Annotated in this window: 54 protein-coding genes and 3 pseudogenes (2 of these 57 running past the window's edge); 25 read left to right on the plus strand and 32 right to left on the minus strand. The window is 63.5% G+C overall.

All coding sequences use genetic code 11. The annotated features are described in order from the left end of the window. From tcuB to D4754_RS17435, 5 genes and pseudogenes are all read right to left on the minus strand, one after another. Positions 1-474, minus strand: partial view of a tricarballylate utilization 4Fe-4S protein TcuB gene (gene tcuB, locus D4754_RS17415; protein ID WP_121066229.1) — the 5' portion only. It extends 636 nt beyond the left edge of the window; 474 of the gene's 1,110 nt are visible here — the first part of the coding sequence; its start codon is at positions 472-474; its stop codon lies beyond the left edge, outside the window. Further along, the gene (tcuA, locus tag D4754_RS17420) at positions 464-1,867 is read right to left on the minus strand and encodes an FAD-dependent tricarballylate dehydrogenase TcuA (protein WP_121066232.1); all 1,404 of its coding nucleotides are present in this window, start codon (positions 1,865-1,867) and stop codon (positions 464-466) included. Before tcuA ends, tcuB begins: the two co-directional genes overlap by 11 nt. Continuing rightward, positions 1,864-2,559 (minus strand): GntR family transcriptional regulator, encoded by a 696-nt coding sequence (locus tag D4754_RS17425; protein ID WP_121066235.1) that lies wholly within the window; start codon positions 2,557-2,559, stop codon positions 1,864-1,866. The genes tcuA and D4754_RS17425 overlap by 4 nt, the downstream gene beginning before the upstream one ends. After that, positions 2,486-3,289, minus strand: coding sequence for a hypothetical protein (locus D4754_RS17430; protein ID WP_121066238.1), 804 nt, complete (start codon positions 3,287-3,289; stop codon positions 2,486-2,488). The genes D4754_RS17425 and D4754_RS17430 overlap by 74 nt, the downstream gene beginning before the upstream one ends. A gap of 148 nt (positions 3,290-3,437) precedes the next feature. Then, positions 3,438-3,889: pseudogene (locus tag D4754_RS17435) on the minus strand (IS5 family transposase); the annotation flags it as partial. Positions 3,890-3,945: 56 nt separating this feature from the next. Here D4754_RS17435 and D4754_RS17440 point away from each other — a divergent pair. Further along, a pseudogene (locus D4754_RS17440) lies at positions 3,946-4,110 on the plus strand (dioxygenase family protein); the annotation flags it as partial. A gap of 170 nt (positions 4,111-4,280) precedes the next feature. Here the strand turns inward: D4754_RS17440 and D4754_RS17445 are convergent. The 3 genes from D4754_RS17445 to D4754_RS17455 form a co-directional block, all read right to left on the minus strand. Continuing rightward, positions 4,281-5,585, minus strand: a complete 1,305-nt coding sequence (locus D4754_RS17445; RefSeq protein ID WP_121066241.1) for a TRAP transporter large permease — start codon at positions 5,583-5,585, stop codon at positions 4,281-4,283. A 9-nt stretch (positions 5,586-5,594) separates the two neighbouring features. Next, positions 5,595-6,131, minus strand: coding sequence for a TRAP transporter small permease (locus D4754_RS17450; RefSeq protein ID WP_121066244.1), 537 nt, complete (start codon positions 6,129-6,131; stop codon positions 5,595-5,597). A gap of 69 nt (positions 6,132-6,200) precedes the next feature. Then, a complete protein-coding gene (locus D4754_RS17455; protein ID WP_121066247.1) occupies positions 6,201-7,229 on the minus strand; it encodes a TRAP transporter substrate-binding protein in 1,029 nt (342 codons plus the stop codon). A 147-nt stretch (positions 7,230-7,376) separates the two neighbouring features. Here D4754_RS17455 and D4754_RS17460 point away from each other — a divergent pair, with 147 nt between their 5' ends. Together D4754_RS17460 and D4754_RS17465 are read left to right on the plus strand one after the other, a co-directional pair. Continuing rightward, the gene (locus D4754_RS17460; protein WP_163025959.1) at positions 7,377-8,123 is read left to right on the plus strand and encodes a UTRA domain-containing protein; all 747 of its coding nucleotides are present in this window, start codon (positions 7,377-7,379) and stop codon (positions 8,121-8,123) included. A gap of 20 nt (positions 8,124-8,143) precedes the next feature. After that, the gene (locus tag D4754_RS17465) at positions 8,144-8,929 is read left to right on the plus strand and encodes a phosphate/phosphite/phosphonate ABC transporter substrate-binding protein (RefSeq protein ID WP_205589658.1); all 786 of its coding nucleotides are present in this window, start codon (positions 8,144-8,146) and stop codon (positions 8,927-8,929) included. Between the two features lie 7 nt (positions 8,930-8,936). Here the strand turns inward: D4754_RS17465 and D4754_RS17470 are convergent, their stop codons facing one another. Together D4754_RS17470 and D4754_RS17475 are read right to left on the minus strand one after the other, a co-directional pair. Further along, the gene (locus D4754_RS17470; protein WP_121066256.1) at positions 8,937-10,604 is read right to left on the minus strand and encodes a tetratricopeptide repeat protein; all 1,668 of its coding nucleotides are present in this window, start codon (positions 10,602-10,604) and stop codon (positions 8,937-8,939) included. A 13-nt stretch (positions 10,605-10,617) separates the two neighbouring features. Beyond that, entirely contained in the window at positions 10,618-11,622 is a 1,005-nt protein-coding gene (locus D4754_RS17475; RefSeq protein ID WP_121066423.1) for an ornithine cyclodeaminase family protein, read from the minus strand. A gap of 230 nt (positions 11,623-11,852) precedes the next feature. On the opposite strand from D4754_RS17475, the gene D4754_RS17480 reads away from it, so the two are divergent. Both D4754_RS17480 and D4754_RS17485 read left to right on the plus strand, forming a co-directional pair. Then, positions 11,853-13,376, plus strand: a complete 1,524-nt coding sequence (locus D4754_RS17480) for an HAL/PAL/TAL family ammonia-lyase (protein ID WP_205589659.1) — start codon at positions 11,853-11,855, stop codon at positions 13,374-13,376. A gap of 405 nt (positions 13,377-13,781) precedes the next feature. Continuing rightward, positions 13,782-15,401: a calcium-binding protein gene (locus D4754_RS17485; RefSeq protein WP_121066264.1), complete on the plus strand. Its 1,620-nt coding sequence runs from the start codon at positions 13,782-13,784 to the stop codon at positions 15,399-15,401. Positions 15,402-15,795: 394 nt separating this feature from the next. Here the strand turns inward: D4754_RS17485 and D4754_RS17490 are convergent, their stop codons facing one another. Beyond that, on the minus strand, positions 15,796-16,353 hold the full coding sequence (locus D4754_RS17490) for a TetR/AcrR family transcriptional regulator (protein ID WP_121066267.1): 558 nt from the start codon (positions 16,351-16,353) through the stop codon (positions 15,796-15,798). A gap of 116 nt (positions 16,354-16,469) precedes the next feature. Beyond that, on the minus strand, positions 16,470-17,033 hold the full coding sequence (locus D4754_RS17495) for a carboxymuconolactone decarboxylase family protein (RefSeq protein ID WP_121066271.1): 564 nt from the start codon (positions 17,031-17,033) through the stop codon (positions 16,470-16,472). A gap of 159 nt (positions 17,034-17,192) precedes the next feature. Between D4754_RS17495 and D4754_RS17500 the strand changes: the two genes are divergently transcribed. Continuing rightward, positions 17,193-17,720 (plus strand): PaaI family thioesterase, encoded by a 528-nt coding sequence (locus tag D4754_RS17500; protein ID WP_240453929.1) that lies wholly within the window; start codon positions 17,193-17,195, stop codon positions 17,718-17,720. Between the two features lie 284 nt (positions 17,721-18,004). Here the strand turns inward: D4754_RS17500 and D4754_RS17505 are convergent, their stop codons facing one another. Then, positions 18,005-19,381 carry a flavin-containing monooxygenase gene (locus D4754_RS17505; RefSeq protein WP_121066274.1) on the minus strand — a complete coding sequence of 459 codons (1,377 nt, stop codon included), beginning with the start codon at positions 19,379-19,381 and terminating at the stop codon, positions 18,005-18,007. Between the two features lie 99 nt (positions 19,382-19,480). On the opposite strand from D4754_RS17505, the gene D4754_RS17510 reads away from it, so the two are divergent. Beyond that, entirely contained in the window at positions 19,481-20,107 is a 627-nt protein-coding gene (locus D4754_RS17510) for a TetR/AcrR family transcriptional regulator (protein WP_121066277.1), read from the plus strand. Between the two features lie 591 nt (positions 20,108-20,698). On the opposite strand, the gene D4754_RS17515 is transcribed toward D4754_RS17510, so the two are convergent. The 5 genes from D4754_RS17515 to D4754_RS17535 form a co-directional block, all read right to left on the minus strand. Continuing rightward, a complete protein-coding gene (locus D4754_RS17515; RefSeq protein WP_121066280.1) occupies positions 20,699-21,808 on the minus strand; it encodes a DmpA family aminopeptidase in 1,110 nt (369 codons plus the stop codon). Beyond that, complete coding sequence (locus D4754_RS17520; RefSeq protein WP_121066283.1) at positions 21,805-22,620, minus strand: ABC transporter permease; 816 nt, start codon at positions 22,618-22,620, stop codon at positions 21,805-21,807. Before D4754_RS17520 ends, D4754_RS17515 begins: the two co-directional genes overlap by 4 nt. Next, complete coding sequence (locus D4754_RS17525) at positions 22,620-23,501, minus strand: ABC transporter permease (RefSeq protein ID WP_121066286.1); 882 nt, start codon at positions 23,499-23,501, stop codon at positions 22,620-22,622. Before D4754_RS17525 ends, D4754_RS17520 begins: the two co-directional genes overlap by 1 nt. Next, positions 23,498-24,559: an ABC transporter ATP-binding protein gene (locus tag D4754_RS17530; protein WP_121066289.1), complete on the minus strand. Its 1,062-nt coding sequence runs from the start codon at positions 24,557-24,559 to the stop codon at positions 23,498-23,500. Before D4754_RS17530 ends, D4754_RS17525 begins: the two co-directional genes overlap by 4 nt. A 67-nt stretch (positions 24,560-24,626) precedes the next feature. Continuing rightward, entirely contained in the window at positions 24,627-25,664 is a 1,038-nt protein-coding gene (locus D4754_RS17535) for an ABC transporter substrate-binding protein (protein ID WP_121066292.1), read from the minus strand. Positions 25,665-25,778: 114 nt separating this feature from the next. On the opposite strand from D4754_RS17535, the gene D4754_RS17540 reads away from it, so the two are divergent. Next, complete coding sequence (locus D4754_RS17540) at positions 25,779-26,645, plus strand: MurR/RpiR family transcriptional regulator (RefSeq protein ID WP_121066295.1); 867 nt, start codon at positions 25,779-25,781, stop codon at positions 26,643-26,645. A 121-nt stretch (positions 26,646-26,766) separates the two neighbouring features. Here D4754_RS17540 and D4754_RS24715 read toward each other — a convergent pair whose 3' ends face one another. Beyond that, a complete protein-coding gene (locus D4754_RS24715; RefSeq protein WP_240453930.1) occupies positions 26,767-27,129 on the minus strand; it encodes a hypothetical protein in 363 nt (120 codons plus the stop codon). 134 nt (positions 27,130-27,263) lie between these two features. Between D4754_RS24715 and D4754_RS24665 the strand changes: the two genes are divergently transcribed. The 3 genes and pseudogenes from D4754_RS24665 to D4754_RS17560 all read left to right on the plus strand — a co-directional run bounded on the left by D4754_RS24665 (position 27,264) and on the right by D4754_RS17560 (position 29,011). Beyond that, on the plus strand, positions 27,264-27,533 hold the full coding sequence (locus D4754_RS24665; protein ID WP_420837221.1) for a helix-turn-helix domain-containing protein: 270 nt from the start codon (positions 27,264-27,266) through the stop codon (positions 27,531-27,533). A gap of 134 nt (positions 27,534-27,667) precedes the next feature. Next, positions 27,668-28,059: pseudogene (locus D4754_RS24430) on the plus strand (transposase family protein); the annotation flags it as partial. A 388-nt stretch (positions 28,060-28,447) separates the two neighbouring features. After that, positions 28,448-29,011, plus strand: coding sequence for a type 1 glutamine amidotransferase domain-containing protein (locus tag D4754_RS17560; protein WP_121066304.1), 564 nt, complete (start codon positions 28,448-28,450; stop codon positions 29,009-29,011). Positions 29,012-29,183: 172 nt separating this feature from the next. Here D4754_RS17560 and D4754_RS17565 read toward each other — a convergent pair whose 3' ends face one another. From D4754_RS17565 to D4754_RS17580, 4 genes are read right to left on the minus strand one after another with little or no spacing between them, the layout of a single operon-like run. Then, complete coding sequence (locus D4754_RS17565) at positions 29,184-30,398, minus strand: CaiB/BaiF CoA transferase family protein (RefSeq protein WP_205589660.1); 1,215 nt, start codon at positions 30,396-30,398, stop codon at positions 29,184-29,186. A gap of 56 nt (positions 30,399-30,454) precedes the next feature. Next, entirely contained in the window at positions 30,455-31,423 is a 969-nt protein-coding gene (locus tag D4754_RS17570) for a Bug family tripartite tricarboxylate transporter substrate binding protein (protein ID WP_121066307.1), read from the minus strand. Next, a complete protein-coding gene (locus tag D4754_RS17575) occupies positions 31,420-32,973 on the minus strand; it encodes a tripartite tricarboxylate transporter permease (RefSeq protein ID WP_121066310.1) in 1,554 nt (517 codons plus the stop codon). Before D4754_RS17575 ends, D4754_RS17570 begins: the two co-directional genes overlap by 4 nt. Next, complete coding sequence (locus D4754_RS17580) at positions 32,970-33,407, minus strand: tripartite tricarboxylate transporter TctB family protein (RefSeq protein ID WP_121066313.1); 438 nt, start codon at positions 33,405-33,407, stop codon at positions 32,970-32,972. The genes D4754_RS17575 and D4754_RS17580 overlap by 4 nt, the downstream gene beginning before the upstream one ends. Before the next feature lie 158 nt (positions 33,408-33,565). Between D4754_RS17580 and D4754_RS17585 the strand changes: the two genes are divergently transcribed. The 7 genes from D4754_RS17585 to D4754_RS17615 all read left to right on the plus strand — a co-directional run bounded on the left by D4754_RS17585 (position 33,566) and on the right by D4754_RS17615 (position 40,131). After that, positions 33,566-34,516: a LysR family transcriptional regulator gene (locus tag D4754_RS17585; RefSeq protein WP_121066316.1), complete on the plus strand. Its 951-nt coding sequence runs from the start codon at positions 33,566-33,568 to the stop codon at positions 34,514-34,516. A 56-nt stretch (positions 34,517-34,572) separates the two neighbouring features. Further along, complete coding sequence (locus D4754_RS17590) at positions 34,573-34,830, plus strand: hypothetical protein (RefSeq protein ID WP_163025961.1); 258 nt, start codon at positions 34,573-34,575, stop codon at positions 34,828-34,830. Between the two features lie 81 nt (positions 34,831-34,911). After that, the gene (locus D4754_RS17595) at positions 34,912-36,405 is read left to right on the plus strand and encodes an ABC transporter substrate-binding protein (RefSeq protein ID WP_121066322.1); all 1,494 of its coding nucleotides are present in this window, start codon (positions 34,912-34,914) and stop codon (positions 36,403-36,405) included. 69 nt (positions 36,406-36,474) lie between these two features. After that, positions 36,475-37,422: an ABC transporter permease gene (locus D4754_RS17600; protein ID WP_121066325.1), complete on the plus strand. Its 948-nt coding sequence runs from the start codon at positions 36,475-36,477 to the stop codon at positions 37,420-37,422. Beyond that, positions 37,419-38,237: an ABC transporter permease gene (locus D4754_RS17605; protein WP_121066328.1), complete on the plus strand. Its 819-nt coding sequence runs from the start codon at positions 37,419-37,421 to the stop codon at positions 38,235-38,237. The genes D4754_RS17600 and D4754_RS17605 overlap by 4 nt, the downstream gene beginning before the upstream one ends. 98 nt (positions 38,238-38,335) lie before the next feature. Beyond that, positions 38,336-39,313, plus strand: coding sequence for an ABC transporter ATP-binding protein (locus D4754_RS17610; protein WP_121066331.1), 978 nt, complete (start codon positions 38,336-38,338; stop codon positions 39,311-39,313). Continuing rightward, on the plus strand, positions 39,310-40,131 hold the full coding sequence (locus D4754_RS17615) for an ATP-binding cassette domain-containing protein (protein WP_121066334.1): 822 nt from the start codon (positions 39,310-39,312) through the stop codon (positions 40,129-40,131). The genes D4754_RS17610 and D4754_RS17615 overlap by 4 nt, the downstream gene beginning before the upstream one ends. Positions 40,132-40,660: 529 nt before the next feature. Here D4754_RS17615 and D4754_RS17620 read toward each other — a convergent pair. Together D4754_RS17620 and D4754_RS17625 are read right to left on the minus strand one after the other, a co-directional pair. Next, positions 40,661-41,950 carry an NtaA/DmoA family FMN-dependent monooxygenase gene (locus D4754_RS17620; protein ID WP_121066337.1) on the minus strand — a complete coding sequence of 430 codons (1,290 nt, stop codon included), beginning with the start codon at positions 41,948-41,950 and terminating at the stop codon, positions 40,661-40,663. Positions 41,951-42,012: 62 nt separating this feature from the next. After that, on the minus strand, positions 42,013-44,103 hold the full coding sequence (locus D4754_RS17625) for a TonB-dependent receptor (RefSeq protein WP_121066340.1): 2,091 nt from the start codon (positions 44,101-44,103) through the stop codon (positions 42,013-42,015). Positions 44,104-44,288: 185 nt separating this feature from the next. Between D4754_RS17625 and D4754_RS17630 the strand changes: the two genes are divergently transcribed. Beyond that, positions 44,289-45,086, plus strand: a complete 798-nt coding sequence (locus D4754_RS17630; RefSeq protein WP_121066343.1) for an IclR family transcriptional regulator — start codon at positions 44,289-44,291, stop codon at positions 45,084-45,086. On the opposite strand, the gene D4754_RS17635 is transcribed toward D4754_RS17630, so the two are convergent. Then, a complete protein-coding gene (locus D4754_RS17635; protein ID WP_121066431.1) occupies positions 45,083-45,865 on the minus strand; it encodes an ABC transporter ATP-binding protein in 783 nt (260 codons plus the stop codon). The genes D4754_RS17630 and D4754_RS17635 overlap by 4 nt on opposite strands. Positions 45,866-46,018: 153 nt before the next feature. Here D4754_RS17635 and D4754_RS17640 point away from each other — a divergent pair, with 153 nt between their 5' ends. From D4754_RS17640 to D4754_RS17655, 4 genes are all read left to right on the plus strand, one after another. Continuing rightward, the gene (locus D4754_RS17640) at positions 46,019-46,885 is read left to right on the plus strand and encodes a siderophore-interacting protein (RefSeq protein ID WP_205589661.1); all 867 of its coding nucleotides are present in this window, start codon (positions 46,019-46,021) and stop codon (positions 46,883-46,885) included. Positions 46,886-46,910: 25 nt separating this feature from the next. Then, entirely contained in the window at positions 46,911-47,828 is a 918-nt protein-coding gene (fepB, locus tag D4754_RS17645) for a Fe2+-enterobactin ABC transporter substrate-binding protein (protein ID WP_240453931.1), read from the plus strand. Between the two features lie 32 nt (positions 47,829-47,860). After that, positions 47,861-48,844, plus strand: coding sequence for a FecCD family ABC transporter permease (locus D4754_RS17650; protein ID WP_205589662.1), 984 nt, complete (start codon positions 47,861-47,863; stop codon positions 48,842-48,844). Between the two features lie 80 nt (positions 48,845-48,924). Beyond that, positions 48,925-49,875 carry a FecCD family ABC transporter permease gene (locus D4754_RS17655; protein ID WP_121066352.1) on the plus strand — a complete coding sequence of 317 codons (951 nt, stop codon included), beginning with the start codon at positions 48,925-48,927 and terminating at the stop codon, positions 49,873-49,875. Between the two features lie 29 nt (positions 49,876-49,904). Here the strand turns inward: D4754_RS17655 and D4754_RS17660 are convergent, their stop codons facing one another. From D4754_RS17660 to D4754_RS24080, 5 genes are all read right to left on the minus strand, one after another. After that, entirely contained in the window at positions 49,905-50,141 is a 237-nt protein-coding gene (locus D4754_RS17660) for an AMP-binding protein (protein WP_121066355.1), read from the minus strand. Positions 50,142-50,260: 119 nt separating this feature from the next. Next, positions 50,261-51,091: an enoyl-CoA hydratase gene (locus D4754_RS17665; protein WP_121066358.1), complete on the minus strand. Its 831-nt coding sequence runs from the start codon at positions 51,089-51,091 to the stop codon at positions 50,261-50,263. After that, on the minus strand, positions 51,088-52,260 hold the full coding sequence (locus D4754_RS17670) for a CaiB/BaiF CoA transferase family protein (RefSeq protein WP_121066361.1): 1,173 nt from the start codon (positions 52,258-52,260) through the stop codon (positions 51,088-51,090). Before D4754_RS17670 ends, D4754_RS17665 begins: the two co-directional genes overlap by 4 nt. A 55-nt stretch (positions 52,261-52,315) precedes the next feature. Beyond that, positions 52,316-52,474 (minus strand): TOBE domain-containing protein, encoded by a 159-nt coding sequence (locus D4754_RS24075; RefSeq protein WP_240453932.1) that lies wholly within the window; start codon positions 52,472-52,474, stop codon positions 52,316-52,318. Between the two features lie 32 nt (positions 52,475-52,506). Further along, complete coding sequence (locus D4754_RS24080) at positions 52,507-52,797, minus strand: hypothetical protein (protein ID WP_163025963.1); 291 nt, start codon at positions 52,795-52,797, stop codon at positions 52,507-52,509. Between the two features lie 17 nt (positions 52,798-52,814). Here D4754_RS24080 and D4754_RS17680 point away from each other — a divergent pair. Then, positions 52,815-53,962, plus strand: a protein-coding gene (locus tag D4754_RS17680; protein WP_240453933.1) for an IS3 family transposase whose coding sequence is annotated in 2 segments (ribosomal slippage) — positions 52,815-53,076 and positions 53,076-53,962 — 1,149 coding nt in all. Because the reading frame shifts where the segments join, the coding sequence is not laid out codon by codon here. A gap of 365 nt (positions 53,963-54,327) precedes the next feature. Beyond that, positions 54,328-54,504 carry a glutathione binding-like protein gene (locus D4754_RS24670; protein ID WP_121066369.1) on the plus strand — a complete coding sequence of 59 codons (177 nt, stop codon included), beginning with the start codon at positions 54,328-54,330 and terminating at the stop codon, positions 54,502-54,504. A gap of 87 nt (positions 54,505-54,591) precedes the next feature. On the opposite strand, the gene D4754_RS17690 is transcribed toward D4754_RS24670, so the two are convergent. Next, a protein-coding gene (locus D4754_RS17690; RefSeq protein WP_121066372.1) for an autotransporter serine protease crosses the window boundary here: on the minus strand, positions 54,592-55,452 show its final stretch. 2,121 nt of this gene lie beyond the right edge of the window; only the last 861 of its 2,982 coding nucleotides appear in the window; its start codon lies off the right edge, out of view; its stop codon occupies positions 54,592-54,594.

Consider the following 55,452-nt stretch of genomic DNA (forward strand, 5'->3'; position numbering starts at 1 on the left):
GGCAGGTAGGAAGATCGCCACCATCGCGCCGTGGCCAAGATACGCGTAGAAGCCCTGCCCCCCGGCCGGAATGGCCGCGATGGCCAGGAACATCAGCGCAAAGCCAGCGACCAGCGCGCCCGCCATCGCGGCGGCGCTGCGCTGGAAGATACGTGCCAGCCCGCCGGGCCAGGCGAGGCGTTCCCAGCTGTCGGCCCGAGCATCGGCCAGCGCGCGCGGCAGGTTCAGCGCGAATTCATGCGGTTCGGTATATTGGCAGGCGTAGTAGCATCCCCGGCAATTGTGACACAGGTTGGCCAGCTGGGTAATGTCGCCATCCGCGAACACCTTGTTGCGGTTGATCGCCGGGAAAACCGAACAGAAGCCTTCGCAATAGCGGCAGGCATTGCAGATCTCGACCTGGCGGCGGGCTTCCTCCATCGGGTCCTGCGAGATCGCGCCGGGGTCGGTCTGAAGGGAAACGTCAAGCGACATGGGCGGCGGCCTCCTGTCCTGCGATGCGTCCGAAGACGGTGCCGATGGTCATGCCGAAGCCGGCAAGATAGCCTTGGCCAAGGATCGATCCCGCCATCATCTCTCCGGCACTCCAGATATTGTCATACAGGCCCTCGGGCCCCGCCGCGCGGGCGGTGTTGTCGACCTTCAGGCCCAGGTAGGTGAAGGTCACGCCAGGGCGCAGGCTGTAGCCATAGAAAGGTGGTTCGCTGATGGGCCGGGCCCAGTTCGTCTTGGCAGGCTCCACCCCGTCGGTCGCCAGCCCGTCCAGCTTCTGCGGGTGGAAATCCCCCGGCCGGCACCCGGCATTGAACGCGGCGATGGTTGCCTTCAGCTTATCGGGCGGCAGGTCCAGCTTCCCGGCCAGTTCCTCGATCGTGTCGGCCGATATCGGCGGGTAGACCGACGGCATGAACAGGTCGATGGACCGGCTGTCGATGATGGAATATCCCACCTGACCGGGCTGTGCCGCCACCAGACGGCCCCAGATCGCGTAGCGCTTGGGCCAGACGTCCTCGCCTTCGTCGTAGAACCTGCAGCCATCGCGGTTCACCACGATGGAGAACGGCACGCAATCCAGCCGGGTCACGATGCCGCCATCGAATTTCGGCGCGCGGCCATCGATGGCCACGGCATGGCACTGGGTCGGGTCGCCCACGCTTTGTGCGCCTTGATCCAGCATGTCCTTCATGACGACTCCGCGATTGTAGGGCGTGCCGCGGATCAGGAAGTTGCGCGCGGATTCCCCCCATGCGCGGGCCAGCCAGTCGATATCAGCCTGGAACCCGCCCGAGGCGAGCACCACAGCACGGGCCTGCATCCGGTACCGTGTTTCGCCGATTTCCACCTCGACATGGGTGGCGCGGTTGTCTTCGATCCCGATATGGCGGACCTGCGCGTCGTAAGACACCGTGACGCCCAGATCCTGCGCTGTCAGGTAATAGGCATTGACCAATGCCTTGCCGCCACCAAGGAAGAACGCATTCGTCCGGTCCAGCGACAGAGTGCCCGCCAGCGATGGCTGAAACCGCACGCCATGGGCCTGCATCCACGGCAAACAGTCCTCCGAGGTACTGATGCACATCCGCGCCAGCGCCTCGTCGGTTTCGCCCTTGGTGACGCGCAGGAGATCGTCGAAGAACTCCTCCTCGTCATAGGTTTCGACAAGCGGCCCCAGGGACCCGTGGTGCATGCAGCGAAAATTGCGGGTGTGGCGGGAATTGCCGCCGCGATAGGCCTTGGGCGCGCCTTCCAGGATCAGCACGCGGGCGCCGGTCTCGGCCGCCTCGATCGCGGCGCAAAGGGCTGCATTGCCGCCGCCCACGACCACCACGTCCCAGACCTGATGCGCCAGCGTGGCGGGATCTGTCATGCCTGTTCTCCGTCATCGTCGCGGCGCAGCATTCGAAGCCGTTCGGACTGCGCGCCTTCCATGTGCCGCCGCATCGCTGCCTCGGCCGTCGCTTCATCGCGGGCGGCAAGGGCCGCGATGATCTCGTCATGCTCCGCCACCGCCTCGCGCGCCCGGTCGGGTGACTCGAGGCTCGTGGGTCCAAGGATCATCATCGTGGTGTCGACCGAGCCCATGGATTTCAGCAGGAACCGGTTCCGCGAAGCGTGCAGCAGGCTTTGGTGAAACTGCCGGTTCAGCCGGGCCAGCGCCTGCGGATCACCTTCCGATACGCCCATCTGCGCGTTGATATCCCGCAGATCGCGGATCTCCACCTCTGATGCCGCGCGCGCTGCCAGTCGCGCCGCGGTCGATTCAAGAACCGCGCGCATCTCGTAAAGCTCCATGATCTCGGAATAATCCAGCTTCCGGACAACCGCCCCGGCCCGCGCCTGGTGATCGACCAGACCTTCGGATTCCAGCCGGCGGATCGCTTCGCGCACCGGCGTGCGGCTGACCGACAAGCGTTCCGCAATCTCGGTTTCCGTCAGGCGCGCGCCCGGCCGCAATCGGCCCGAGCGGATTTCATCGCGCAGGCGATCATAGGCCGTTTCGCCCTGAAGCGGGCGGGTTTCCTCGTAGGCAGCGATGCTCAGCTTCGACTTCGTCTTCATGCATCCGGTTGTATCCAGCTGGATACACTGCGGTCAAGGGCGCCGATTCCTCCGACGCTTCGGCTAACCCCGACGAACCCCGATCCTTTTGCGCCGGGCTGGCCATGATCTGCCGGGCTGCCATCGCTTCGCTGGCTTCGGTGGCCAGGGACGCGGCGGCATCGATGATGGCCTGGTTGTCCTGACCGTCGATCAATACCTGCCGCGACCAGAAGAACCGTCCAATTGGCTCCTCGGTCATGCGGGCCAGAGCGATGTATTCGCCGTTGATGGCGGTCACCCGGATAACGAACCGCGCGTCGGGGGCTACGATCGTGGGCTGCAGCGTCCCGTCCAGCGCCCGGACATCGGCGCGAAAGTGGCTGGTCGCCGTCCAGGTAAGCTGCGCGCTGATCGCGTCGGTCAGGAAGAGTTCCACCTTGTCAGGCGATGTGAGGGACGCCGTGTCGAAATAGAGGATGGGAACATCGCCAACGACAGGTCCTGGTTCCGCGGCGGACACGGGTCCGGTGTCGGACAGCCTGTCCGGCTTTGCGCCGTCCGGCGCCACCGGCTCCGGACCGAAACGTTCGGCCCTGTCGTTCGGCGAAGCCCGTTCCTGCCGCAGCCAGTCCTCGAACTCCTCCGATGCGATATCAGTCCCTTCGAGAAACTCCCGCCCGGCGCGCAGGCGCCGCAGGGCGTCGTCGGGGTCATCTATCAGGTCGATCGATACCCTGTCCGACCGCAACCAAACGTCGGTGCGATTCGCGCGCAGAATGTCCTTCTCGTCGCCAAGCTGGCGCCGGATGGGCGATAACGCCTGCCGGAGGCTGCCAGAAGCCTGATCGGAGCTGCGATCGGACCAGAGCAGTGACTCCAGCCACCGTCGTGCAACCGTCGATGCGGTTGCGCCGTTTGTATCGGCGCGTGTCGTATTTCACTTTCGTCGTGCGCTGCTTTCGACCCGGAATGGAGGGGCGTATCCCTTTGTCTTTCGACGCGTCTCGGAACCAGTCGGCGTCATAGCCGCGATTTCCGAGCAGCCAGCCGACCTTGGGTAGGCTGCTCAGTAGCGCCCGCGCACCAGTGTAGTCGCTGACCTGCCCAGCGGTGACGAACAGACTGAGCGGTCGCCCTCGGCTGTCGCAGATGGCATGCAGTTTGGTATTTATGCCGCCCTTGGTTCGCCAGATCAGGCGACCGCGCCCCCCTTTTTCGCGGCCAGGCTGGTCGCGGTGCGGTGTGCCTTCAGGTAGGTCGCGTCGATCATCACGGTCTTTTCCTCTCCGTGTTTGGCAGCGAGGCCGACCATCATCTGGGCGAAAATGCCTTTCTCGCTCCAAGGCTTCTTCGGAATCCACCGTGCTCGGCCCGTTCTACATTTCCGGAACGCCCGAGCGCAAGATGGCTGCCAATATCTGCCTCGACCAGAAGGGCGAAGACATGCTGGTCCGTGGGCGCATCACGGATACGCAGGGCAATCCGGTGAAGGGCGCGGTCATCGACGTCTGGCAGGCCAATGACGATGGTTTCTACGACGTCCAGCAGAAGGGCATTCAACCCGATTTCAACCTGCGCGGCGTGTTCCGCACGGGCGAAGACGGCACTAACTGGTTCCGCGCCGTGAAGAACCGAATTTCGCAGCATTCACCCCGGTATCATATCGCGGGCCACCATCGCGATGGAGGATCATCCCGGGACCCGAGCCGTGACTGGCGATGGCCCATCGATACCGACAGTCACATGGTGTTCGGTAGCCAGAGCGTGATGATCGGAAACAGGATGATCAGCGCCAGCCGGACGAAATCGGCGCACAGGAAGGGTACGATACCCCGGAAGATCGTCGATAGCGGAATGTCCCTGCGGACTCCGTGCATGACGAACACGTTGATCCCGATCGGCGGGGTAATCATGCCGATCTCGATCACCACGATCATGACGATGCCCCACCAGATCGGATCGTAGCCCAGGCCTTCGGTCACCAGCGGGAACACGAAGGGCAAGGTGATGACCATCGCGGCGATGGAATCGAAGACCGCGCCAAGGACGATGTACATCAGCGCAAGGATCGCGATCACACCCAGCGGCGCCAGGTTGAGCGCCACGACCGCATCGACCAGTTCGGAGGGCATATGCGTCAGGGTGACGAAGTTCGAAAAGATATGGGCCCCGATCAGGATGACATAGAGCAGCCCGACACTGTGGGCCGTTTCGGCCACGATACGGCGGGCGTCCGTGAAGGTCAGCTTGCCCCGCGCCCAGGTGAACAGGAACGTCACCAGCACCCCCGCGGCCGCGGCTTCCGTCACCGTGAAGATACCGCCATAAAGCCCCAAGGTCATGATCGCGATGACGATCAGGATCCCCCAGGTCGACAGCGCGACCCGCCCGGCGGTCGCCCAGCTGGCCCGCGGGCCCGCTGGCCCCAGCGACGGATTGCGCTTGACCACGAGGTAGATCGCCAGCGCGTAGATCAGGATCGTCAGCAACCCGGGCAGTATGCCTGCGATGAACAGCTCGACCACGAATTGCTCGGTCAGGAACGCGTAGATGAGCATGATCGACGACGGCGGGATCAGGGACCCCAGCGTGCCGCCCGCGGCGATGCTGCCGGCGCTAAGGCTTTGGGCATAGTTGCGCCGCTCCATCTCCGGCAGGGCGATGCGCGCCATCGTGGCCGTCGTCGCGATGGACGACCCGCAGGCCGCACCGAAACCGCCGCAGCCCGCGACCGTCGCGATGGCAAGCCCGCCCTTGCGGTGCCCGATCAGCGCATTGGCCAGCCGGTACAGATCCCCCGCCAGCCCCGAAGCCCCGGCGAAGGACCCCATCAGCAGGAACATCGGGATGATGATCAGCTCGGGGCTGGCAATCGCGCCGGCCGTTTCGGTTCCGAACATCGAGATCGCCGCGAAAAGGTTTCCCGTCAGGACATAGAACCCGACGACCCCGGCAAGCGCCATCGCGATGCCGATGGGCACGTGGAAGGCAATGAGAAGAAGCATGCCGGCAAAGCCCAGCAGGCCGATCGTGATCGGATCCATCGTGTCCCCTTACCGCGCCTCTTCAAGTTCTGGATGCTCGTCGGCAAGCGGCTTGCCTGCACGCATGTTCGATACCGTCTCGGCTACGACAAGCAGCTGGATCGGAACGCAGGCGACGATCAGAAGGCTGGTCAGAAACCAAGACGGCCAGGCCGGCAGGTGCAGAAGCCACGTCACCTGCCCGTGGTCGTACATGTTCCAGGCATAGGCGCTGACCTGCCAGGCGATGCCCGTGACCACGCACAGAACCGCAAGCTGGCCGAACAGTTCCACCCCCTGCCCCATCCGCGATGGCAGCGCGCGGCCAAGGAACCGGATCGTGATGTTCTGCCGCGCGGCCAGCGCGACCGGAAGGCACGAGGCCACGATGGGGGGCGTCACGATCTCGATCAGGTCGCTCAGGCCGTAGATTGGGTCGCTGAACACGGCGCGCATGATCACGTCGGCCATCGTCGCCACGGATAGGATCATCAAACCGACAAGCCCCACCCCCGCCGCCAGTTCGCTTCGGTTAAGCCAGTTCTTGATGAACCCGGTGAAATCCATGGCATGCCTTTCGCGATGATCCCCCGCGTCGGGACGCAATCCGTCGCGGGGCACGGTCGCGTGTTGGGATCAGAGCCCGGACCGGACCTTGTCGATGGCCGCGGTCGCTTCTTCGTACAGGTTGACGCCATCCTCGTTCGGCTTGTTCCAGTCCTCGCGCGTCGGCGCGAGAATATCGCGGGCTTCCGCGATCTGGGCCTCGGTCCATTCGTGCACCGTGTGTTCGGGGTCTGCCATGATCTTGGCTTTCGCCTCGGCCTGCTGGTTGTCCAGCCCCTCGCCCAGCACGCGGGTGAACCATTCACCCGAATACATGTCGAAGGCTTCCTTGGCCTTCGGCGGCAGCGCGTCATAGGTGTCGCGACGCATCGGGAAGATCACGGCGACCGAGCCCAGGGACAGATCCCACAGGTGATGATAGGCGGCATCCGCGATGCGGAAATTGTAGACATTGCCCGGCGCCATCATCGCGCCGTCCAGCAACCCGCGCGAAATGCTTTCGGCGATTTGCGGCGCGGGGACGTTGCCCACCGGCGTGGCGCCCAGCAGGTCGGCCATCCGGGTCTGGATCGGCCCGGCGACGCGCAGACGCTTGCCCTCCAGATCGTCGAGCGAGGTGATCGGATCGGTCAAATCCAGTCCGTAGGGGCCGGTCATGATGATGCCCACAAGGACCAGGTCATCGAAATCCGAAACGATGCCCTTTTCATACATCTCGTAGGCGGCAAGCGCCGCTTCGACATTGGTTTCGGCCAGAAACGGCAGTTCGAAGACCGACAGTTCGGGGAAACGGCCCGGGGTGTAGGCCACGACGACCTCGGCAATGTCCACGACGCCGTTTTCCACCATCGCAAGCTGCTGCACCGGGCTTTTGCCAAGTGTACCGCCCGGGTAGTGTTCGATCTTCAGCGTGCCGTCGGACGCGGCCTCGACCGCTTCGATGAACGCCGGGACGCTGATCTTGTTGTTGGCGCTCATCGGGGAGAACGCGCTTGCGAACCGCAGGGTCGTCTGCTCCTGAGCCACCGATGGCACCGCAGCCCCGATTGCCAGAACCGCCGCGCAGGAGAATTCCTTCAAGGTCTTCATCATCGTCATGTATCCCTGTGCATCTGATCGTCTTGCGGCGCCGGCACGCCTTCTGTTCGAGGCTTCCTCCGGGACCGAGCAAGTTCCTTTGACAAGTCTATGCAGGTATATACAATTCCGGCAACGACAAACTTTAGGCAACGTGGGAACGATGTGATGAACACCGAAACGAGAAAGTCACAGACCCCGAAAAGCCTTCAAATCAAGGAGTTTATCGTAAGCGAGATAGAGTCCGGCACCTTGAAACCCGGTGACAAGGTGCCGTCCGAGACGCAGCTGGCGGAACGGTTCTCTGCCTCGCGGATGACCGTGAATCGCGCGGTGAAGGAACTGACGGTCGAACGCCGGGTCAAACGCGTGCAGGGCCTGGGCACCTTCGTGGCGGATCAGAAGCCGCTAGCCCCGCTGATCGAGATCCGCAGCATCAGCCAGGAAATCGCGCTGCGCGGCGGGCAGCATTCCTGTGTGCCCATCAGCGCGTCCGAGGAGATCGTGTCGGACGAGGATGCCGACCGTCTGGGCCTGCCGCCGCGGTCGCGCGTGTTCCGGTTGCGGGCGGTCCACAAGTGCGACGGCACGCCGATCCAGTACGAAGACCGCCTTGTGAACCCCGCCTTCTCGCCGGATTTCCTGGAGCAGGATTTCTGCAGTGCCACCGCCTCGGACTACCTGCTGAAACACGTCACCTTCACCGAGGTCGAACACAAGGTCGACGCGATGCGGCCCACCGAAGACATGGCAAGGCTGCTGGAGATCGGGACCGACGATCCCTGCCTGCGCCTTGTGCGCCGGACATGGTCCGGCGACCGCGTGATCACCTATGTCCAGCTTGTTCATCCCGGTGATCTCTACCGGCTGGGCGGGCGCTTCCAGGGCCCCGGCATCGCCCGCGAGATCGCCTGACGATGATCGCCTGCACTCGCATGTACAACGCGACGCCCGCCGTGGCGGACGCATGGCGCGCTCTGATCGAACGCGTGTCCGCGAACGCCGGGGTCCCGCTGGACGTGATCGACTATCCCGCCCCTGCCCCGCTGGCCGACCTCTGGGACCGGCCGGACATGGGGGCCGTGTTCATGTGCGGCTGGCCCTTCCAGAAACGCCGCCCCGGCCCGCAGATCGTCGCCGCGCCGGTCCCCACGGATCCCGATTGCACGGGCCCGACCTATTGCACCGACATGGTCGTCCGGGCCGACGCGCCGTTCCGGACGATCGAGGACACGTTCGGAGGCCGCATCGCCTGGACCGACCGGGGATCACAGTCGGGCTTCAACGCCCCAAGGCACTTCCTGATGCGCTACCGCGACGGGGACGCGCCGCTTTACAAGGCCAATGTCGGACCGCTGATAACCCCTCGCGCGTCGCTGGGTGCGGTGCTGGACGGCACCGCGGATGTCGCGCCGCTGGACAGTTACTTCCACCTTCTTCTGCAACGCCACGACCCCGAAACCGCATCGCGGCTGCGCGTGATCGCGCGCACCGAATGCACGCCTGCACCCGTGCTTGTCGCCGCGGCCGAAATCGACCCCGGTATCGTGGGCGCGCTGGGAGACGCGTTCGAAGCGGTCACCGCGGACCCGACATTCGCATCGGTGCTCCATGATCTGTGCCTGCGCGGGTTCAGCCGTATCGACGATCCGTCGATCTATGCCATCACCGATGCATGGGATGCCGAGGCGCGGGCCGCAGGCTACGACCTGCCCGGCTGACGGCCTGTCAGGGGCCGCCGCGGCAACAGCAGGCGGCATCGACGGGCACATCCGTGCGCGCCGCGGCAATGGTCAGCTTCTGCCTGACCATCGCAAGCTCGCCCGCCGCCCCGCGCTGGTCCAGGCATTCGACCAACCCGCGCAGCGCCCAGACGTTGTCGGGATGTTGCGTGCAGCGGGCGACCTCGTCATTCAGGCCCAGATCGGCGCGGTAGACCTGCTCTGCCTCGGCAAAATGGCCCTGCTCGGCCAGCAATGCGCCCAGGGCGTGGCGCGGCGGGTGCATCCAGGCCCATGGCTCCGTGTAGGTCAGCGCATCGTCGCGTGCCACGGCCCGGCGCAGCGCGGCAAAGGCGTGATCGTAGTTGCGCTTGCGGTATTCCAACTCCCCCTCCAGCATCGCTTCGCCCACGGCGAGCATGTCGACGATCGGGTTGCTCAGGAAGATTGCATCGGACGGGATCGCTGCCATCGCACCGTTCAGCCGGCGCTGCGCGGCTTCGGCCTGGGGGATGTTGCCCAGGGCGGAATGCGCCACGCCCTGCCCGTAGGCGTGCATCGCCGCGCGGATCGGCATCAGGGCCGGGTCGGGCGGCGGCGGGTCCTGCACAAGGTCGGTCCAGCGGCCGAAACGCACCAGCACATGGGTCCGCATTGCGGAATAACCATCCAGGATCGCGGCCATGAAGGGAAAGCTGCCCGCGATCAGGTCCGGCGTGGCGATGCCGCGGATCCGGTCGGCCGCGTATATCGCGCCGCCGTAGTGCCCCAGCATCATGGCCGCGAACATGTAGAGGTGCAGGTCATGACACCGCGCCGTGGTGTAGAAATTCTCGGCCCCGCGCCGGTCCACATACCGGTCATCCGCCGCCACGGCGCGTTGGCAGAGCGCCACAGACTGCGCGTAGTCACCGCACTGCACGTAGATATGCGCGGGCATGTGGTGCAGGTGCCCCTCGTCACAGGCCAGATCGCGCAGCGCGTCCGCCGACCGAAGGGCGTCTTCCGGCGTCGGCGACATCTCCATCGCGTGGATATGCATGTGCAGGATGCCCGGATGAACCGTGCCGCCCGGCGCGAACATGGCCTGCAACGCGCGGCCCAGGACCTCGACACATTCAAGGATGTCCGAGCCCGGCATCGGCGTTCCGGTGTGGATGTCCCACAGTTTCCGGGGCGTGCGCGTCACCCCCGCCTCGACGAATAGCGCTGCGATGTCCAGATCGTCGGGATGCGCGCGACAGGCCCGGCGCATGGCGTCGGTATAGTCGTCGTGCCAGTGGTTCAGCTGGTCATGCGACGTGGCGTCGGGCCGGGGATAGCGGCACAGGATCGCGTCGATCAGCGCCTTTTCCGCCGGGCTGGCTCCTGCGCTCAGCGCCACGGCCCTTTGCGCAGCATCGTGGCACACTGGCAGGGTCGCTTCGATCTCGGGCGTGGAAAAGCGGATCCACGGCCGGTTGTAGAACGGGCCGTTGGCGTAGGCGATGCCCCACCACGCCATCGCGCAGTCCGGATCGTGCGTCAGCGCTTCGCGGAAGCAGAACACGGCCTCTTCGTGGTTGTAGGCGAAGGTCCAGCATAGGCCGCGGTCGAGCCATGTCTGCGCGGTGGCGGACGATGTGGTGACCGGTCTCGTCCAGCCGTAAAGTCTGAAATACCCGTCCGCCGTCATCGCCCTGCCCGCCCTACTTGAAGCGCAGTCTCTGTCCGATGCCCATCTTCGCCGCCTTCGCCACCATCGCCGCACCAAGGGCGACATCGGTGCTGGCCAGCCCGCGATGCCAGAACAGGATCGTTTCGTCGTCGGATTCTCGCCCGGGCTTCAGCCCGGCCGCGACCTCGCCCATCTCGGCATAAAGCGTGTCTTCGGTCAGCTTGCCCTCGTCCACATGACGGCGCAGCGCGCCATAGGGGCGGCCCGGTCCGCACTGGCCCCAATCATCGACCAGGATCTTGTCCATGATGTCGGTCAGATCGAATTCCAGCGCGCTCATCGTGCCGTAGGGGACGACATAGGCCCCTTTCTTCACCCACTCGGTCTTGAACATCGGCATGGGCTCCGGCAGGCGTGTCGCTTCGACCATGATGTCGGCGCCCTCCAGGCAATCCTGCCAGTTGTCGGTCACGATGACGGGCTTGCCCAAGTCCTGCTCAAGCCGCTGGCCGAAGGCATCGCGGCTTTCGGGGCGGCGGGAGTGAATCCGGATCTCGTCGAAATCGAACAGATGGTCCAGCAGACGGATGTTCCAGTACGACGTGCCGCGGGTGCCGACATGACCCAGGATCTTGCTGTCCTTGCGCGCAAGGTATTTCGCGCCCACCGCCGTCACCGCGCCGGTGCGCATTTCCGTGATCGCCGTCGCATCGATGATCGCCTTCGGGACCCCGTTTTCGGGATCGAACAGGTTCAGGACAGCCAGTTCTGACGGCAGCCCCTGCTTGTAATTGTCGACGAAGTCGCCAACGACCTTCACTCCCGCAACGCCCAGCGGTTTCACGTAGCCCCGAAGCACGTTGAAATGCCCCTTGTCCGAGGATTCGGGCACAAGGTGGACGCGCGGTTCGATCACCGTTTCCCCCCGCCCCTGTGCGGCCAGGCAGGTTTCCACGGCATCGAGAATTTCGTCATTGCTGAGCGCCAGCGCCTCGACATCGGGCGCGTTCAGATAGTCGATCCAGATTTCATCCATGTCGTGTTGCCCTTCGCTGCGGCGCGGCCACATCAAGGGAGGCCGGCTGATTGTGCCTGTTGATCCGGCAATGCTATCGTCTATACTGTTATATACAAGTTTAAATATCCAGGCTCCGGACAGGCAGGCACGGTGCGGCGCTCTCGTCTGACCTGCGCTGGCGACATCGGGCAGCCGGCCTTTTCGGGTTCATGTATCGCCACACCCGGCCCTTTGCGGAAAGTCATCGCGTGTCAGAACGTCCCCCCGTCCTCCTTGGCGACACGAAACCTGCGGTGGCCGATATTGCCGCCATCGCCCGCGGCCGCGTCCCTGTTGAACTGACGGCCGGGATGGAACGACGGCTGGAGGCTGCGCGCGCGGTGGTCGAGCAGCAGCTTGCCGCAAACGTGCCCGTCTATGGCCTGACGACCGGGCTGGGCGCCGGGGTCGACACACGCCTCGGCCTTGCGGATGTTACGGCCTTTCAACAACGCGTCCCGCAAGCCCGTGCCGTCAGTGTGGGCGCGCCGGTCCCGGTTGAAACCGTCCGGGCGATCATGGCGGCCCGGCTCTCCGGCTTTGCCGGTGGCGCCTCGGGCATCTCTCCGGGCGTGGCCGTGACACTGGTCCAGGCGCTAAACGCGGGCGTCCACCCGGTTGTTCACAGCCTCGGGTCCATCGGCGAAGCGGATCTGGCGCAGATGTCGGATGTCACCCGCGGGTTAATGGGCCATGGCGAAGCCGAGTTCGGGGGCGAGATCCTTCCGGCCGCCGATGCCCTGTCGCGCGCCGGTGTGACGCCGTTGGTGTTGGGCCCGCGCGACGGGCACGCGATGGTGTCGGCCAACGCCTTCTCGATCGCGCTGGCCTGCCTTGCACTGGACGATCTGGACCGGCTGATCGACTGGTCTTTCAGCGGCACGGCGCTTGCCTTCGAAGCGTTCCGCGCGGCGACCGGCGTGCTGGATCCAAGGGTGCTGTCCCTGCGACCTGCCTTCGGCCAGGAGGAAGCAGGAGCCCGCCTGATGCAGCTGTTCGCAGGCAGCGCCTTGCTGCACGAGGGCGCAGCCCGGCGTCTGCAGGACCCGCTCAGCTATCGCTGCGCACCGCAGATCTGGGGCGCCCTTCTCCATGGGCGAGAGGAAGCCGCAGAGGCGACCGGAATCGAACTGTGCGGCCCCGGCGACAACCCGGTGGTCCTGATCGAAGAAGGTTTGCTGGTTCACAACGGCAATTTCGACACGACTGCGCTGGCCCTGTCATGGGAACGGCTGGGCATGGCCATGGTGCAATGCGCCTCGGCCGTCACGCACCGCTGCATGCAGATCATGTCGCCCGGCATCTCGGATCTGCCGCGCTTCCTGTCGCCCATGGGCAGCAGCCGCAACGGGTTTGCCACAGTGCAGAAGACGCTCGCCGCGCTGGAAGCCGAGATCCGGCATCTGGCCACCCCGATGGCCTTTCCCCCGATCCCTGTGGCGGACGGTATCGAGGATCACGCCTCGCTGGCACCCGGTGTACTGGCCAAGACGGCGACCATCATCGACCGCTTCCGCCTTCTTGTCGCGATCGAGATGATCGTGTCTGCACAGGCCGTAGAACTGCGCGGCGTGGCCCACACGCTTGGCGCCGGCACGGCCCGTGCCTATGCGTGGGTCCGCAACTGCGTGCCACCGCTGACCGAGGATCGCGCCCAAGGCGCCGACTTCTCCGCAATGGCCGAACTGTTGCGCGAGGAATCGCCGGCAACCACTTTGCTGGTCACCGATTGAGCGGCCTCCCCCAGACCAACCCGGGCATATGCAGGTCTCAGCGTCTTCAGCGCTCCCTTGAACAATTGAAGAACATTGCTACAGCCCCTTGGGACGTAAAAAGTCTACTTTGAAGAGTGAGGGCTTTCTTCGGCTTCATTTGAAGTCAGCGCCATATGAAGTTCTTGCCGCCGTAACCGCCCTCGCCCCAGGCCTTTGGGGATCTCCGGTACGCTTGCACAGAACCTTCAAGGCACTTCCTGTGCGGAAAAGGGTGTATCTTCGCCCGCCCCTTATGGTAATTCTGTTAAGCATTTCGGTTTTGGGCGCTTGTCGCCCACTCGACGACGGCAAGCAGGCGGTGGAACAGCGGTCGCCAACGAAGGCAATCGACTGTCCGGCCGATCTCCCTATCAGAGGTACGCAATGAGTTTCTTCAAAACGCGCTCGATTGATGGCAATCGTGACCAAGCTGTTGAAATCGCGAATAACCTCGCTGCAGCCAATCTGATGTCAGGCAATGAGCCCAGATCCGATGCCTATTACGAAAACCTGACGGTCGGTGAATTCCGAAGCGAGGTCATCGAAGCCCTGGATGCGATAGATTCGGTCGATCTGGACTTGATTCGATCCGCGCTGGCAGACCCCGCCTTTCGCGCAACCGTGCCGGCCGAACTGCTGGCGACCGTCGACGAGGTTCTCAAAAATGGCTTGGCCGACTGTCGGGCTGTGCTGGTGGACAGCCTGGAACCGACATACGGCCTGGATCTCTTCACGCCGATGAGCCAAGTCTTCGCCGCCGAAGACGCCAGGTTTTCCGACCTGGACGACCGGGTTCGCCGCAAGGACATCCGCGACTGGGTCGAGACCGCGTCGGATGGCATCACGTCGCGCGGCGGCAGGATCGAAGGTGATGGTGACGAGCTGACCTTCACATCGCACACCTGGCGGCAGGATCCGGAAACCGGCGTCTATGTCGACGACAACGACACCTCGGGGAAGAGCTTTTATGAACAGGTCGGTGATTTCTTCGCGCACAGCATGCTTGCCGGCATCGCGACCCTGCCCGGCAAGGCCGGAAGGCTGGCGCAGGGCATCAAGACGGTTGAGGACGCCAGACGGACCGAAGAAATCATCGACAAAAACGGTGACCGGATCACAGACCTTCTCGAGCGCGACGCGCCGGACGCGCTCAACGGTCATATAAGCCCTGAAGAGCTCTGGGCGCGCACCGTACGCACAATGAAAGACTATGTCCTGGAACTTTTCGAGTTTGGTCCGTCCAAGCCCGATATCCAGCTGAAAATGGGGTATGGTGCCCGCCATTCGGATGCGAGCTTCGTTGTCGCCATGGATGGCAGCTCACTTGACGGGTCGTCTCACGGCGACCGCTTTCTGCTGGGCAGCGGATCCTCGAAGTTCCGCGCAGGCGCGGGCGAAGACGTGGTCTTCGGCATGGCGGGCTCCGACAAGATCTTCGGGGGCGCGTCCAATGACATTCTTCACGGCGGTGCCGGAAAGGACAAGTTGGTCGGGGGGCGCGGATCGGATGCGCTGGACGGCGGCCGCGGCGCCGACAAGGTCAAGGGCAATGGCGGGCGTGACCTGATCTACGGCGAGAACGGCCGCGATAAGCTGTGGGGCGGCAAAGGAAGCGACGAGCTTTACGGAGAAAAGGGATCGGATCGCCTTTGGGGCAGTCGGGGACAGGATCTGCTTGACGGCGGCGCGGGTGCGGATCGTCTGTTCGGCAACGGCCAAAAGGACTACCTGATCGGGGGCCGCGGAACTGACCGGCTTTCCGGCGGTGGTGGCAACGACGTTTTCATCTTCGAAACGAAGCGGGACGGACGCGACACGATCCGGGATTTCGAGATCGGCGATCAGATCCTTCTGCAGAGTAGCAGGGCGCGCCAGGTTACGGTCGGACGCGAAGACGGTGATGTCATCGTCGCTCACAAGGGTGGGACGATCACCATCGCCGATGCGAAGGCAAGCGATGTCCGCGACGCCATCATCTACGATGGCATGGATATCCTGATCTGACGCCGACATTTCCCGCTTAAGACCGAACCGACGGCGAGAGGAACAGCCTGATCGTCCTTTTCCGTCACCCCGGTGGTCACGGACGGGTTGAGCCGGGCAGACCCTCCTGCCGCCTGTATGGCCAATACGGATAGGGTGCAGCCACGGCGCTGGATTTATCGAATGCCGCGATCTGTTCCGCGCGCCGATGATGACCGGAGCATTGCAGGCCGCTGTAGCAACCTGTTCAGCGCAATCTGCGGGACGGTCCGGCCCGTTTCGGCCGCGTTGGTGTCGAGCGTGTGGACGACTGTTTCGGGATGCTTGTCTTCGGTCGGCGGACCAAGGCTGGCCGTTCCATGCAGGCGGCTGCTGTCGGGGAGAGGTGGCCCGCGATGGACCGCGCCGGCACCCGTCAGACGTTGCGAGCGGCGTTCAGGATTTCGTCCTGAAGGTCTGGGTCGGACACGGCGCGCGCCAGCACCATGCTGCCGATCATCTGCGCCATCGCGCGCAGCGCAGCGCCACGTGCGTCAGCATCGCCTTCACCTTCCAGCCGGCGAGCCAGATCCGCAACTTGTCGCTCCACCGCGGCTGTGAACACATCCTGCAAGGGCGCGCCGTGTCGCGGTGCCTCGGCCGCGAGCGTGGCGAAGGTGCACCCCCGGTCACGGGCGTTCAGATGATCCTGCGACAGATACCAATCGCGCAATGTGGGCAGGGGATCGCCTCCGACTGCGTGCAGTGTCCGCTCCCAGTAGTCGAAGTTCTGTTTCAGCGCCTGCTCCGTCGCCTCGGCAATCAGCGCATCCTTGCTGTCGAATTGCTTGTAGAATCCGCCATGGGTCATCCCGGCCGACTTCATCAGGCCCGCAACCCCGATCCCGTCATAGCCATTGGACCGGAATTCCCGGCTGGCAGCATCTACCACCTTCCGGCGGTTCTTCGCAGCGACATCGCGGCTGACCCTCATCGCGTTCTCTTTCCTCCCGCGGCCCTGTGGGGCCTGAATTAGAATATGGATTGAATCTAAACCCACCCCATTCAAATGCAAGCGGTCCCGGCAGACCGGCAGAGACCGTCGGGCCTTCACCAGACCGACACGCCCTCGCCCCAGGCGAACTTGCGGAACGGCTTATCCAGGGGGACCTGTGCAAGGTGGCTCGTGTAGTTCGACATGACTTTCTGCGCACAGGCAAGGATCACCTCCAGCACGTTGCGTTGTGTGTAGCCTGCGTCAAGGAACGCCTGCACGTCATCGGCGCCCAGCACCCCCCGTTCGCGCACCATCTCCAACGCGAAGGCTCGCAGCGCTTCCAGCCTTGCGGTCGGCAAGGGCGTCCCGTCGCGCAGGGCGTCGGTGATTGCGTCGCTGACCCGCATCTGCCGTGCAATGGCGGTGTGGGCCGGAACGCAGTATATGCAATTGTGCTCCACATTGATCGCCTGCCACAGGACGGTGACTTCCTTCGCCGAAAAACTGGACGTGGCGACCAGTTCGTGAAGGCGCAGATAGGCCTCCAGCAGGCCCGGCGCCTCGGCCATGACGGCCTGAAGGTTCAGAACCGCGCAATAGCTGGCCTTTGCCTTCGCCATCAGAGGTTTGCTGGCCTCAGGCGCGGTGTCTTCGGTGTGAAGCGTGAAATCCGTCATCGGTCTCGTGCTTTCCTTCGGTCAGGCCGGCGTGGCCCGCCGCTGCGTCAATTTATTACTGAACGAATCTATATTGACCATTTGGATGTTGTTCATAATCTTAAAGCGATGCTGAACACAATCGAAAACCAGACCTCGGCCCCGACAAGGAACACCAGAATGAACGAGCAACACTCCTCCCCGGACATCTTCGCGACGGCCGCGATGCCCGATGTGCCGTTCGGCCTTGCCCGGCCGGATCAGGTCGCGACGCTGAGCGGACTCGAGATCCTGTCCCGCATCCCTACGGGAGAGCTTCCGGCCCCCACCATGGCGCGCACGCTGCAGCAATGGCCCGTTTCTGCCAGCGCCGGGCATGTGGAATTTCGTGGCGACCCGTCGGCCGAGTACCTGAACCCGATGGGGCTGGTGCATGGCGGCTGGACGATGGCGCTTCTGGACAGTGCGCTGGGATGCGCCGTGCAGACGCTGCTGGAACCGGGTGAGACCTATGTCAGCCTCGGGACCGAGGTGAAGTTCCTGCGTCCCGTGCTGGCCGATATCGGACAGGTCCGTGCATTGGCAAATGTGGTGTCACGCGGGCGGCGAACGGCCACGGCTGACGCACGGGTCGAAGACCGAAAAGGCCGGATCCTGGCCACCGGGACGACCACCTGCTTTCTGGACCGGATGAGCAGGCCAGACTGACAGGCAGTGGTCGATCGGCGTGATATCACCCCCTGTCATTGCACCTGGGAAGCGGCGCTTAACTGCGACCTTCGCCCCAAAATCGCCGCATCTCGAACGATTTAAAAATGTCGAATAGGTTGCCTTTTCCATTGTCACAAGGACAGGGAAACCTTTGCGGGGTGCATAGGCGACGATCTCGAGAGGAAAGCGATAGCCTTTCAGGCTTGGCATCATGCAAGGTATTTTGTCCCCATTGCCTATGTGACAGCCGACGGGCAAACAAGTTGGCTATCCCGTCGCCGTCACTCAGCAGCTTGCAACGGACGCGAAGGCGTCTGCGACGCGGGCGTGTTGAAATACCCGTCCTTCAGCTCGGGCCAGCCCATGTGCTTGCGCAGCTTTTTGAATTCGGCCCCCAGCGCATCGATATTCGCGTAGGTCGCGTGGCGGTCGCTGTCCACGTAGTTCACACCACCACCCAGGTCAGGCGTGTAGGTTTGCATGCGTTTCTGGAGTTTGGCCCACACGGCAGGATCCTCGCGTTGTGCGCAGATCGTTCGACCGATCAGATCGGCCATACCATCAAACATCTTGTAGATACCGCCGTTGGTTTCTGTAAACCCGAGCCCGAAAAGCTGGGGGTTCACGCGGCTGAACATCTGCAGATAGTTGTCAGGACGATCCCCCTTCCAGCTGAATGCGGCTTTGTCGACGTAAGGTACCTGCCATTCATAGCCTGTCGCGCAAATCACCAGATCAACATTTTCGCGGCTGCCGTCGCTGAAGACGACCTCTTTGCCATCCAATCGGTCTACATCCCCTTTTGCAGTCAGATCCCCATGGCTGAGATAATGAAGCAGTTGCGAGTTGACGATCGGGTGGCTTTCAAAAATCTTGTGGTCGGGTTTGGGAAGACCAAGGCGCGTCACATCGCCATTGATCAACCGTAACATGCCGTGAAGCACTTTCTGGGCCAGCCACATGGGCAAATGTGGACCTTCATGCGCGAAGACATCCGCCGGCTTGCCCATGATATGCTTTGGAATGAAGTGATAGCCGCGCCGCACGCTGATAAAGCTCGCGTCGCTCGCGATCGCGGCGTCACATGCTATATCGCATCCGGAATTACCGGCGCCGACGATCAGAACCTTCTTGCCGCGAAATTCGTCCAGGTGTCTGTAGCTATTCGCATGACGTATTTCGCCGTCAAACGTTTCGGTATCCTTGGCCCAATCGGGCAGTTTGGGGTGCCAGGTCGTGCCCGAAACACAAACCAGCCAGCGATAGTGACGTGTCTCTTCGTTTGATAGCTTTACCTCCCAGGTGCCGTCGACAAAGCTGGCTCCTGTGACTTCCGTATTGAAGGTGATGTGATCGTACAGCCCATAGTGGCTGGCGAAGCTCTTCATGTACTCGAAGATCTGACGATTTGAGGGATAGTCGGGATAGTGATCCGGCATCGGGAAGTCCCAAAAATAGGACTGCGTCTTTGACGAGATGAAATGCGCGGACGCGTACATCGGCGTGCCCGGGTTTTTCAGGTCCCAGATGCCGCCGACTTCGCTGTGGCGTTCGAACACATCGAAGTCGATGCCAAGGTTCTTGAACGCCCGCGCCAGTGCAAGACCGCCCGGTCCCGCTCCGACGATGCACGCTTTCTGATTTTCGGCAGGTGTCATGGCCTCATTCTCCAATATGAGCAAGCATCATGTTTGACTATTGTGATAGATCCTCATATTTTGAAAATCAATGTATTTTCGCACTCAGGGGTTGCCGGCATGGCTGACGCATCCATCGAAGTCAGAAAACGCCCAGTGCAAGCCCGCAGCAGAGCGCGGGTTGATGCAATTCTGGACGCGGCACGAGACATCATTTCAGACGTCGGAAGCGATGGCATGAAGATGAACGCGCTTGCCCAGCAGGCAGGCGTGCCGATCGGGACGGTCTACCAATTTTTTCCGAACAAATCCGCGGTGATACACACGCTGGTTCAGACAACGCTGGAATCGCTCAGCGACGCACTTCGGGACCAGTTCAAAGACGCTGCCAGCGTTGAAGATGTTGCCGAGCGGATGGGGACAGCCATCAGAAATTACTGCAGGTATCTTTGTGACGAACCGGTTCTCAGCGATATCCTGTCCTCGACCCAGGGCGACAGGAATCTAAGGGATATCGACCGTCAGGACAGCCTGCGAAACGGCAAGATGCTGTTTGACGTCGTTGCACCCTTCATTGCCGATACGGAGCACGAAGCGCTCAACGTGATGTGTTTCAGGGTCGTTCATCTGACCGGATCGCTGGCCCGCTTGTGCAGCACAATCGACAGTAAGACAGCGACGATGATGCAGGATCAGTTCATCAAAAGCGCCCAACATGATCTGAAATCGTTCCGCAAAGCGGGATAGAATCCAGTCAACCCTGTCAAATCCGGGACACCCCCTGCCTGGCTCCGCACCATCCAAACCGATAGCCGAGAAGCTTCAAACCGCGACAGTTGCATTCCAAACTGACACGGTTCAGATCAATGAACTTCGCCAAATTCATAAAATCAGGCGAACTCCACCTCGTCCGTCTTCCACTCGCAAACAACACCCGCAATCCTGCTCTCCTGTATTCGTTTATAGGCCCAGATGCGGCCTTTTCTGACCCCTTTGCCAAGCCTCTTGTCACGCCTTGAGCGGTCCAGCACTCGGATCGGCGTGTCGTCAGACAAAGTAGGTCGAACGCGCGATCCCGGCCTTGCGGCAGATCTAGGCGAACGACGTGCTTTCCTCGCCCTGCTTCAGAACGATCGGTTTCCGCGCCTCCGTGAACTTCGATGCCTTCATGCGATTTCACTCCTTTCCCAGACAAGAAAGCTTGGCGGGAAACGCTAGCTTCAAACTCTCCAGATTTCAGAGGGCGGAGCAGGTCTTCGGCGCTGCGAAAATGACGACCACGTCGCGCGACCGTGCGCCATGCGTCCTGCGGATCTGAAAGACAATGCTCGCCCGGGATCAGCCTTCGGACAATCCGAGAGTTCGCTTCAATTGTTGCGTGTCAATCGCCCTGCAAATCCCTGCTGCCGAGCGGGCCAACGGCGTGTCATCTGCGGCGCAAAGTGCGTTCAGGACAGCTTCTTCCACGGCCTCAACCGCGGCAAGATAGACCGGGTCCAGTTCCTCGTCATTCAGAACTGTCATCTGCCGCCAGGGACCGGAAAGTTGCGGCAAGGGCATTTCGTTCGCTGTCGAGAACGCGAGGAAGATATCTCCTGAATTGTTGCCACCGGGGGTACCGCCGCGGCCTATGCCGATGGCCGCACGCCGGGCCAGCCGTTCGAGCTGCCCGGGCGACAGAGGCAGGTCAGTTCCGAGGATCACGATGATCGAGCCGCGTTCCGTCACCATATCGAGGATCCGGTCCTCGGTCATTACCTCGCCCACGCGCGTCCCGGCGACTGTCAGCCAGGGTCTCAGCCCGTGGTTGGCCTGCACCAGCGCTCCCATCGTGAAGCGCTGCCCGTCAATGTCGACCACGCGCGACGACGTCCCGGTGCCACCCTTGAACTCGTAGCAGATCATCCCGGCCCCCCCCCCGGAATTACCCTCGCGCACCGGTCCAGGCCTGGCGGCGTCAATCGCAGCACGGGCATGGACCTCGGTCACATGGAGACCGTTGATGTCGTTCAGTACGCCGTCATAGGTTTCCGCCACGACTGGCATCGCCCACAGGTGATTGTCCTCCCACGTGGCGCCATACGTCTCGATCATCCAGCGTACGGCAGCCGTGTGGCAGGGACCGATGGCATGCGAGTTCGAGATCATGATCGGCCCGGCCAGCCAGCCGCCGTCGCGCACCCAATGCGATCCGGTCATCTCGCCATTGCCGTTCAGGCTGAACTGGCCCGCCCAGACCGGTTTCGGTTTCGGGTCGCGGCCACGCGGCAGGATCGCCGTCACCCCGGTCTGCACCTGGATCCCGCGACTGGCCAGCGACGGATCCTGCGAGGACAGGAGTTCCACCCCGCCAACCTCGACCCCCGGCACATCGGTGATGGCATTCAGCGCACCGGGCGTGCCCGGCAACGGTATGCCCAGGTCCCGGGCGCGAGATTTGGTCGTCATTTCGTACGTCTCGATCTTAGGTAGAGCCCTACGCCCGCGATCACGATGGTGAAGAGCAGCATGAGGGTGGCGATGGCGTTGATCTCGGGCTTGATGCCGCGGCGAAGCATGCCCCAGATGTGGATGGGCAGCGTGGTGTTGCCCGTGCCGGCAACGAAATAGGTAATCACCAGGTCGTCCATCGATATGATAAATGCCAGCAGCCAGCCGCCAAGGATCCCCGGCGCAATCCCGGGCAGCGTCACCTTGCGGAAGGTCTGCATCGGCGTGGCACCAAGATCGGCCGAAGCCTCTTCGAAGCTCGTGTCGAGATCGGCCAGCCGGGCCGAGACGGTCACGAAGACATAGGAGATGAGGAAGGTAGACTGGCCGATGATGATGGTCATGATCGACAGGTTCATCCCGATGGTGATGAAGAAGATCAGGAGCGCGATACCCAGCACGATGTCGGGCATGATCATCGGCACCATCATCAACGTCCGGTAGAAGCCCGCAAGCCGGAACCGGAAGCGCGCAACTGCGAGCGCCAGCGCGGTGCCGAACACCGACGCGAAGACCGAGGTCGAGAGCGCGACGGTAAGGCTGGTCCGGATCGCGGCATATAGCTGGGCGGAACTGTCGACATAGCTTGTGCTGTCGGTGATCGCCGTTTCATAACCGAAGATCTGGCGGTACCAGTCGAAGGTAAAGCCGCTCCACACCATCATGTTCAGGGTGTTGGCGTTGAAGGAATAGGCCACCACCAGAAGGATCGGCGCATAGATGAAGACGAAGAAAAGAAGCCCGTAAAGGGACAGCAGGCGGCGCAGCATCAGGCGTCTCCCCGCCGGGCGAGCCGCAGCTGGACCACCAGAAGAAGCAGCACCGCCGCCATGACCATCATCGCCAGCGCAGAGCCGAAGGGCCAGTTGCGCGCCGACAGGAACTGCTGCTCGATCAGGTTGCCGATCATCAGGACCTTGGCACCGCCCAGCACCGACGGCACGATGAAGTTCCCCAGCGACGGGATGAAGGTGATGATGGATCCACCGATGATCCCCGGCATTGTCGCGGGCAGCACCACCTTCCAGAAGGTCTGCACCCGCGTCGCCCCAAGATCGGACGAGGCTTCAAGCTGCGCGATGTCGAGCTTTTCTATGGATCCGTAAAGCGGCAGGAACATGAACGGGATGAAGACGTAAGTCATCCCAAGGATCACGGCGAAATCTGAATACAGAAACTCGATGGGATCAGAGGTGATCCCGATTCCCATCAGGCCCTGGTTCAGGAATCCGGTGGGCCGCAGGATCAGGACCCAAGCGAAAAGGCGCACGATCAGGCTGACGAAAAAGGGGAGCGTGACAAGGAAGATCGCGAAGTCGCGGCGGCCCGGTGACATGCGGCTGATCCAGAAGGCGGCGGGGTAGCTGACCAACAGGCTCGTAACCACCGTCAACCCCGCAAGCCGCAGCGACCGCAGGAAGATCCCCAGAAAGACCGGATCGAATTTTTCGTACCGCGTGTCGGCCCAGCCAAGTATCCGACCGTAGTTCAGGTGCGAGAACACCCAGTCGACACCGCCATAAATGCCGGGCGTCAGGAAGCTGTAGACCAGCATGGTCAGGAGCGGCCCGCAAAAGAAGACCAGCAGGAACACCGACGGCGCACCAAGAAGGCCTATCAGCTGAAGGACCTTTCGCCGGGCAAGTTTCATTCTGCGACCTCGTCGATCAGGTGCAGGCCGGACGCCGGGGCGTGAAGCGTCAGATCCGCCCCGACCTCGGGTGCCGTGGCGCCGGATCGGATCAGCGCGCGGACGGTGCCGAAGGCGGCGGTCTCCAGCGTGATCTGATGGTCCTTGCCGGAATAGTAGGTCTCGGCAATCCGGCCCGAGAAGGACAGTTTCGGACCTTCCGGTTTGGCCAATCCCAACGCTTCGGGACGAAGAAGCAGTGTTGCCTGTCGGGAGGCGCAGGTGGTGGCGAAGCTCTGGCCATCGGCCAAGCTGGCCTGTCCACCATCAATCGCGACAGGCAGCAGGTTGCTTTCGCCCAGGAAGTCCGCAGTGAACAGGTTCGCCGGGCTCTCGTACAGGACCGAAGGCACGTCGATCTGCTGGATGCGGCCATGGGCCAGAACGGCGATGCGGTCGGACATCGTCAGCGCTTCTTCCTGGTCGTGGGTGACGAAGACGAAACCGATCCCCAGCTCGCGCTGGATCGCCTTCAGTTCCTGCTGCATCTTCTGGCGCAGGTTCTTGTCCAGCGCCGAGAGCGGTTCATCGAGAAGCAGAAGCTTGGGCTTGCCAGCCAGGGCACGGGCCAGCGCAACGCGCTGCTGCTGCCCACCTGAAAGCTGCGAGACCGAACGTTTCTCCATGCCTTCCAGGCCGACCAGTTCCAGCATTTCGCTCACGCGGGTGCGGATCGTAGCCTTGTCATTGCCCGCGATCTCCAGCGCGTAGCCCACGTTCCGGGCGACGCTCATGTGGTTGAACAGTGCATAGCGCTGGAACACGGTGTTTACCGGACGCCGGTGCGCAGGCATCTGGGTGACGGCCGCGCCGTCGATCAGGACGTCGCCCGCATCCAGCGTTTCGAACCCGCTGATGCAACGCAACAGCGTGGTCTTGCCGCAGCCCGAAGGCCCCAGCAGCGTCACGAACTCGGCCGAGGCAAGCTTCAGAGAAACACCGTCGAGCGCGGTCATCACACCACCCTCCGGCGTGCGGAAGCGTTTTCGTGCGTCAACGATTTCCAGATGTGCAGGCATGGGAGAAGTCCTGAGCCCGGGCAGTCCCCTGCCCGGGCATGGCAGGGTTGAAACCCCGCAGGTTACGTCATTGCGCGGTTTTGATCCGCGTCCATTCGGAATTGTAGAGTTGCAAGTCGCGGCCCAGGTCCTCGAAGATCTGGAGCTTGCCCATGGTCTCCTGGTCCGGGTAGATCGTTTCGTTCGACACGATCTCGGCCGGGATCAGCTCCTGCGCGGGGATATTCGGCGTGCCGTTCATCTGCTGTTCGACGTTCAGCGCAGCGATTTCCGGCTGCAGGTAGAACTCCATGAACTTGATGGCATTCTCCTTGTTGGGGGCCGACTCCAGAACGCAGATATCCTCCTGGTACATCGTGGCCCCTTCCTTGGGGATGATGTAGCCGATCGTCTCCGGGTTTTCCGACACGAAGAGGTTCGCGCCCACGTACCAATGCGCGGCGGCCACATCGCCCGAGATCACTTGCGGCACGGAATCGTAGGTGAAGGCCGTCACGCCATCGAGGTTCGAGACGATGTAATCGGCAGCGGCTTCAACCTCGGCCGGGTCGGTGGAATTCACCGAATTCCCGCCCATGATCAGACCGACGCCGATTGTTTCGCGAAGGTCATCCAGAAGGGTGATCTTCTTGCCCTCCTTGCCGAGCGCGAAGAAGTCCTCCCACCCGGTGATGCCGCCGGCGAGTTCCTTGTTGTAGACGATCCCCACGTTGCCCCAGGCGTAGGGCAGGCAGTATTCGGCGTCGGGGTCGGTCTTGGCACGGACGAATTGCGGGTCGATGTTTTCAAAGCCCGCCGCGCTGCCGATATCAGTCTTCGCCAGCAGCCCAAGCTGATACATGATGTCGTGCATGTGGACGGACGGGAAGACAATGTCGTACCCTGTGGCGCCGGCCTGGATCTTGGCCAGCATCTCTTCGTTCGAACCGTAGGTGTCGAGCGTGACCTCGATCCCGGTTTCCTCGGTGAATTTGTTCAGCACGGCGGGGTTGATGTAGTCACCCCAGTTATAGAGCGACAGCGTGCCCTCGGCCGTCGCGGCCAGCGGTGTCAGGGCGAGGGGCGCGATCAGAGCCAGGCTGGCCCGAAGAGCGGTCTTCTTCATGCGTTCATGTCTCCCGGTAAAGGTCTTGACTGAGGTTTTTCCTTGAGGACGGAGGATGGTTGAGTAATATCTTTTTCGTCAAATGGTATTTTTCTGTCATTTTGGAGATTCACTGTGTCCAACGGTTTTGCATCCTTTGCCGAGGCGCCGATTGACGACCTGGTGGGTAAAATGAAGGCTGGACTGCCGAAATTGCCCAAGCAGGAGGCGAAAGTTGCACAGTATTTCCTGCTGAATCTGAACTCGATCTCGTTCGAGACAGGGAAATCCATCGCCCAGAAAGCCGGAGTCGCCGAAATTACCGTCGGGCGAATGCTGCGGAGGTTCGGCTGTGCAGGCATGAAGGAGTTCAAGGCGATGCTGCGCCAGCGCTATTCGGTCAGCGGCCATGCCCTGGCCGAAGAAAGCGCCGAACCGCCCGCGGACTGGCAAGACCAGATGAATGCCGAACTGCGCGCCGTCCGAACTGTCTATGCAAAGATCGACACCCCGGCTTTCCAGGCCGCCGAACACTACCTGCGCCAGGCGCACGAGATCTATGTCACCGGCTTTCAGACCGTCCGTGGGCTGGCAGAGGATACGGCCCGGCGGCTGGCGCTGGCTCGACCGCGGGTGCGGTTCCTTTCGGGCCATGACAGCATGTTGTCGGAATGGCTTGACCCGCCCACAGCGGGGCAAAGCTGCCTTCTGATCATCGATGTCATTCCCTATGCTTCGGAATGCGAAACGCTGGCGCGTCTGGCGCGCGAACAGGGGCGATCCGTCATCGTCGTGACCGACGAATACTGTCACTGGGCGCACGATGTCACGGACGCCGTGATCAATTCGCCTTCAAAGACCGGTCTTTTTCTCGAATCTATCCTCGGGCTGAACGCGGCGACCAGTCTGCTGGTCCACTCAGCCGCCGCGACCCCCGGTAGTAACATCGAAGAGCGCATGCGTGACTGGAAGCGACTGGCCAACCGGCTTCAACTGTTTTGAAGAGAACGACACAGATGTTGTCCGGCGGTGTTGGCATTTGTGGGACTGGCCAAACGGTCTAGTGCCGAATCCAGAGGAAACTCCGTCGATGCGGGCTCCCAGCATGTGAAATTGGCCCCGTTCAGGCCGCGAGGGCAAGGGCCATCGGCTCGATGGACTGAGAAGGGGTGTCCCAATCATCGACCTTCCATCTGGCCGGAGGGCAATCGGCCATGTTGCGGTGGAAGCCGAACTCGCACGCAGGTGCGAAGGCGACATTCAACCTGTCGCTCTCATCAACGGCCAACGCGAAAGGGGGGAGCTGCCACTTTCGCGATAGGCCGGCGTGTTGAGGTACGACAGATCCAAATCCATCATCGGGCGGATATAGGTGGTCTTGCGGGCAAATCTGTAGGCAACCCACGCGCGGATGCCGACAAGGTGTGCGTCCGGTTCGGCCGTCAACAAACCAATGGCCCGGATACCATTCGATCTTGTCGGTCATACGGTGCTCCTTGTCCTGGACGATTTGCCGGGCAGTGACCGCGATTTCGCGTTAGGTGCTGCTGTGCTGGCGGCGGTGCAGCGCCTTGACGATGGGCTTGATACCCTTTCAGGGACTAATTGGACATTGCCGGTGTGGTTCATCATTGTAGAGGTTCGTACCAGAGGGCCCCAGAGTTGCCAGAGGACAGCTTTCCACAGAACCTTAGATTGCTCTGCAGCTACGCGCATTCGATCACCGAAGTCTGCGAGAAACTCTCGATCAACCGTCAGCAATTCCACCGCTATCTGAACGGGCAAAGCCGGCCGTCGCATCGAAACCTGCGGAACATTTGCGATTTCTTCGGCGTGGATGTATCGACGACCTGGGCGCCTTCCGCGCGGCCTCCTTCATTGAACGTGTGATGAAAACCTGAGGTTCTGTCGCAAAGTTCAACGGAACGATCTGTGTGGTCGCCTTGTTTGCCTATGAATTTTAGCTAGGCGTTTAACCCACGGTTTGATGGTGCGATCCTTTCTCAGGAAAGGAAGGAAGCATTATGGGTCAGGTTCGTCACGGGAGCGTTACCACAACGCATGCCGTCAGAGCTGCAATACAACGATCGCGAACTTCGCGCGCGACGCTGAGCCGGGAACTGGACAACTATCCAAAGACAGTAGAGAAATGGCGCAAACGGCAGACGGTCGAGGATCTGAAAAGAAGCCCCGAGGGACCCACGTTCGACGATTTATTCTGAGGCTGAGGAGGCGGCGATCATCGCGTTCAGACGGCGAACGCTGCTTCCACTGGACGGTTGTCTTTACACTCTGCAACCATCAATCCCGCATCTGACACGCTCGGCGCTGGATCGGCTCTTGCAGCGGCACGCAGCGCTTGCCTGATGTCGAGGGTGACAAGCCAAAACGGTCGAAGCTCAAAAGCTACCCGATCCACTGCGCGCCCAAGCCCATGGCCGTATGCTGGGGGCTGTTCTATGCGTCGGCCTAGTTGGGTTCACCATCTTCTGGGCCGTCAAAGTGTTCTACAGTATCGTACCGAAGGCCTATGACGGCGCGGGGCAAACCCCTGCCGCCCGTCTGAAGCCGGGCGCAAGCTGAACTCTGCCCCTGTCGTTTCGAAGCTTCGGCCCCATCCGGGGGGCCATGCGCGGCACGCATGGCGCCTGCCCGGCCTGTCAGAAAATGATCGGCGGAATCGAGCGTTTCTGAAGCAAAGCAAGGAACCCATCTGCGCGCCGCGGGTTGTCCTGCCAACGCCACCGCGCGTCCTTGATAACGGACGTTTTTAGCGGTGGGCCAATTGAAGAAGGAACGACATCATGCCTGCACTCGAAAACGCAAAGGTCCTGATCATCGCCACGAACGGGTTTGAACAATCCGAACTGATGGAGCCCAAGAAGCAACTGTCCGAAGCGGGCGCGACGGTCCATGTCGCGACACTCGACGGCGGGGCCATCAAGGGTTGGAAGGGCAAGGACTGGGGCGATACAGTCGACGCCGACCTCAAGATTTCCGACGTGAATGTCGACGACTATATCTGCCTGGTACTGCCCGGTGGCCAGATCAACCCTGACATCCTGCGGACCGACAAGGCCGCCGTTCAGCTGGTGCGCGACTTCGTCGCCAACGACAAGATCGTCGCTGCGATCTGCCACGCGCCCTGGCTTCTGATCGAAGCCGGTGTTGTCGAAGGCCGCGAGATGACGTCCTACCACTCGATCCGCACCGATCTTAAGAACGCCGGTGCCAATGTTGTGGATCAGGAGGTTGCGATATCCAATGGCATCATCACCTCGCGCAGCCCGGACGACCTCGATGCGTTCGTGGCCAAGATCAAGGAAGAGATCAAGGAAGGCGAACACCAGCGCGACGTCGTTGCCTGATCCGTGGTCGCCAACCGTTCGAGGATTGGAGCGGAGAACAGAACTCTTGCGGCGGGAGTAGTTCCGCAAGGATCGCTGTCGCCGCCGGTTCAATCACGGCGCGGCGCAACATGCCGGTGGCGACCGGACTTGCCGCGGTGAAGGGATCTCCGCGGCAAGCCGGAAAAGTGTCCTAGATCACGCCATCCGCGCGCAGGCCGGTCAGCTGGTCCGGCGCGTATCCCAGCGCGCTCAGCACCGCATCGGTGTCGGCCCCCAGCTCGGCCGGTGCCGTCGTTGCCGGGCTGGTGGTGCCGTTGCCCTTGAAACTGAGCGCCGGGACGTAGACCGGCCCATCGTGACCTTCGACGTGGATCTCGCTCGTCAGAGCGCGGCTGGTGATCTGGTCTTCGCCGAGGATCTCGTCCAGCCCCCGCACCCGGCCCGCGGGCACGGCGACAGCGTTCAGCATTTCCTCCCATTCGGCAGCCGGGCGGGTTTTGAAGATCGCAATAAGCTCGTCCCGGAGGGCGCCGGAATTGGCCTTCAGCGCGTCGGGCGTCGACCAGCGGGGATCTTCTAGCAGATCGGTCCGGCCCATCGCCTCGGCCATGCGGCGGAACTGCGGCAGGTTGTTGGCGGCCAGCATCAGCACACCCTCCAACGTGTCGAAAGCGCCGGAGGACGGGCTGGCGCTCCAGGCCTCGTTTCCGGACTGCTCGGGGATCCAGCCGGTGGTCAGGTGCGTTGTCATCAGGGATGCCATCAGCATCAGTGCAGTATCCAGCATGGCGACATCGACCTGCACGGCCTCGCCCGTGCGGCGCATTTCCAGCACTCCCGCCATCACGGCCATCGCCGCGTTCATGCCGGTGGCATAGTCGATATAGGGCGAACCCACTTTCGTCGGCCCCGCACCGGGCGCGCCGGTGGTCATCATGATGCCGCACATGCCCTGGATCACGTGATCATAGGCAGGGCGCCCGCGCATCGGCCCGTCCTGCCCGAAGGCCGAGATCGAGCAATAGACGATATCCGGCTTCAGTTCCTTTACCGCCTCGAACCCCAGCCCCAGCCGTTCGGCGACACCGGGCTTGAAGTTCTCGACAAAGACATCGGCGGTGGCGACCAGTTCCCTGGCAATCTTCAACCCCGCTTCGGATTTCAGGTCCAGCGTCACCGACTTCTTGTTCGAATTCTGCGTCAGGTAGGAAAGCCCCATCTTACGCTCGGCCAGTTCCGGCACCGAAGCGCCGATGCGCGTCCAGTCGCCTTCGCCGGGCTTTTCGATCTTCAGCACCTCGGCCCCCATCAGCGCCATCAGGTAGGTGGCGTAAGGCCCGGCCAGAACCTGGCTCAAGTCGACGACCCTCAGGCCCTGCAGCGGTTGGAACATCGGTTTCTCCATCGAATGGTTTTCCTGCCTGTATGGGGGGCGGAGCACAGGGCCCCGCCCGGCCTGCCTTACTGAGGCTCGACGCCTGCATTGCGGAAGATCTGACCGTGCTTTCCGAAGGTCGAAACCATTTCCTGCTTTGCCTTATCCGCGTCGAGATACATGATCGGGATGCTGGCCGACCCGGTCACCTGCTTGAATGTCGGGTCGGTCTGGGCCTTGGCCAGCGCATCCGACAGCGTCTGCACGATGTCCTCGGGTGTGCCCTTGGGCAGGTAGAGCCCGGCACGCGTATCCATCGCCAGTTCATAGCCGAACTCGTCGATGGTCTTCACGTCCGGATCCGACGGATGGCGGAAGGTCGTCAGCGCCGCCACCATCTTCATCTGGTCGGGATACTTGGAATGGATCCCGCCCGAAAGCGCCAGCACCACCTGATTGCCCAGGACGGCATTGATCATCTCGCCCCCGCCGTTCAGCGGCACGATGTTGACGTCGAGCCCTTCCTTCTTGGCGATCTCGTTCATCGTCATCCGCGCGGCAGGGCTAAGCGAGCCGTAGCTGAAACCCGGGTTTTCCTTGGCCCAGGCGACGAAACCGTCGAGATCGTCGAAGGGTGACTCCTTCTGCGTGACCAGCCCCGCCTGGTAGGCGGTGATGAAACCGGCCCATTCGAAATCGTCGGGCGTGAACTGGACCCGCTTCATCAGGAAGGGCGCGGTGTTCACCACCGTGTTGGCGTGGAACATGATGGTGTAGCCGTCGGGCTTGGCCTGCTGCAGTTCCCGCGCCGCCACGGCGCCGCCGGCGCCCGGGCGGTTGACGACGTTGATCGGCTGGCCCAGCTCTTCGGACATGACCTTGGCCGCCGCCCGGCCCACAAGATCGGTCTGCCCGCCGGCGTTGTAGCCCACCAGCATCGTGATCGGCCGGTCGGGATAATGATCGTCGGCCAGTGCCGGAGTGGCCATCAGGCTTCCCGCCATGGCAAAGGATGCCAGTCGCGCCAGCACGTGGCGCCGTTTCAGAATACTCATCGGTTCCTCCCCTGAGTGCTCGGTTGCGGTTCCGCGCCCGTGGGACGCGGCTTGGTGCGGGCGTTCTTGCCCGTCGTCTGTGCGCGGGCCAGCAGCACAAGCGTGACTGCCGTCAGCACGATGAAGACAAGCGCGATCGGATGGACCAAGAGGTTGGTCCACTTGTGGTCCAGGATCTGAAGCGACTGACGGAAGGTCAGCTCGATACTGGGGCCGATCACATAGCCGATCAGGAAGGTCACGAACGAGAAGTCGAGCTTCTTGGCGAAGAAGCCGAAGACCGTGAAGAAGAGCATGATCCAGATCGCGAAGACGCTGCCGCTTTCCATGTAGGCGCCGATGCAGCACAGGAAGAGCACGGGCGGAATGATCAGCCGCATCGGCACCTTGATCACCTGGGCAAACAGGCTCTGCCCGAAATAGCCGATCACCAGCATCAGAAGGCTTGCGCACAGCATCGCGGCGTAGACAGCCGCCACCATCCGCGGGTTCTGTTCGAACATCAGCGGGCCGGGGGTCAGGCCGTGCAGCACGAAGGCCGCGATCAGGATCGCCGCGATGACGCTGCCCGGGATGCCAAGCGCGAAGAGCGGCACGAGGCTGGACGGCACCACCGCGTTGTCGGCGCTTTCGGCGGCGGCCACGCCCTCGATCCGGCCGGTGCCGAAACTGTCGGGATCGTCCGACGCCTTCCGCGTTGCGCCGTAGGACAGGAACGAGGCGACGCTGGCCCCCAGCCCCGGCAGGATGCCGATGACCGATCCGATCAGCGTGCCGCGCAGGATCGGCACGGCGCAGCGCCGCCATTCGTCGCGCGTGACCCGGCGGTCGTCGGGATTGCCGCTGTCGGCGATCTGCGCCATTTCCATGTCCAGCGCCCGCATGTTCCCGGCCTGGATCGCCATTTCGGCCACCGCGAGCATACCGATGGCCATCGGCACCAGCGGGATCCCATCGTCGAGCTCCAGCAGATCGAAGGTCATCCGCGGGATGAAGGTTTCGGTCTCCAGCCCGACCGTCGCGAAGAAGATCCCCAGCGCCCCCGCGATCAGCCCCTTGGTCAGCGACTTTCCCGACAGCCCGCCGATGAAAGTCAGCGAGAAGACGAGGATCGCACACAACTCCACCGGCCCGATCAGCAACGCGTATTGCGCCAGGGGGGCGGCCAGGCAGATCAGGATCAGCGTCGACAGGAAATCCCCGATGACCGAGGCGAAGAGCCCCATCTTCAGCGCCTTCTGCGCCTTGCCCTGCCGCGCCAGCGGGTAGCCATCCAGCGCCGTGGGCGCCGACGAAGGCTCGCCCGGTGTGTTCAGCAGGATTGCCGAAACCGCGCTGCCGGCGGTCGATCCCTTGGCGATACCGATCAGCATCGCGATGGCGGCGACGGGGCCAAGATAGAAGGTCAGCGGGATCGACACGGCCACGCCCGTGGCCTTGCCCAGCCCGGGCAGAACGCCCAGTACGTAGCCCACGGTCACGCCGACCGCAATCCAGACCAGGGTCGACAGGTTCAGGACGTCGAGGAATCCTCCGATCAGCTGGGTCATAGGATGGGGGTCCCCAGAAGCCGGTAGAACAGGAGGTAAGTTCCGCCCAGAACGACGACGGGAAGCAGCACGAGGTATAGCGGCCGCCGCTCTCCCAGCATCAGGAGCCCGCCCAACAGGATCACCACGCCCGCCGCCAGCGGCCCGATCAGCGCGTAACCGGCATAGGCTACGGCAAAGAGCACACCAAACTTGCCAAGCGCCAGAAGCTCGGCGCGCGAGATCGGCCCGTCGTCGTCCTCGACGCTGCGCAGGTTGGTCGCGCAAAGCAGCACGGCCAGCACGGTGGTCAGCCCCATCATCAGGCTCGGCACCAGCCGCGGCGACATCATGCCGGGCGGGCCTTGGTCGATCTGTGCCGGAATGACGAAAATGAGCATGAGCAGCCCGAACACGGCCAAGGCCGCGCCGGAAAGCACGTTTGCACGTCGCATGGTTTCCTCCCAGACGCGGCCCCGCCTCCCCAGATGCTGACAGGCCGCTCTTCCTCCCTATCCGGCCCCCTGTTCCGGGCGCGGGATTTGCCTGACCATACTCGGGCAGCCTATGATAAAAAAAGTCGGAAAAATGTTTCATGTGATCGGAATTACTTATGTCTATCTCGCACCAGGACCGCCTGCGCCTTCGTCACCTGCGGCTCTTGGAGCTGATCGAGCAGCATGGCTCGCTCCGGTCCGTGGCCGATGTGCTGAACCTCAGCCAGCCCGCGATTTCGCAGATGCTGAAGGACCTTGAGCTCGCGTTCGGCACCCAATTGGTCGAAAGGTCGGTCCGCGGGGTCGAACTGAACGCCGCGGGCCGCACGGCGCTTTTGCGCTCGCGCCCCTGCCTGTCCTTCGTCCGGCAACTGGGCGAGGAACTGGAATCGCCTGAACAGCCCGTCCTGCGCGTGGGCGCCAATCCCGCGGTGATGCTGCATGTGATACCGCAGGCCATCCGCCGTATGTTCGAGACCGGTCCCCGCATGCGGTTCCGCTTTCGCGCAGGGCTGGTGGCCGAGATGGTCGAAGCGCTCGTCGCAGGCGACATAGACTGTTACGTCGGCCGGGTGGACTGGAGCCGGATCTCGCGCGAGGCGGCGGGGATGCTGGTCTGCAGCAGGCTGAGCGTAGCCGAGCTGAGCGTCGCCTGCGCCGCGGATCATCCGCTGACCCGAAAGGACCGTGTCACGCCGCAGGACCTCCTTACTTATCCCTGGGCCTCGGCGGCGGGCGGGTCGTCGAACTGGGCCGAGGTCCAGCTGAGGTTTCGCGAACTGGGCCTGAAACCCCCGGCAGCCGAGATCGAATCCGATCTTCTGGGCCTTCTGGGGATCGCCGCGGCGACGGACTTTCTGACCTGTGCCCCGATCTCTGCCATCCGCCACCCGATGTCGGCCAAGACGCTGACGGCGCTTCATGTTCCGGGGTTCGAACTGCAACCTGCCCAGACCGAATTCGTGTCGCTGCTGCCGCCCGAACGCCTGACGCCGATGCATCGCCTGCTGGAAGCGCTGCGTGCCGAACAGGACAATGGCGAGAGCGGTTTCACCCGGATCGCTTGAACCTTCAGCTTGAACGAGATCTTTGCGCTGCAGGCACAGTGCCTTGGAAGGCCGACATGAGACACGATACGAATGTTCTGGGTACCGGGGGCGCGGGCCTAATGGCAGCGGCCACCGCCGGGCAGGACGGCGGTCGGTCCGATTTCAACAAACTGGACGCGGATGTGGATTGCTACCTGTCCGCGAACCCGCATTTCGCCAGATCCGCGCTTTCCCGCTACACTCAGCGGGATCTGCCGCCAGCCGCGGCCGAGCCACGCCAATTCTTCACGGAACTGTCGTCTGACATTCGTGAAACCGTTGGAACCGGATAGGACAAGGGCTCCAGTCACCCGGTCCGCCCCGGGATCGCATTCCGATCCATTCGTGGCCGCGGCGGGAGAAACGGAGTCCTCATGTTCCAGAAACAACTTTCCACCCTAGCGCTTGCCGCCGCTCTCGGTCTTGGCCTTGTCCAGCCTGTCGCTGCCGATGCCCTGCTGCGCATCGGTCTTCAGCAGGAGCCCACGACGCTCGACCCGACATCGGACGCGACCGCGTCCATCGCCGGGATGCTGGGCCAGAACGTCTATGAAAGCCTGACCACCGTCGACGAAAGCGGCGCCGTGCTGCCGCAGCTGGCGGAAAGCTGGGACGTGTCGGAAGACGGTCTGACCTACACCTTCCATCTGGCCGAAGGCGTGACCTTTCACGATGGCACCGCGTTCGATGCCCAGGACGTGAAGTTCACCTTCGACCGTGCCATGGGCGAAGACAGCGTGAACCCGGCCAAGCGCTACTTCAACGTGATCGAAAAGGTCGAAGTCGTGGATCCGCAGACCGTGAAGATGGTCCTGAAGCAGCCCGACGCCTTCTTCCTGTTCAACGTCGCGCAGGGCTCCGCCTCGATCCTCGCGCCGGAAAGCGCCGAGGACGCCAAGACAGCGCCCGTGGGCACCGGCCCGTTCCGCTTCGAAGGCTGGACCCGCGGCGACCGGCTGAAGCTGGCGAAGAACGACGATCACCGCGATGCAGGCGAAGTCGCGCTCGACCGGGTCGAGTTCCGCTTTGTCGCCGATCCGGCGTCGGCCGCCGCCGCACTGATGGCGGGAGAGATCGACGCCTACCCGGGCTTCGGTGCGCCGGAAATGCTGCCCCAGTTCGAAGCCGATCCGCGCTTCAAGGTGTCGGTCGGTTCGACCGAGGGCGAGGTTATCCTTGCCATGAACAATTCCAAGGCGCCCTTCACCGACCAGCGCGTGCGCGAGGCGGTGAACCACGCGCTGGACCGCGACGAGATCATCGAGGGCGCCATGTACGGACGCGCCGTGCCGATCGGCAGCTTCTACCCGCCGCACGGTGCAGGTTACGTCGACCTGACGGATCGCTGGCCGCATGACACGGCGAAGGCGAAGGCCCTGTTCGAGGAGGCGGGCATTGCCGGCGACACGCTGACGATCCGCGTGCCACCCTTCGCCTATGCCACCCGCTCGGCCGAGATCATCCAGACCGAACTGGCCGATGCCGGGATCGACGCCAAGGTGGAAGCCGTCGAATGGGGTTTCTGGCTGGACGAGGTCTACAAGAAGCAGAACTACGACATGACCATCATCGCGCACACCTCGCCCAACGATCTGGGCAATTTCGCGAAAGGCCCGGAGTACTTCTACGGTTACGACAACGCTGATTACGACACGCTGTGGAACGCCATCACCGTGGAAAGCGACGAGGCGAAGCGGAACGCGCTTGAACGCGAGGCGCAGCACTTCCTGGCCGACAGCGCCGTTATGGGCTTCCTGTTCCAGCTGCCGAAACTGTCGATTGTCCGCGCCGACGTGACCGGCCTCTGGGGCAGTTCGCCCGTGACGTTCCAGCCGCTGTCCGGCGTGCGTATCGGCAGCGACATGTGATCCGACCCAAGCCAGAGATATCGGGCGGGATGGCGCGCGTCGCCGTCCCGCACTTTTTGAAAGTCCCACATGTCGTTTTTCCTGCTGCGCCGCACCGGCGGTCTGGTCCTGACGCTTCTTGCGATTTCCATCGTCGTCTTCGCGGTGATGAACGTGCTGCCCGGCGATCCGGCGCTGACGATCCTTGGCATCGACGCGACCGATGACGCCCGCGCCGCGCTCCGCGTGCAACTGGGTCTCGATGACCCGGCGCCAGTCCGCTATGTCCAGTGGATCGCGGGGATCGCGCGAGGCGATTTCGGCACGTCGTATTCCTTCGGCGTGCCTGTCGCAGGGCTGATCGCCGAACGTCTGCCGCTGACCCTGTCCCTGGCCCTGTCGGGCACCCTGCTGACGCTGGTGATCGCCCTTGCCGCAGGGCTTTATTCGGCATCGCGCCATGGTCGGACGGGGGATTGGGCGGTGATGATCCTCAGCCAGCTGGGCATCGCCATTCCAGCTTTCTGGCTGGCGATCCTGCTGGTTCTTCTGTTTGCAGTTAACTTACGCTGGTTTCCACCCGGAGGCTTCCCCGGCTGGTCCGATCCGCTGGGTAGCCTTCGGTCGCTGGTCCTGCCGACCATTGCGCTTGCCGCCGTGCAGGGCGCGGTGCTGGCGCGGGTCACGCGATCTTCAGCGCTCGAGGTGATGCGGCTCGATTTCGTGCGGACGGCCCGGGCGACGGGACTGTCCCCCGCCCGCGTACTGTGGCGGCACGTGCTGCCAAATGCGCTTGTGCCGGTCATCACCATCGTGGGCATGCAGTTCGCGGGCGTCGTGACGGGGACCATCGTGATCGAGAACGTCTTCTACCTCCCCGGCCTCGGGCGGCTGATCTTTCAATCCATCGCCAATCGCGACATCATCACCGTGCAGGCACTGGTTCTGATGGTGGCCGCCGTGGTGGTGCTGGCCAATTTCGCGGTCGACGTGGCCTATGCCCTGATCGACCCCCGCCTGAAGGCGCGCCTGGCATGAGACGGTTTCCGGTGAACCTTGTCCTCGGCGCCGCGCTGGCGGGGTCGGTGACGCTTGTCGCGCTGCTTTCCTTCATATGGACACCGTACGACCACGCCGCCATCGCCGTGACGAACAAGTTCGCAAGCCCCAGTTTCGCGCATTGGCTGGGGACGGACCAGCTGGGTCGCGATGTCGTCTCGCAACTGATGGTGGCTGCCCGGAACTCGATGATCGTGGCCTTCGTGTCGGTCGTTCTGGGTGGCGGCATCGGGATCGTCCTTGGCGTCTATGCCAGTGCGCGGGGCGGCTGGGTCGAGAACCTGATTATGCGCGTGTCGGACCTGTCGCTGGCCTTCCCGGCACTGCTGTTCGCGATCATGCTGGCGGCGGTCTTCGGGCCGTCCTTGCAGAACACCGTGATCGCGATTGCCTTCATCAACATCCCCATCTTCGCCCGCATCTCGCGCGGGGCGGCGAACCAGGTCTGGACGCGGGAGTTCATGCTGGCGGGACAGGCCGCGGGCATGGGCCGGATGACGCTGACCTTCGATCACGTGATGCCCAACATCGCCGCCGCCATCATCGTGCAGGCGACCATCGAGTTCGCCGTGGCGCTTCTGGCCGAGGCGGCGCTGTCCTATCTGGGCCTTGGCGCGCAGCCCCCGGCGCCGAGCTGGGGGCGCATGCTGTCGGACGCACAGACGCTCCTGTACCTCGCGCCGCAACTGGCGATCTATCCGGGGCTTTGCATCGTGATCTCGGTTCTGGGGTTCGGGCTGCTGGGCGACAGCATCCGGGACCTGTCCGATCCGCGGCTGAGACGGGAGCGGTAGGATGGCACGAGCTGGTTATGGTGCGTGGAAACCACGCACCCTACGGCAGGTTTTCGGGCGGGGCAGCTTGCGGAAACCTTTGGAAGAGGGCGCCCAGCATGCTTGACGTCAGCAACCTTTCCGTCCGGTTCGGCGATGCCTACGCATTGCGGGATGCGTCGCTGACCGTCCACCCGGGCGACCGGATAGGCGTGGTGGGCGAAAGCGGGTCGGGCAAGTCGATGCTGGCACAGGCGCTGATGGGCATGGTGCCCGAAAGCGCCAGCATGTCGGGCATATTGAAGATCGACGGAACCGAAATGACCCGCGCGACCGAAGCGCAATGGCGCGCGCTCCGCGCCAGGCGGGTCGCGATGATCTTCCAGGAGCCACTGGCTGCGCTGAACCCGCTGCGCCGGGTGGGAACCACCGTCATGGAACCCCTGCGTACCCACCTCGGGCTAAGCCGCACGCAGGCGCGCGCCCGCACTCTTGACCTGTTCGAGGAGGTCGGGCTGCCCGACCCGGAACAACGCCTAGCCGCCTATCCGCACGAGCTGTCGGGAGGCCAGCGGCAGCGAGTCCTGATCGCGCTGGCGCTGGCCTGCGACCCGAAGCTGCTGATCGCGGACGAGCCCACGACGGCGCTGGATGCGGAGGTGGCGCAGCGGATCACCGACCTGCTGGTGCGACTGTCGCGTGACCGTGCCATGGCATTGATGATCATCAGCCACGACCTGCAGGTCGTCGCCCGCGCCACGCGGCAGCTGCTCGTGATGTATGGCGGCGACATCGTCGAACGGGGCGAGACGCGGAAGATCCTGTCCGCCCCTTTCCACCCCTACACCCGCGGCCTCCTTGCCGCGCGACCGAGGCCACAGCTTGCCAGGCCCGTACCCGGAACGAAGCGGCCGCGCCTGCCCACGATCCCGGGGCATATCCCGGCACTGGTGGATCTGCCCGCAGGCTGCCGGTTCTCGGGCCGCTGTCCGGCCGAACTGTCCCGCTGCCGGACCACACGGTCGACGGAATTCAGAACCGGCACCGGCCTTGCTGCCTGCCATCTACTGAACCCGGCCGAACGGAGCAAGTCATGACCGTCCTGCTTCAGGCCCGTAACCTGCGCCGCACCTACCCACGGCCCCGGACGACACTGTTCCAAAGACCCGAACCGCTGGTCGCGGTTTCCGGCGTCAGTCTTGCGCTGGAGCGGGGAGAAACGCTGGGCATCGTCGGCGAAAGCGGATCTGGCAAGTCGACGCTGGCGCGAATGGTCATGGGGTTCGAACGGCCGGAGGCGGGGCAGATCCTCTTCGACGGAACAGACCTGAATGCCGTCCCGGCCAGAGAGCTGCAGCGCCTTCGCACAAAGTTCCAGATGGTGTTCCAGGACCCGTACGGCTCGCTCGACCCGCGGCACTCGGTGGGCTGGTCCATCGCCGAGCCGCTACGCGCCGCGAGGATCGACAATCGCCCTGCCCGAGTGGCCGAGGCGCTGGAACAGGTCGGCCTCAACCATGGCGACGCCGCCAGGTTCCCCCACGAATTCTCGGGCGGGCAGCGGCAGCGGATCGCTATTGCGCGTGCCATCGCCCTGCGTCCGGCGCTGATCGTGGCAGACGAAGCTGTCTCGGCGCTCGATGTCTCGGTCCAGGCGCAGATCCTGAACCTCCTGATGGATTTGCAGGAGGACCTGGGCCTTGCGATGCTCTTCATCAGCCACGACCTGGCCGTTGTGGCGGCGATCAGCGACCGTCTTCTGGTCATGAAACAGGGCGAGGTCGTCGAAACCGGTGCGACGGCGGATGTCTTCGCCAGCCCCGCCCATGCCTACACACGCAGCCTGCTGACCGCGGCGCAGGTCGCGCCCGCGACCGGCTCGTCCCCTGCTTCGAACAGAAAGGTTCCGGCATGAACATGCGTTTCCTGCCCCTGACAGATATCCACCTGTCCCATCGACGTGAAAGACCAGACGCTGGGCACTGACACTCTGGCGACGCTTCGCCGCGTGATCCGCCTGATAGGCGAAATCGGCGGTTCTGGCGCAAGGTTGTCGCCCAGCCAAGATCATGCGCGCCTAAAGCACAGCTTTGCAGGCGAGGCTTGCAAAAGGTGGCAAACGGACGTTCGTCGCCAAGTTGCCCCTTCCTGAGAGGTGGTCGCGGGATTTCGGACCAGAACGGACAAATCGGGCCCGGGAAAAACAGTGTCAAATGGAGAGCTTCGAACCCGTTCTGATGTTTTGAGCCTGACCTGCGGATCCCATACCGGCAGGGGGCCGAACACCGCACGAAAAGACCAGACACATGGACGCATTCGATCGTATGATTTCAGTTGTGGATTCAGCCCGCGAAACCGTGGCTATCCACACATGATGTGACCGCCCCGACCAGCAGGCAACCCCTTTCCCTCGGGCGGTTCAGATCGTCCCGGCCCGCGATCGGTCAGTCGTCCAGATGTGCGGCCAACGTGCTGCCCAAGTATGCCTTGCGATAAAGACCGGCCCGGGCCAGCCGCGGCACCAGTTCTTCCAGTGTCAGGTGCATCGATCGTGCCGAGCCCCCCGGAACGGCCACGAATCCGTCGATGGCGCCGGATTCGAACCACCGGGTGATCTCGTGCAGTGCATCGTCCGGTGTGCCGATCACCTGCCAGTGGATCGCGGCCAGAAGTTCGGGTCGGGTCAGAAGATCATTCAGCGTCGGGCCTTCCGTTTCGATCAGCTGGAGCAGCTTCGCATACTGACCGCCACGGCCCGCCACCGCCAGATCCGCGCCCGTGATCCGCCCGTCGCCGGGCCAGTTCGCTAGATCCAGCCCGGTTGCCCTTTGCAGCCGTTCGATCCGCTGGGCACGGTCCACCCGCGCGTGGGTGGCCATGAACACGTCATATGCCTGCGCCCGCGTGTCGCCCAGGTACAGGTTCAACCCGGGCAGGAAACGGACATCGCGGGGCGCACGACCGTGGGCGCGGGCGCGTTCGGACAACTGCGCACGCATCGACAGCGCGCTTTCCATGTCGGGCGTCAAGCCAAAGACCATGTCGGCGCTACGGGCGGCGTAGTCGATCCCGACTGCCGAGCCGCCCGCCTGCATCGACGGGATCCGCGCGCCGGGAAACTCGGGGATGTTCAGCGGGCCCTCGACCTCGAACGCCGGGCCTTGATGATCGATCGGCAGGACCAGATCGGTATCGGCATAGCGCCCGGTGTCGCGGTCCGCCAGCAGCGCTTCGGCCGGGAAGCTGCGCCACAGCTTTTCCACCACTTCGGTAAATTCCCACGCCCGGACATAGCGATCTTCCGACGACGGCATCTGGGTCAGGCCGAAGTTACGGTTGCCCTGCAGTGCTGTCACCATGTTCCAGCCCGCGCGCCCGCGGCTCATCCAGTGCAGCGACATGATCTGCCGGGCGATGGTATAGGGATGGCTGAAAGTCGTCGAAACAGTGGTGACAAGCCCGATCTTCGACGTCTCGTGTACCAGTGCCGCCATCTGCAACGTCGGGTCGAGCGAGGCGAAGCCGAAACTTTGCTCCAGCGGTTCGACCATCAGGAAACTGGTGTCGGGGCGGAACACGAAATCCAGATGTGCCGCTTCCGACCGCCGGGCAATGTCCAGCCCCAGTTCGGCGGTGAAGAGCCCGTCGATCCCGCTGTCCGCCGCTCGCCAGCCTTCGCCGCTAAGCCATGTCGGCGCCAGCGACATGCCGATACATAACTTGGGTCGGAGCATCCTGCCCTGCCTGTCTTACTGTCGGTGCGGCCGGCCCCTGCGAAGGGCCGGCCCCCCTCTGTTTAGAATGTGCCGCGGATGCCGATGCCCAACATGCGCGGGGTGGTCAGGCTGGCCTGCGTGAAGGCCGAGGCCGCCCCGCGCGCGGGTTGCAACAGGACCGGGGTGCGTTCATCGAACAGGTTGTTGACATAGCCATAGAACTCCACCGCGTCGTTCACGGAGTAGCTGGCCTGAAGATCGACCAGCGTATAGCCCTCGACCTCGTACGTCGGAGTGTTGTCGACGTCGGAATAATAGCCATCGACATAGCGCAGATCGCCACCGATGCTGAAGCGTTCGGTGAGGTTCCAGCTCGCTCCGAGCGAGAACATCGCCCCCGGTGCGCTGGCGAAGGCATTACCTTCCAGTGCGGGCGATTGCGGGAAATCCGTAAACTCGGTATTCAGCAGGCCAAGGCCCGACCGCAATGTCAGCGTGTCGAACGGTTGGTAATCGACCGAAAGCTCAAGACCGTAGGACTGGGCCGATTCCGCGTTGATCGTATGGATGTAGGTCAGGCCGTCTATCTGCTGAGTGATGTTCTGCTGGGCATTGGTGTAGTCCATGAAGAACAGGTTGCCGTTCACGAACAGCCTGTCGCCCAGAAAGCTGGCCCGGGTGAACAGTTCGTAATCCCAGACGGTTTCCGGCTCGAACGATTGCCATGTCTTGGTCGAGACAAAGTCGAGCGATACGCCGCCGGGGTTGTAGCCCTTCTTGACCAGGGCACCGACGGTCAGGTCGTCGCTGAAATCGTAAGCCACCGACAGCTTGGGCAGGACCTCGTTGAACGTCTGATTGTAGTCCAGATCGCTGTTGGCAAAGACCGGGGACACGTCCCCCGTCCGCTGAATCTTGTCCCGCTCGTATCGCAGGCCGCCGGTGACGGTCCAGCGGTCGGTCATCCGCCATGCCAATTCGCCGAAAAGCCCCAGGTTGTGCTTTTGGTCCTTGAACGTCGAAATCCCGCCCTGGTCCAACGTTTCGTCCGCAGTGGTGTATGCAGTCCAGAGGCCCATGACGCCGCTGACCTGATCGCCGGGCTGACCGAAGGAAAGCAGCGTTTCGTTGGTATAGCTGTCTTCCAGAACGTCGGCATCACCGCGTGACGGCATCCCGACCCGCCGGTCGACATCGGACTGGGAATATTGCGACTGGTTGGTCAGCAGCCAGCCGTTATCGAATTCGTACTCCACGTCCAGTATCGCGGTGTCGGTCGTCTGCTCCCAGCTGGGCATCTGACCCGTGGGCGATTCCAGATCCTCGTAGGGCGGTCCGGCGCCTTCGATGCTGGGCCGGTTCGATTTGGTCCGGCTGTAGGTCAGCATCACTTCAAGGCCCATGATATCGGCCGGGGCCCACAGAAGCTTGGCCCGTCCATTGAAATTCTTGAAGTTCTGGCCGAATTCGTTCTGAAGAAAGGTCGGGCTGGTGTAATCGATGAACGTGTCGCGTGCGGTGTAATCCAGCGCGATCCGCGCGGCGACCTGTTCGCTGATCGGCGCGTTGTACATGAACGACGCACGGCGCTGGTTGTAGTTGCCGTATTCCAGCCTGTAGGCACCTTCGCGGTAGAAAGCCGGATCCTTCGTGTTCACGATGATCGCACCGGCAATAGCGTTGGCACCCTGCACGGTGGTCTGCGGGCCGCGAAAGACCTCGATCGTGTCCACATCCCAGACCGACGTCGCACCGAAATACAGTTCGTTGTAGTTCTGGTAGTGGCCGTCGACGTTGATGGTGGCGCGCGGAACGGTGCCGCCGAAGAAGGCATAGGCGCCGGTCTGCGGCCCCTCGGCATTGACGCCGCGGAACACCGGCGTGCTGACGCTACCGTTGTACAGGACATTCGGCGTGCCTTCGACGACGCCCTGAACATCGTCCTTGCCAGCCCTTTCGTCCGCGATCTCGTCAGCACCGATCACGGCGACCGAACTGCTGGTATCCGCAAGTTCGCGCACGATATTTTCGCCGGTGACGTAGATCGTTCCAAGAAACTGACCTTCGCCTGTGATCACCTCCTGAGCACTTGCCGGTTGTGCCGCGATGGCGGCTGCGATGGTCAGCAGGCTGCAACCCTGCGCCAGTCTTGCCCGTCTGGATCTGAGCATGTCGTCCCCCAAGTTGATCGAATACAGCGGGCTGGTTTCGGGGAAAGTGGCTGGCCTGTGTTTATTCCGGATTGCATGACACGTTTCGCATGTCAATCACGACCACCTTATTTCCGACAAAAAGGCTTGTCTATTATCCGGGGGAGCACCCGGCTAGGATGAATCCAGGTAGGGAGACCCAGGTCATGAATGAATTCGAGTTGTACCCGGACGAAGAACAGGACGCGCCGGGAAAGAAGCGGACAGCGACGATTCAGTCGATCTCGGTGGCGATGCGGTTCCTGAGTCTCCTGGCGGCAACCGATGGCCCGCTGCCGCTGGGCGACCTGGCAAAACAGGCGCGGGTCGGACGGTCGACCGCACATCGCTACATGCAAAGCCTGGTGAAGGAAGGCATGGCGGTGCAGGATCCCGCCAGCAGCCAGTACGATCTGGGCCCGGCCGCCCTGACCATGGGCATCGCCGCCCTGCGCCGGGTGGACGCGGTCGAGATGGCGGGCGTGCAGATGAAGCAGCTCGCTCATTCCAGCGCGCTGAGCTGCGGCGTCACCATCTGGAACGACCGCGGCCCGACGCTGGTGCGCTGGTATCGCAGCGCACATTTCGCGATCGCGCCCCTGCAGCTGGGGGACACCCTGCCCATCGACAATACCGCTGTCGGGCTGGTCTTTCAGGCCTTCCTGCCCCGCGCCCGGATCGAGGCCGCGCGCCGGGTTCAGCCCGACCATTTCCGCGGCACGCCGCCTGACAAGACATTGGTCGACAGGATTCGCACCGAACGTTGGGCGGAACTGACCAGCCACCTGCTGTCGAACGTGACCGGTCAGGCCGCGCCGATCCTCGATGCGCAGGGCGAACTGTCCTGCGTGGTGACCACCGTGACGGATCTGGGCAGGCTCCGGTCGCCCGACGATCGACATGCCCTTCAAGAGGTCGCGCGCGTCATCAACCGTGCCACCGGAGGCCTGAGCTATTTCGACTAGGTCTTGCCGCGCGGGATGACCATGGGGCTGCCCGTCAATGGGTCCGGGATCACCAGCGCCGACAGGTCGAAAACCCTGCGCATCAGGTCTTCCGACACGATGTCCTCGGGCGCGCCTTCCGCCACGACGGCCCCGTCGCGCATCGCGATGATGTGCGAGGCGAAGCGGAACGCCAGATTCAATTCATGTAGCACGGCCACGACAGTCCGCCCCCCGGCGTTGAGCTGGCCAAGCAGCTCCAGCAGATCGACCTGGTGCACGATGTCCAGATAGGTCGTCGGTTCGTCCAGAAGCAGGATCGGGGTTTCCTGCGCCAGTACCATCGCGATCCAGACCCGCTGGCGCTGCCCGCCCGACAGGTCCGAGACCATCCGCGCGGCCAGATCGGCCACGCCCGTCGCCGCCATCGCCGTTTCGACGGCCGCGGCATCGGCTTCGGACCATTGCTGCAGGAACCCCTGATGCGGGTAGCGCCCGCGCGCGACCAGATCGGCCGCCGTGATCCCGTCGGGCGCGGCGTTCGATTGCGGGAGCAACCCCAACCGCCGTGCAACCTCGCGCGAGGGCAGTTCGGAAATCGCCTTGCCGTCCAGCACGATCCGACCGCTTTCGGGCGGCAAAAGGCGGGCCAGCGCGCGCAGAAGCGTGGACTTGCCGCAGGCATTCGGGCCAACAATGGCGGTGAAGACCCCATCCGGGATCGACAGCGACAGATCGCGCGAAATTGCCTGCCCCCTATAGCGCAGCGTCACCGCATCGGCCCGCAGACGATCAGTCATGCCGCATGTTCCCATCGTGACGCGTCATCCCGGCGTCGTATTGCATTGCGGAACACGCTCTGCAATATGAACCCAGCCATAGCGAGAACTTCCTTTCGCGAAAGCCAGCCCCGTCCACCGGCCCTGCCAGACCATTGCAGGGGAAAGGCTGTCATGAGCTCATCCGATCACGATCGTGTCGAAGACCCGAAAGGCAGGCTCGACGAAGACGACCACATGCGCGCGATGGAGCGTCTGGAGATGGAGGTGGTCTCACTCCACGAACCGTTTCCGGGCGTGACCCGCGTGACCGCCCGCTTCGACCCTGTCCGCCCCGAAGCGTGGGCGCGGCCCAATGTGGCAATCCGCATCAATGTCGAAGAGCCGGAGGACGGCCGCCCGATCACGCGCATCTATACTGTCCGCAGCTTTGATCCCGAACGCTGCCTGATCGAGATCGATTTCGTCCTGCACGATGATGACAGCCCCGCGATGCGCTGGCTTAACGGCACGGGACCGGGCGAAACGGTCGGCCTGATCGGACCGCGCGATCATTTCGTGCCCGATCCTGTGCCCGGCAAACGCGTGGCCATCCTGGCCGACGACACGGCGATCCCCGCCGTCTATGCGATCCTGAACGCCTGGTCCCAAGGGGCCGCGGCGACCGTCTGGATCGAAACCGCTAATCGCGCCGCCTTCGACGAACTGCCCGTTGTGCCCGGCGTGACATACCACCTGCTGCTGCGCGCGCCGGATACGCCCCCCGGCACCGGACGGCTGCTGATCTCGGCCGCAACCCAAGCCGTGACCGATCCCCGGGGCTGGAAGCTCTGGGCTGCAGGCGAACGACAGGAAATGCGGGATCTGCGATCCCATTTCTTCACGCTGGGCTTCGCCCGCGATGACATTCAGGTGCTGGGCTACTGGCGGCATGGCATCAGCAGCTCGGAACTCGATCGGATGCGCCTGAAGAAATACGCGGCCATCCGCGACCGCGAACAGACATTGGAGACGCTGGACGATGCCGACCTGCCGATCTGACCGTGCCCGCATTGTAGCTCTTTGCATGGCCCTTGCATTACCCGCAGCCGCAGCCATGGCCGAAGACGGCTGGCCCCGCACCATAGACCACGAGGCTGGTACGCTCACCCTTTCCGAGAAGCCCGAAACGGTGATCTCGACCTCGCCCAGCCTGACGGGGACGCTTCTGGCCCTCGACGTGCCGCTGGAGGCGACGGCGACCGCAATGATCGGCGGAATGACGGACGACACGGGCTTCTTTCTGCAATGGGCGGAACCGGCCCATGCGCGGGGTGTCGATGTGCTCTACACCAATCTGACTTTCGATTTCGAAGCGGTGCTGGCGCGCGATCCCGATCTTGTTGTGGGGTCTTCGACCGGGGGCGACAGCATCGAACCCTACGTCGCCGAGCTTCAGGCAATGGGCATTCCCGTGCTGCTGCTGGATTACGGCGACAAGAACTGGCTGGAACTGGCCGAGGTGCTGGGCCATGCCACGGGGCACGAGGCGGACGTCGACCGGATCACCGATACCTTCGCTGCCCGAACGGCCGAAGCGAAGGCCGCGATGACAATCCCCGAGAGCACAGCGAGTGTCGTATCCTACAACTTCGTCGGCACCTATTCCGTCGCCAAGCCCGAAAGCGCACAGGCACGGGTGCTGAGCGACATGGGCTTCACCGTCGCGGGCATCCCCGACGACATGCGCGGCCTCGTCCAGCGCTCGCGCGAGATCGACTTCATTTCACACGAAAACCTGCCCGCCGCGATCACGGGCGACACCGTGTTCCTGATGCGCGCAACCCAAGAGGACGTAAAGGCCTTCATGGCCGATCCAGTCCTTGCCAATGTGCCGGCGGTGAAGGCGGGGCGTGTTTATTCGATGGGGCCGACCTCGTTCCGGGTGGATTACTATTCCGGGCTCGACATCATCGACACGGTCGCGCCCTATTTCACGGAATGATTGCGGCAAGCCCTCTGCCCTACCGTGTGCCCATGGCGTTCGGTCTGGGGTTTGGCCTGCTGCTGGCCCTGTTCCTTTTGAGCCTTGCCATCGGCTCGCGTCCCATTCCGCTGACCGATGTGTTCGGCGCGTTCACGGCCTATGACGCACGCAGCGACATGCACCTGATCGTCCGTGAACTGCGCGTGCCCCGTGGCTTGCTCGCAATCACAGCGGGCGCGGCCTTGGGCATGGCGGGAACGGTTATGCAGGCCGTCACCCGCAACCCGTTGGCGGAACCCGGGCTTCTGGGCGTGAATGCCGGGGCTGCAATGGCCGTCGTGCTAGGCACATCGGCTTTCGGGCTGACGGCCATCTCGCACTATGTCTGGTTCGGGATTCTGGGCGCGGGGCTTTCTGGTGCCGCCGTCTTCTTTCTGGGGCGCGGCCATCAAAGCGGCGCCGATCCCGTGCGCCTGCTTCTTGCGGGGGCGGGCCTGTCCATCGTGCTGGGCGCGGCCGTCAGCCTAGTGGTCCTGAACGCGGTACTCGATGTGCTCGACATCTTCCGCACCTGGGCCTCGGGCGCGCTGGAAGGCCGGGGCATGGCGGTGACATGGACGATGACCGTGGCCCTGATTGTTGGTGGAGCTCTGGCGCTGGCCCTAGGCCCGGCGCTGAATGCGCTGGCGATGGGGGAAAGCATGGGGCGCGCACTGGGGCTCGATCCGCCGAGGATCTGGGCGCTGGCCTGCCTTTCGGTGATGATCCTTTCGGGGGCCGCCACCGCCGCGGCCGGCCCCATCGCCTTCGTGGGCCTTGCTGCGCCCCATATCGCGCGGGCCGTGGCCGGGCCTGACAACCGGACCCTGCTGCCCCTGTCGGCGATCTTCGCCGCGGCCCTATTGCTGGGCGCCGATATCGTCGGACGCGTGGTCGTGGCCCCCGACGAACTCGCCGCGGGGATCGTGGCAACGATCCTTGGCGGGCCGTTCTTCATCCACCTCGTCCGCCGCTTCCGCCTGGTGCACCTGTGATACCGGCGGGCCAACGCGCGCTTCGGCTGGGTCGATTCAGCTTGTTGTGGCGGCCGCGTGCGGCGCTAGTCTGCCTTCTGATGGCGATCACGGCGGTTGGGGCGGGACTGGTGCTTCTGGGCATCGGAACGATCTCGTTTTCTCCCGCCCAGATCGTGGCAGGCCTGACGGGCGACGCAAACGAGCCCATGGCCACCCGCATCATCCAGCGCCTGCGCCTGCCCCGCGTGCTGACGGCTTTGTGCGTCGGCGGAGCCCTTGGTGCGGCGGGCGCCGTGTTCCAGTCACTGTCCCGTAATCCGCTGGGATCGCCCGACGTGATCGGCTTCACCACCGGTGCTGCCACCGGAGCCATCGCGGCGATCATCCTGTTCCAGTCGAGCCCCAGCCAGATCGCACTTGCGGCGGTGGGCTCGGGGTTGGTGACGGCCTTCGTTGTGCTGGCGCTCGCCCGGCACGGCCGCGCGGGCGGCGGCTACCGGCTGATCCTTGTGGGTATCGGCACGGGATCGGTCCTGACCGGGATCAACACGATGCTGATGGTCAAGGGCGGTCTGGATCAGGCCATGCAGGCGCAGATCTGGCTGGCCGGATCACTGAACGGGCGCAGTTGGTCCCACGTTCTGCCGGCTGTCGCCGGGCTGGCGCTGTTCCTTCCGGTCCTCATCCTGAATGCAAGGCGGCTCGCCCTGATGGAGATGGGCGCCGACATGGCGCTTCAGCTTGGCATCCGGGTGGGGCGCACCCGCCTGCTGGTGGTCCTGGCGGCGGTCGGGCTGACCTCGGTCGCAACGGCCAGCACCGGGCCTATCGCATTCGTCGCGCTGGCCGGCCCCCAGATCGCCCGCCGTCTGACCCGCTCCCCGGACGTGCCCATAGGATCAGGGGCGATTATGGGCGCCGTCCTGCTTCTGGCCGCCGACCTGCTCAGCCAGATAACGCCCCTGCGCCTGTCCCTGCCCATCGGCTTGTCGACAGGATTCCTTGGCGGGCTCTACCTGCTCGCAGTGCTGCTTCGCCGCGACCGCTGACCCACCCTCGCACAACGCACCCGTGCCGGCTACGACGTCCGCGTGCAGGCGGCACAAAGCGCCAGCGAGGCCGCCGATTTCTCCACTTGCGCCGCGACCCGGTCGCCCGGAGCAAACCCGGCCTCGAGCAAGGCACTTGCCAGCCGATCCGCCAAAGCCAGGAATCCGGCATAGGTGAGGCCCGTGCCATCGGCGAATGACAGGAAAGGCGTGTCGCAATCTGCATGGCGCGCGAACAGCGCATCGAATAACGGGTTACCGGTCATGATCGGGGGCCTTCAGGCGACAGCGGGCAAATCCCGGCGCCGCAGGCGACGGATCGCGCCCGAGCTGCCGGGGCGGGTGGGTGGGGCGGTGAGGGCGCGATTCAGCACAGGAAGCGGCGTTACTTTCCCTTGAAAACGGGCGCGCGCTTTTCGGCGAAGGCGGCGCGGCCTTCCTTGTAATCCTCGCTGTCGAAACAGGCCTGGATTGCCGCATCGACGGCCTCCAGATCTCGCGCGTCGGGGTCCTGCCTCACGGCCCGGATCGCCATCCGCGCGGCCTTTATCGTCAGCGGCGCGTTCCCGGCGATCTCGGCCAGGTATTCGGTCGCAGCCACGTCGAAGCCGTCCTCCGGCAGGATGCGGTTGATCAGGCCCATCGCCAGCGCCTCGTCCGCGGAATACTTGCGGGCGGTGAAGAAGATCTCCCGCGCGTTCGCCGGGCCCACGACATCGACCAGCGCCCTGATCCCGGAAAACCGGTAGCCCAGCCCCAGCCGCGCGGCCGGCACCGCAAAGCGCGTGTTGGCCGCGGCGATCCGCAGGTCGCAGCTGAGCGCCGTTCCCATGCCGCCGCCCACGCACCACGTCCGCGCCACCGCGACCGTGGGTTTGGAGCTGTTCACGATGGCCGCATTGGCCGCCGTGCCCACGCGGTCATATTCTTCCACTTGTTCCGGCGTCGACCGCCGCATCGCGAATTCCGAGATGTCGGCGCCAGAGATAAAGGATGCTTCGCCCTCCCCCCTGAGTGCGATCACCTTGACGGATGCGTCGGCTTCGAAATCAGCAAAGGCCGCGGGAATCTGGCACCACATCGCGTAGGTCACGGCATTCCGCCGCTTCGGGTTGGCGAAAGTCAGCCAGCCGATGCCATTTTCGACCGTCGCCAAGACCTGCGGCGTGTAGCCGTCCGCCTCGGGCTCCAGCGGGATTTTCGACAGTTCGCTCATATCACACCCTTTGCCTTCAATGTCTCGATCTGCGCCCCGTCATAGCCCAGCTCGGCCATCACCGCATCGGTATGCTCGCCCGCTTCGGGCGTGGGCAGACGCATCAGCGCTTCGGCCCCCGACAGGGAAATCGCCTGCCCCAGCACCTTTTGCAGCCCGCGCCTCGGACTATCCACCTCGGCCACGATGCCCACATGCTGCACCTGCGGATCGGCAAAGACGGCGTCCATCCGGTTGATGGGCCCGCAGGGAATTTCTGCCGACATCAGCGCGTCGGTCAGGTCCGCCATGGTGCGGGTCTTCGTGATCTCGTAGATCTGCGCGTTCAGCGCCTCGCGGTTCAGATAGCGATGCTTGGCGGAACAGTAATCCAGGTGGTCGAAGAAATCCGGCCGCCCGATCACGTCGCAGAAGGCCGCCCACATCCGGTTGCCGTTCACCGCGATGTTCATCGCGCCGTCACACGTGGGATAGACCCCCATCGGCACCGCCGTCGGATGATCGTTGCCCGCCTGTTCCGGCACCTCGCCATCGATCAGCCAGCGCGCGGCCTGGAAATCCAGCATCGCGATCTGGGCCTGCAGCAGGCTGGATTGCACCCATTGGCCCTGCCCCGTCTTCTCGCGGTCGAGAAGCGCAATAAGGATGCCCATCGCGCAGAAGATGCCCGCGGTCAGATCCGCCACCGGGATGCCAGCGCGCACGGGGCCCTGTCCGGGTAGGCCGGTGATCGACATCAGCCCACCCATGCCCTGCGCCACCTGGTCGAAACCCGGTCGGTCGGCATAAAGCCCCGTCTGCCCGAAGCCCGAAATCGAACCCAGCACCAGCCCCGGGTTGCGGGCATGGAGCGTCTCCCATTCCAGCCCCAGCCGCGCCTTCACCCCGGGGCGGAAGTTTTCGACCAGCACATCGGCGCCCTCGATCAGGCGGCCCAGCACCTCCTGCCCATCGGGCGATTTCAGGTCCAGCGTCAGCGACCGCTTGTTGCGGTGCAGGTTCTGGAAGTCGGAGCTTTCGCGGTTCGCGTACCCGGTATCGTCGTCGGGCGGTTCGATCTTGATGACATCGGCGCCCCAGTCGGCCAGCATCCGGACGCAGGTGGGGCCGGACCGGATCCGGGTCAGGTCGAGCACCCGGAAACGGCTGAGCGGTTGGGCAGTGGTCATTCGGCGGCCTCCATCATAGGTGCGTCTTCTACCAGTACGATGGCGCTTTCCGGGATCATGATCCAGACTTCACTGCCCGTGGCAAGATCTTACTCTGGCGGGCCAGCCGCACGCAGATCAGCCCGCCCGAAGACAGCCTCAGCCCGTAATCCCAGCGTTCGCCCACAAAGGTGCGCTCCGACACGGTCCCGGGCACGACAAGCATGCCGGGCATCTTTGGCGCCTCCCCGGTCCGGGGCAGCAGTTTCAGGTTCTGCGGCCGCACGGATACCCGCACCGGGCCGTCCGCCCCAGGGATTTCTTCAGCACCGGCGCCACCACGTCCGACAGCGCGCGCAGACGCGATCCGCCATGGATGCGCACGGCCTCTTCCAGTTCGGGGTTCAGGGACCGCACCCCGGACGCGCAGGACAGGAACGCGATGGGCAGGAACCGTGTCACGAACGCGATCACGATCAGCAGGGACGATCCGTAAAGCGACAGGGGCGGGCTGGCCTGCTGCCGGTTTCGTGGACACGAAGATAAGATCGTGACCATGGAATTGGAGATTGAATATGACGAGACGAAAGTTCAGCCGCGAGTTCAAGATCGAGGCAGTAAAGCTGGTGACCGAGCGGGGTGTTGCGGTCGCTCAGGCGTGCCGGGATCTGGATTTGGCAGAGAGCGTGCTGCGGCGCTGGATGCGTGAGGCGGCTGCCACACCGACCACAGCGTTTCCCGGGAATGGCCAGCAACGCGCGGAACTGGCCGAGATTGCAGGGCTGAAGAAAGAGGTCGCCCGTCTCCGGGCGGAGCGTGACATCCTCAAGAAGGCGGCGGCTTTTTTCGCGCGGGAGGCGACATGACGTTCGCATTCATCGCAGGGCACCGGCACATCTGGCCGGTCAGCTGGATCTGTGACGCGTTGGGCGTTTCCCGGTCCGGCTTTCATGCTTGGATCAGAAGACCGATCAGCGACCGCGCGGCTCATGACGCGAAGCTCGTTCAGGCGATAGACAAGAGCTTCAAGGCCAGCGATCGCACCTACGGCGCCCGTCGGGTCTGGCGTGACGTTCTGGAAGACGGTCTCGCATGTGGACTGCACCGGATCGAACGACTGATGCGGATAAATGCACTGAGAGCGCGGCCGAAGCGGCGTGGAAAACCCAAGGACGATGGCGAACGCTCCGTCATCGCCGACAACATCCTCGACCGCGACTTCGCGGCGGACCGGCCGAACCAGAAATGGTTGGCCGACTTCACCTACATCTGGACTGCCGAGGGCTGGCTTTACGTCGCCGTGGTCCTGGACCTGTTCTCCAAGCGCGTTGTCGGCTGGTCCATGAAAGCGGATCGAGACGCCTCGCTGGTCATGGATGCGCTGATGATGGCCGTCTGGCGTCGGGGCAAAGCAGACGCGCTGCTCCACCACTCGGACCAGGGATCGCAATACACAAGTGAGCAGTTCCAGCGCCTTCTGCTCGACTGCGGCATCATCTGTTCAATGAGCCGGGCCGGCAACGTGTGGGACAACTCGGCAATGGAGAGTTTCTTCTCGTCGCTGAAAACCGAGCGCACCGCCCGCAAGGTCTACCGCACGCGCAATGAGGCTCGTGCCGACGTGTTCGACTACATCGAGCGCTTCTACAATCCGAGGCGACGCCATTCCAAACTGGGCTACCTAAGCCCCGGGGCGTTCGAGGACCGAGCTATGCAAACCTAACCCTGTGTCCATGAAACCGGCAGCAGGCCAGCCCAGCATAGGCGGCATAGAAACAGATCGCCAGCACGATTCCCGGCACCACCACGGGGGCGAGAGTGAGGAAGGTCAGAATCTGCGCTTAGGGCACCACCTTGCGGATTACGATATAGGCCAGCAGGAAGCCCATCACCGTGCTGACGGTCGCGCCCGACAGGGACACCTTGATCGTGTTCCACATCGCGTCGCGAACGGTTTCCTGTTCGAACGCCGCGAGGCCTGGCTGAGGACCGTCCGCAACCCTTACACGGACGCGGAACTGGACGAGGCGCGCGGCAACCTGATTGCGCTTCTGGACGAGATGGAGGCGTTGATGACCGGGGGGCGCCCTGTTTGGCAGCGGCTATTCCCTGGCCGACATCCCCGTCGCCCCCTTCGTGCAGCGGATCGGCGAAGAGATCGCCCCCGAAGCTCTGGCCGCCCGCCCTAAAACCGCCGCGTGGTGGAACGCCCTGCAACGACGCCCGGCCTACGCCCGCGCGGATTTTGGCGCGTTCGTCGAATAGTCCGCAGGGCAGCCGGCGGAAACGGCTCCTCCACGAAGGTCAAAGGCGTTCCGCGAGCAATCCTTCTTCGCTCGAATTCCTCCGGCATCAGAACCGGATACCAAGCTCTACGGAAAGACTGTACTGGCTGGCGTTCTCCGCGACTTCCCCCTGGTAAGCGACAAGGAGTGCGGACCGCGCGCCGGTTTCCACCCGTAGCCCTGCTTCGATCAGGGCGGCATCTTTCGTGATGGGCGACCCGCTCACGGAAAAGCTGTCACTGCCGTCGAAGGCCAGCGAGGCGGCGGGATCGACATCGCCGAAGGCGTGGCGCCAGCCAAGACCGGCGCCGAATGTCGCGCGCGAACCGGCAAGCGAGAAGTCGGTGCCGTAACGAAGGCCGAGCGTGGTGAACGTGGTATCGGTTTCCCCGGCTTCGCCCGTCAGGGCGGCGGCGCCACCTGTCTCGGCGAAGCCGTCGGTATGCGCGCGCACGTGGCTGAGGCCAGCATAGGGCTCGAACTTTCCGCCGCCAACGTCCAGACGATAGCCCGCTTCGGCAAAGACCTGCGTCGTACGGGCGTCGTAGCTTGCTTCAAGGTCGTCGAACGCTGTTCCGTAGCTCGCATAGCGTTCGGTCTCGATATCATGGCGCGAATGGATCAGCCCCGCCCGAATTCCCAGCGGCCCCTGCTGCGATCCCGCGTAGAGCCCGACGTGATAGTTTTCGCTGGACCCGGTGGACGCCCGATCCCCGGAATCATACGAGGACTCGCTGATACCGGCTAGCGCTCCCAGCCTCCAATTGTCGCCGACAGGGACATCGTAGCCGCCTATCAGGCCACGTATCGAGTTGTCGAATTCGGCAATGCCATTGGTCGCGCCGGTGCTGCCGCGACTGCCGAAAGCGGTGCCCCAAGCTGTAGGACCGGCCTGAATGCCATCATCGCCGGATATCGGAGCGACGGA

Origin of the sequence: Chachezhania antarctica (assembly GCF_003646465.1) — a bacterium.
GTDB lineage: Bacteria > Pseudomonadota > Alphaproteobacteria > Rhodobacterales > Rhodobacteraceae > Chachezhania > Chachezhania antarctica.

What these genes read in the sequence shown, in the direction of transcription:
- tcuA (WP_121066232.1), bottom strand. Translation starts at nt 1,867, where the DNA reads ATGACAGATCCCGCCACGCTGGCGCATCAGGTCTGGGACGTGGTGGTC.
- D4754_RS17425 (WP_121066235.1), bottom strand. Translation starts at nt 2,559, where the DNA reads ATGAAGACGAAGTCGAAGCTGAGCATCGCTGCCTACGAGGAAACCCGC.
- D4754_RS17445 (WP_121066241.1), bottom strand. Translation starts at nt 5,585, where the DNA reads ATGGATCCGATCACGATCGGCCTGCTGGGCTTTGCCGGCATGCTTCTT.
- D4754_RS17450 (WP_121066244.1), bottom strand. Translation starts at nt 6,131, where the DNA reads ATGGATTTCACCGGGTTCATCAAGAACTGGCTTAACCGAAGCGAACTG.
- D4754_RS17455 (WP_121066247.1), bottom strand. Translation starts at nt 7,229, where the DNA reads ATGACGATGATGAAGACCTTGAAGGAATTCTCCTGCGCGGCGGTTCTG.
- D4754_RS17460 (WP_163025959.1), top strand. Translation starts at nt 7,377, where the DNA reads ATGAACACCGAAACGAGAAAGTCACAGACCCCGAAAAGCCTTCAAATC.
- D4754_RS17465 (WP_205589658.1), top strand. Translation starts at nt 8,144, where the DNA reads ATGTACAACGCGACGCCCGCCGTGGCGGACGCATGGCGCGCTCTGATC.
- D4754_RS17470 (WP_121066256.1), bottom strand. Translation starts at nt 10,604, where the DNA reads ATGACGGCGGACGGGTATTTCAGACTTTACGGCTGGACGAGACCGGTC.
- D4754_RS17475 (WP_121066423.1), bottom strand. Translation starts at nt 11,622, where the DNA reads ATGGATGAAATCTGGATCGACTATCTGAACGCGCCCGATGTCGAGGCG.
- D4754_RS17485 (WP_121066264.1), top strand. Translation starts at nt 13,782, where the DNA reads ATGAGTTTCTTCAAAACGCGCTCGATTGATGGCAATCGTGACCAAGCT.
- D4754_RS17490 (WP_121066267.1), bottom strand. Translation starts at nt 16,353, where the DNA reads ATGAGGGTCAGCCGCGATGTCGCTGCGAAGAACCGCCGGAAGGTGGTA.
- D4754_RS17495 (WP_121066271.1), bottom strand. Translation starts at nt 17,033, where the DNA reads ATGACGGATTTCACGCTTCACACCGAAGACACCGCGCCTGAGGCCAGC.
- D4754_RS17500 (WP_240453929.1), top strand. Translation starts at nt 17,193, where the DNA reads ATGAACGAGCAACACTCCTCCCCGGACATCTTCGCGACGGCCGCGATG.
- D4754_RS17505 (WP_121066274.1), bottom strand. Translation starts at nt 19,381, where the DNA reads ATGACACCTGCCGAAAATCAGAAAGCGTGCATCGTCGGAGCGGGACCG.
- D4754_RS17510 (WP_121066277.1), top strand. Translation starts at nt 19,481, where the DNA reads ATGGCTGACGCATCCATCGAAGTCAGAAAACGCCCAGTGCAAGCCCGC.
- D4754_RS17515 (WP_121066280.1), bottom strand. Translation starts at nt 21,808, where the DNA reads ATGACGACCAAATCTCGCGCCCGGGACCTGGGCATACCGTTGCCGGGC.
- D4754_RS17520 (WP_121066283.1), bottom strand. Translation starts at nt 22,620, where the DNA reads ATGCTGCGCCGCCTGCTGTCCCTTTACGGGCTTCTTTTCTTCGTCTTC.
- D4754_RS17525 (WP_121066286.1), bottom strand. Translation starts at nt 23,501, where the DNA reads ATGAAACTTGCCCGGCGAAAGGTCCTTCAGCTGATAGGCCTTCTTGGT.
- D4754_RS17530 (WP_121066289.1), bottom strand. Translation starts at nt 24,559, where the DNA reads ATGCCTGCACATCTGGAAATCGTTGACGCACGAAAACGCTTCCGCACG.
- D4754_RS17535 (WP_121066292.1), bottom strand. Translation starts at nt 25,664, where the DNA reads ATGAAGAAGACCGCTCTTCGGGCCAGCCTGGCTCTGATCGCGCCCCTC.
- D4754_RS24715 (WP_240453930.1), bottom strand. Translation starts at nt 27,129, where the DNA reads ATGACCGACAAGATCGAATGGTATCCGGGCCATTGGTTTGTTGACGGC.
- D4754_RS17560 (WP_121066304.1), top strand. Translation starts at nt 28,448, where the DNA reads ATGCCTGCACTCGAAAACGCAAAGGTCCTGATCATCGCCACGAACGGG.
- D4754_RS17565 (WP_205589660.1), bottom strand. Translation starts at nt 30,398, where the DNA reads ATGGAGAAACCGATGTTCCAACCGCTGCAGGGCCTGAGGGTCGTCGAC.
- D4754_RS17570 (WP_121066307.1), bottom strand. Translation starts at nt 31,423, where the DNA reads ATGAGTATTCTGAAACGGCGCCACGTGCTGGCGCGACTGGCATCCTTT.
- D4754_RS17575 (WP_121066310.1), bottom strand. Translation starts at nt 32,973, where the DNA reads ATGACCCAGCTGATCGGAGGATTCCTCGACGTCCTGAACCTGTCGACC.
- D4754_RS17580 (WP_121066313.1), bottom strand. Translation starts at nt 33,407, where the DNA reads ATGCGACGTGCAAACGTGCTTTCCGGCGCGGCCTTGGCCGTGTTCGGG.
- D4754_RS17585 (WP_121066316.1), top strand. Translation starts at nt 33,566, where the DNA reads ATGTCTATCTCGCACCAGGACCGCCTGCGCCTTCGTCACCTGCGGCTC.
- D4754_RS17590 (WP_163025961.1), top strand. Translation starts at nt 34,573, where the DNA reads ATGAGACACGATACGAATGTTCTGGGTACCGGGGGCGCGGGCCTAATG.
- D4754_RS17595 (WP_121066322.1), top strand. Translation starts at nt 34,912, where the DNA reads ATGTTCCAGAAACAACTTTCCACCCTAGCGCTTGCCGCCGCTCTCGGT.
- D4754_RS17600 (WP_121066325.1), top strand. Translation starts at nt 36,475, where the DNA reads ATGTCGTTTTTCCTGCTGCGCCGCACCGGCGGTCTGGTCCTGACGCTT.
- D4754_RS17605 (WP_121066328.1), top strand. Translation starts at nt 37,419, where the DNA reads ATGAGACGGTTTCCGGTGAACCTTGTCCTCGGCGCCGCGCTGGCGGGG.
- D4754_RS17610 (WP_121066331.1), top strand. Translation starts at nt 38,336, where the DNA reads ATGCTTGACGTCAGCAACCTTTCCGTCCGGTTCGGCGATGCCTACGCA.
- D4754_RS17615 (WP_121066334.1), top strand. Translation starts at nt 39,310, where the DNA reads ATGACCGTCCTGCTTCAGGCCCGTAACCTGCGCCGCACCTACCCACGG.
- D4754_RS17620 (WP_121066337.1), bottom strand. Translation starts at nt 41,950, where the DNA reads ATGCTCCGACCCAAGTTATGTATCGGCATGTCGCTGGCGCCGACATGG.
- D4754_RS17625 (WP_121066340.1), bottom strand. Translation starts at nt 44,103, where the DNA reads ATGCTCAGATCCAGACGGGCAAGACTGGCGCAGGGTTGCAGCCTGCTG.
- D4754_RS17630 (WP_121066343.1), top strand. Translation starts at nt 44,289, where the DNA reads ATGAATGAATTCGAGTTGTACCCGGACGAAGAACAGGACGCGCCGGGA.
- D4754_RS17635 (WP_121066431.1), bottom strand. Translation starts at nt 45,865, where the DNA reads ATGACTGATCGTCTGCGGGCCGATGCGGTGACGCTGCGCTATAGGGGG.
- D4754_RS17640 (WP_205589661.1), top strand. Translation starts at nt 46,019, where the DNA reads ATGAGCTCATCCGATCACGATCGTGTCGAAGACCCGAAAGGCAGGCTC.
- fepB (WP_240453931.1), top strand. Translation starts at nt 46,911, where the DNA reads ATGGCCCTTGCATTACCCGCAGCCGCAGCCATGGCCGAAGACGGCTGG.
- D4754_RS17650 (WP_205589662.1), top strand. Translation starts at nt 47,861, where the DNA reads ATGGCGTTCGGTCTGGGGTTTGGCCTGCTGCTGGCCCTGTTCCTTTTG.
- D4754_RS17655 (WP_121066352.1), top strand. Translation starts at nt 48,925, where the DNA reads ATGGCGATCACGGCGGTTGGGGCGGGACTGGTGCTTCTGGGCATCGGA.
- D4754_RS17660 (WP_121066355.1), bottom strand. Translation starts at nt 50,141, where the DNA reads ATGACCGGTAACCCGTTATTCGATGCGCTGTTCGCGCGCCATGCAGAT.
- D4754_RS17665 (WP_121066358.1), bottom strand. Translation starts at nt 51,091, where the DNA reads ATGAGCGAACTGTCGAAAATCCCGCTGGAGCCCGAGGCGGACGGCTAC.
- D4754_RS17670 (WP_121066361.1), bottom strand. Translation starts at nt 52,260, where the DNA reads ATGACCACTGCCCAACCGCTCAGCCGTTTCCGGGTGCTCGACCTGACC.
- D4754_RS24075 (WP_240453932.1), bottom strand. Translation starts at nt 52,474, where the DNA reads ATGCCCGGCATGCTTGTCGTGCCCGGGACCGTGTCGGAGCGCACCTTT.
- D4754_RS24080 (WP_163025963.1), bottom strand. Translation starts at nt 52,797, where the DNA reads ATGGTCACGATCTTATCTTCGTGTCCACGAAACCGGCAGCAGGCCAGC.